This is a genomic window from Streptomyces sp. NPDC104371 (assembly GCF_055583785.1).
Window position 1 is genome coordinate 1 of record NZ_JBVJNF010000011.1, and the last position, 55,712, is coordinate 55,712.

At 68.2% G+C, this 55,712-nt stretch carries 53 protein-coding genes and 10 pseudogenes (1 of these 63 running past the window's edge); 36 read left to right on the plus strand and 27 right to left on the minus strand.

The window, feature by feature from the left end; genetic code table 11:
• Together ACZ60T_RS27940 and ACZ60T_RS27945 are read left to right on the plus strand one after the other, a co-directional pair.
• Window positions 1-727 (plus strand): annotated as a pseudogene (locus ACZ60T_RS27940) (RNA-guided endonuclease TnpB family protein); the annotation flags it as partial.
• Window positions 728-1,372: 645 nt separating this feature from the next.
• Window positions 1,373-2,230, plus strand: coding sequence for an ankyrin repeat domain-containing protein (locus ACZ60T_RS27945; protein WP_469668623.1), 858 nt, complete (start codon window positions 1,373-1,375; stop codon window positions 2,228-2,230).
• A 24-nt stretch (window positions 2,231-2,254) separates the two neighbouring features.
• On the opposite strand, the pseudogene ACZ60T_RS27950 reads toward ACZ60T_RS27945, so the two are convergent.
• A pseudogene (locus ACZ60T_RS27950) lies at window positions 2,255-2,386 on the minus strand (IS5/IS1182 family transposase); the annotation flags it as partial.
• Between the two features lie 151 nt (window positions 2,387-2,537).
• A complete protein-coding gene (locus ACZ60T_RS27955; protein ID WP_469668372.1) occupies window positions 2,538-3,461 on the minus strand; it encodes an SDR family oxidoreductase in 924 nt (307 codons plus the stop codon).
• A gap of 64 nt (window positions 3,462-3,525) precedes the next feature.
• On the opposite strand from ACZ60T_RS27955, the gene ACZ60T_RS27960 reads away from it, so the two are divergent.
• A complete protein-coding gene (locus ACZ60T_RS27960) occupies window positions 3,526-4,122 on the plus strand; it encodes a TetR/AcrR family transcriptional regulator (protein ID WP_365625863.1) in 597 nt (198 codons plus the stop codon).
• A 136-nt stretch (window positions 4,123-4,258) separates the two neighbouring features.
• On the opposite strand, the gene ACZ60T_RS27965 is transcribed toward ACZ60T_RS27960, so the two are convergent.
• The 3 genes from ACZ60T_RS27965 to ACZ60T_RS27975 form a co-directional block, all read right to left on the minus strand.
• Window positions 4,259-5,584 (minus strand): lanthionine synthetase C family protein, encoded by a 1,326-nt coding sequence (locus tag ACZ60T_RS27965; RefSeq protein WP_469668374.1) that lies wholly within the window; start codon window positions 5,582-5,584, stop codon window positions 4,259-4,261.
• A gap of 1 nt (window position 5,585) precedes the next feature.
• Window positions 5,586-8,657, minus strand: a complete 3,072-nt coding sequence (locus ACZ60T_RS27970) for a lantibiotic dehydratase (RefSeq protein WP_469668376.1) — start codon at window positions 8,655-8,657, stop codon at window positions 5,586-5,588.
• Between the two features lie 83 nt (window positions 8,658-8,740).
• A complete protein-coding gene (locus tag ACZ60T_RS27975; protein ID WP_469668378.1) occupies window positions 8,741-8,944 on the minus strand; it encodes a hypothetical protein in 204 nt (67 codons plus the stop codon).
• A 326-nt stretch (window positions 8,945-9,270) separates the two neighbouring features.
• Between ACZ60T_RS27975 and ACZ60T_RS27980 the strand changes: the two genes are divergently transcribed.
• Window positions 9,271-10,260: a hypothetical protein gene (locus ACZ60T_RS27980; RefSeq protein ID WP_469668379.1), complete on the plus strand. Its 990-nt coding sequence runs from the start codon at window positions 9,271-9,273 to the stop codon at window positions 10,258-10,260.
• Between the two features lie 174 nt (window positions 10,261-10,434).
• On the opposite strand, the gene ACZ60T_RS27985 is transcribed toward ACZ60T_RS27980, so the two are convergent.
• The 5 genes and pseudogenes from ACZ60T_RS27985 to ACZ60T_RS28005 form a co-directional block, all read right to left on the minus strand.
• Window positions 10,435-11,103: a hypothetical protein gene (locus ACZ60T_RS27985; protein ID WP_469668381.1), complete on the minus strand. Its 669-nt coding sequence runs from the start codon at window positions 11,101-11,103 to the stop codon at window positions 10,435-10,437.
• Between the two features lie 129 nt (window positions 11,104-11,232).
• The gene (locus ACZ60T_RS27990) at window positions 11,233-11,670 is read right to left on the minus strand and encodes an HflX-like GTP-binding protein (protein WP_469668383.1); all 438 of its coding nucleotides are present in this window, start codon (window positions 11,668-11,670) and stop codon (window positions 11,233-11,235) included.
• 196 nt (window positions 11,671-11,866) lie between these two features.
• Complete coding sequence (locus ACZ60T_RS27995; protein WP_469668385.1) at window positions 11,867-12,319, minus strand: hypothetical protein; 453 nt, start codon at window positions 12,317-12,319, stop codon at window positions 11,867-11,869.
• A 332-nt stretch (window positions 12,320-12,651) separates the two neighbouring features.
• A pseudogene (locus ACZ60T_RS28000) lies at window positions 12,652-12,843 on the minus strand (calcium-binding protein); the annotation flags it as partial.
• Between the two features lie 9 nt (window positions 12,844-12,852).
• Window positions 12,853-13,845: a GlxA family transcriptional regulator gene (locus ACZ60T_RS28005; RefSeq protein WP_469668386.1), complete on the minus strand. Its 993-nt coding sequence runs from the start codon at window positions 13,843-13,845 to the stop codon at window positions 12,853-12,855.
• Between the two features lie 52 nt (window positions 13,846-13,897).
• Between ACZ60T_RS28005 and ACZ60T_RS28010 the strand changes: the two genes are divergently transcribed.
• A complete protein-coding gene (locus tag ACZ60T_RS28010) occupies window positions 13,898-14,293 on the plus strand; it encodes a cupin domain-containing protein (protein ID WP_469668388.1) in 396 nt (131 codons plus the stop codon).
• A gap of 480 nt (window positions 14,294-14,773) precedes the next feature.
• On the opposite strand, the gene ACZ60T_RS28015 is transcribed toward ACZ60T_RS28010, so the two are convergent.
• Window positions 14,774-15,421 carry a TetR/AcrR family transcriptional regulator gene (locus ACZ60T_RS28015; protein ID WP_469668390.1) on the minus strand — a complete coding sequence of 216 codons (648 nt, stop codon included), beginning with the start codon at window positions 15,419-15,421 and terminating at the stop codon, window positions 14,774-14,776.
• Window positions 15,422-15,574: 153 nt separating this feature from the next.
• On the opposite strand from ACZ60T_RS28015, the gene abc-f reads away from it, so the two are divergent.
• From abc-f to ACZ60T_RS28045, 6 genes and pseudogenes are all read left to right on the plus strand, one after another.
• Window positions 15,575-17,194: a ribosomal protection-like ABC-F family protein gene (gene abc-f, locus ACZ60T_RS28020; protein ID WP_469668392.1), complete on the plus strand. Its 1,620-nt coding sequence runs from the start codon at window positions 15,575-15,577 to the stop codon at window positions 17,192-17,194.
• Window positions 17,195-17,298: 104 nt separating this feature from the next.
• Window positions 17,299-17,991 carry a CatB-related O-acetyltransferase gene (locus ACZ60T_RS28025; protein WP_469668394.1) on the plus strand — a complete coding sequence of 231 codons (693 nt, stop codon included), beginning with the start codon at window positions 17,299-17,301 and terminating at the stop codon, window positions 17,989-17,991.
• 518 nt (window positions 17,992-18,509) lie between these two features.
• Window positions 18,510-18,668 carry a hypothetical protein gene (locus ACZ60T_RS28030; protein ID WP_469668396.1) on the plus strand — a complete coding sequence of 53 codons (159 nt, stop codon included), beginning with the start codon at window positions 18,510-18,512 and terminating at the stop codon, window positions 18,666-18,668.
• Window positions 18,669-18,675: 7 nt separating this feature from the next.
• A complete protein-coding gene (locus ACZ60T_RS28035) occupies window positions 18,676-20,733 on the plus strand; it encodes a penicillin acylase family protein (protein WP_469668397.1) in 2,058 nt (685 codons plus the stop codon).
• Entirely contained in the window at window positions 20,723-21,346 is a 624-nt protein-coding gene (locus ACZ60T_RS28040) for a GNAT family N-acetyltransferase (protein ID WP_469668398.1), read from the plus strand. Before ACZ60T_RS28035 ends, ACZ60T_RS28040 begins: the two co-directional genes overlap by 11 nt.
• Before the next feature lie 140 nt (window positions 21,347-21,486).
• A pseudogene (locus ACZ60T_RS28045) lies at window positions 21,487-21,834 on the plus strand (IS30 family transposase); the annotation flags it as partial.
• A 238-nt stretch (window positions 21,835-22,072) separates the two neighbouring features.
• Here the strand turns inward: ACZ60T_RS28045 and ACZ60T_RS28050 are convergent.
• The gene (locus ACZ60T_RS28050; protein ID WP_365625913.1) at window positions 22,073-22,672 is read right to left on the minus strand and encodes a hypothetical protein; all 600 of its coding nucleotides are present in this window, start codon (window positions 22,670-22,672) and stop codon (window positions 22,073-22,075) included.
• 267 nt (window positions 22,673-22,939) lie between these two features.
• Here ACZ60T_RS28050 and ACZ60T_RS28055 point away from each other — a divergent pair, with 267 nt between their 5' ends.
• From ACZ60T_RS28055 to ACZ60T_RS28070, 4 genes and pseudogenes are all read left to right on the plus strand, one after another.
• Window positions 22,940-23,407 carry a hypothetical protein gene (locus tag ACZ60T_RS28055; protein WP_469668400.1) on the plus strand — a complete coding sequence of 156 codons (468 nt, stop codon included), beginning with the start codon at window positions 22,940-22,942 and terminating at the stop codon, window positions 23,405-23,407.
• A gap of 479 nt (window positions 23,408-23,886) precedes the next feature.
• Window positions 23,887-24,096, plus strand: a pseudogene (locus ACZ60T_RS28060) (transposase); the annotation flags it as partial.
• Window positions 24,097-24,176: 80 nt separating this feature from the next.
• Window positions 24,177-24,911 (plus strand): SMI1/KNR4 family protein, encoded by a 735-nt coding sequence (locus ACZ60T_RS28065; protein WP_469668401.1) that lies wholly within the window; start codon window positions 24,177-24,179, stop codon window positions 24,909-24,911.
• A gap of 92 nt (window positions 24,912-25,003) precedes the next feature.
• Window positions 25,004-25,285 (plus strand): hypothetical protein, encoded by a 282-nt coding sequence (locus ACZ60T_RS28070; RefSeq protein WP_469668402.1) that lies wholly within the window; start codon window positions 25,004-25,006, stop codon window positions 25,283-25,285.
• 65 nt (window positions 25,286-25,350) lie between these two features.
• On the opposite strand, the gene ACZ60T_RS28075 is transcribed toward ACZ60T_RS28070, so the two are convergent.
• Window positions 25,351-26,025, minus strand: a complete 675-nt coding sequence (locus tag ACZ60T_RS28075; protein WP_469668403.1) for a DNA-binding response regulator — start codon at window positions 26,023-26,025, stop codon at window positions 25,351-25,353.
• A 67-nt stretch (window positions 26,026-26,092) separates the two neighbouring features.
• Between ACZ60T_RS28075 and ACZ60T_RS28080 the strand changes: the two are divergent.
• Both ACZ60T_RS28080 and ACZ60T_RS28085 read left to right on the plus strand, forming a co-directional pair.
• A pseudogene (locus tag ACZ60T_RS28080) lies at window positions 26,093-26,932 on the plus strand (oxidoreductase); the annotation flags it as partial.
• 252 nt (window positions 26,933-27,184) lie between these two features.
• Window positions 27,185-27,625, plus strand: a complete 441-nt coding sequence (locus ACZ60T_RS28085) for a transposase (protein ID WP_469668625.1) — start codon at window positions 27,185-27,187, stop codon at window positions 27,623-27,625.
• 77 nt (window positions 27,626-27,702) lie between these two features.
• On the opposite strand, the gene ACZ60T_RS28090 is transcribed toward ACZ60T_RS28085, so the two are convergent.
• Window positions 27,703-28,005 (minus strand): YciI family protein, encoded by a 303-nt coding sequence (locus ACZ60T_RS28090; RefSeq protein WP_469668404.1) that lies wholly within the window; start codon window positions 28,003-28,005, stop codon window positions 27,703-27,705.
• A gap of 153 nt (window positions 28,006-28,158) precedes the next feature.
• Between ACZ60T_RS28090 and ACZ60T_RS28095 the strand changes: the two genes are divergently transcribed.
• The 4 genes from ACZ60T_RS28095 (at window position 28,159) to ACZ60T_RS28110 (ending at window position 31,449) form a co-directional block, all read left to right on the plus strand.
• A complete protein-coding gene (locus ACZ60T_RS28095) occupies window positions 28,159-28,296 on the plus strand; it encodes a hypothetical protein (protein WP_469668405.1) in 138 nt (45 codons plus the stop codon).
• Window positions 28,293-28,541, plus strand: coding sequence for an ester cyclase (locus ACZ60T_RS28100; protein WP_469668406.1), 249 nt, complete (start codon window positions 28,293-28,295; stop codon window positions 28,539-28,541). Before ACZ60T_RS28095 ends, ACZ60T_RS28100 begins: the two co-directional genes overlap by 4 nt.
• 40 nt (window positions 28,542-28,581) lie before the next feature.
• The gene (locus ACZ60T_RS28105) at window positions 28,582-30,060 is read left to right on the plus strand and encodes an IS1182 family transposase (RefSeq protein ID WP_469668626.1); all 1,479 of its coding nucleotides are present in this window, start codon (window positions 28,582-28,584) and stop codon (window positions 30,058-30,060) included.
• A gap of 204 nt (window positions 30,061-30,264) precedes the next feature.
• Window positions 30,265-31,449 carry an IS701 family transposase gene (locus ACZ60T_RS28110; protein ID WP_469668407.1) on the plus strand — a complete coding sequence of 395 codons (1,185 nt, stop codon included), beginning with the start codon at window positions 30,265-30,267 and terminating at the stop codon, window positions 31,447-31,449.
• Window positions 31,450-31,769: 320 nt separating this feature from the next.
• Here ACZ60T_RS28110 and ACZ60T_RS28115 read toward each other — a convergent pair whose 3' ends face one another.
• Window positions 31,770-32,534: an NAD(P)-binding domain-containing protein gene (locus ACZ60T_RS28115; RefSeq protein WP_469668408.1), complete on the minus strand. Its 765-nt coding sequence runs from the start codon at window positions 32,532-32,534 to the stop codon at window positions 31,770-31,772.
• Between the two features lie 849 nt (window positions 32,535-33,383).
• On the opposite strand from ACZ60T_RS28115, the gene ACZ60T_RS28120 reads away from it, so the two are divergent.
• From ACZ60T_RS28120 to ACZ60T_RS28130, 3 genes are all read left to right on the plus strand, one after another.
• Window positions 33,384-34,130: an SAM-dependent methyltransferase gene (locus tag ACZ60T_RS28120; RefSeq protein ID WP_469668409.1), complete on the plus strand. Its 747-nt coding sequence runs from the start codon at window positions 33,384-33,386 to the stop codon at window positions 34,128-34,130.
• 117 nt (window positions 34,131-34,247) lie between these two features.
• A complete protein-coding gene (locus tag ACZ60T_RS28125) occupies window positions 34,248-34,832 on the plus strand; it encodes a DinB family protein (protein ID WP_469668410.1) in 585 nt (194 codons plus the stop codon).
• A 433-nt stretch (window positions 34,833-35,265) separates the two neighbouring features.
• Window positions 35,266-35,589 (plus strand): putative quinol monooxygenase, encoded by a 324-nt coding sequence (locus ACZ60T_RS28130; RefSeq protein WP_365625937.1) that lies wholly within the window; start codon window positions 35,266-35,268, stop codon window positions 35,587-35,589.
• Window positions 35,590-35,818: 229 nt separating this feature from the next.
• Here the strand turns inward: ACZ60T_RS28130 and ACZ60T_RS28135 are convergent, their stop codons facing one another.
• Complete coding sequence (locus ACZ60T_RS28135) at window positions 35,819-36,859, minus strand: hypothetical protein (protein WP_469668411.1); 1,041 nt, start codon at window positions 36,857-36,859, stop codon at window positions 35,819-35,821.
• Between the two features lie 45 nt (window positions 36,860-36,904).
• Between ACZ60T_RS28135 and ACZ60T_RS28140 the strand changes: the two genes are divergently transcribed.
• Window positions 36,905-37,048, plus strand: coding sequence for a hypothetical protein (locus ACZ60T_RS28140; protein WP_469668412.1), 144 nt, complete (start codon window positions 36,905-36,907; stop codon window positions 37,046-37,048).
• A gap of 112 nt (window positions 37,049-37,160) precedes the next feature.
• Window positions 37,161-37,517: a hypothetical protein gene (locus tag ACZ60T_RS28145; protein ID WP_469668413.1), complete on the plus strand. Its 357-nt coding sequence runs from the start codon at window positions 37,161-37,163 to the stop codon at window positions 37,515-37,517.
• Window positions 37,518-38,211: 694 nt separating this feature from the next.
• Here the strand turns inward: ACZ60T_RS28145 and ACZ60T_RS28150 are convergent.
• Both ACZ60T_RS28150 and ACZ60T_RS28155 read right to left on the minus strand, forming a co-directional pair.
• Window positions 38,212-39,312 (minus strand): hypothetical protein, encoded by a 1,101-nt coding sequence (locus ACZ60T_RS28150; protein WP_469668414.1) that lies wholly within the window; start codon window positions 39,310-39,312, stop codon window positions 38,212-38,214.
• A 336-nt stretch (window positions 39,313-39,648) separates the two neighbouring features.
• Window positions 39,649-40,383: an SDR family oxidoreductase gene (locus ACZ60T_RS28155; protein ID WP_469668415.1), complete on the minus strand. Its 735-nt coding sequence runs from the start codon at window positions 40,381-40,383 to the stop codon at window positions 39,649-39,651.
• Window positions 40,384-40,553: 170 nt separating this feature from the next.
• Here ACZ60T_RS28155 and ACZ60T_RS28160 point away from each other — a divergent pair, with 170 nt between their 5' ends.
• The gene (locus ACZ60T_RS28160; RefSeq protein ID WP_469668417.1) at window positions 40,554-41,408 is read left to right on the plus strand and encodes a helix-turn-helix transcriptional regulator; all 855 of its coding nucleotides are present in this window, start codon (window positions 40,554-40,556) and stop codon (window positions 41,406-41,408) included.
• Window positions 41,409-41,454: 46 nt separating this feature from the next.
• Window positions 41,455-42,033 (plus strand): hypothetical protein, encoded by a 579-nt coding sequence (locus tag ACZ60T_RS28165; RefSeq protein WP_469668418.1) that lies wholly within the window; start codon window positions 41,455-41,457, stop codon window positions 42,031-42,033.
• A 144-nt stretch (window positions 42,034-42,177) separates the two neighbouring features.
• Here the strand turns inward: ACZ60T_RS28165 and ACZ60T_RS28170 are convergent, their stop codons facing one another.
• Window positions 42,178-43,530, minus strand: a complete 1,353-nt coding sequence (locus tag ACZ60T_RS28170) for an aminotransferase-like domain-containing protein (protein ID WP_469668420.1) — start codon at window positions 43,528-43,530, stop codon at window positions 42,178-42,180.
• A gap of 188 nt (window positions 43,531-43,718) precedes the next feature.
• Between ACZ60T_RS28170 and ACZ60T_RS28175 the strand changes: the two genes are divergently transcribed.
• Together ACZ60T_RS28175 and ACZ60T_RS28180 are read left to right on the plus strand one after the other, a co-directional pair.
• Entirely contained in the window at window positions 43,719-45,104 is a 1,386-nt protein-coding gene (locus tag ACZ60T_RS28175) for a pyridoxal phosphate-dependent decarboxylase family protein (RefSeq protein WP_469668421.1), read from the plus strand.
• Window positions 45,105-45,248: 144 nt separating this feature from the next.
• A complete protein-coding gene (locus ACZ60T_RS28180) occupies window positions 45,249-45,653 on the plus strand; it encodes an SgcJ/EcaC family oxidoreductase (RefSeq protein WP_469668422.1) in 405 nt (134 codons plus the stop codon).
• A 196-nt stretch (window positions 45,654-45,849) separates the two neighbouring features.
• Here ACZ60T_RS28180 and ACZ60T_RS28185 read toward each other — a convergent pair whose 3' ends face one another.
• Both ACZ60T_RS28185 and ACZ60T_RS28190 read right to left on the minus strand, forming a co-directional pair.
• On the minus strand, window positions 45,850-46,320 hold the full coding sequence (locus tag ACZ60T_RS28185) for a DUF5959 family protein (RefSeq protein WP_469668423.1): 471 nt from the start codon (window positions 46,318-46,320) through the stop codon (window positions 45,850-45,852).
• Window positions 46,307-46,804 (minus strand): GNAT family N-acetyltransferase, encoded by a 498-nt coding sequence (locus ACZ60T_RS28190; RefSeq protein WP_469668425.1) that lies wholly within the window; start codon window positions 46,802-46,804, stop codon window positions 46,307-46,309. The genes ACZ60T_RS28185 and ACZ60T_RS28190 overlap by 14 nt, the downstream gene beginning before the upstream one ends.
• A gap of 324 nt (window positions 46,805-47,128) precedes the next feature.
• Between ACZ60T_RS28190 and ACZ60T_RS28195 the strand changes: the two genes are divergently transcribed.
• Window positions 47,129-47,290: a hypothetical protein gene (locus ACZ60T_RS28195; protein WP_469668426.1), complete on the plus strand. Its 162-nt coding sequence runs from the start codon at window positions 47,129-47,131 to the stop codon at window positions 47,288-47,290.
• A 73-nt stretch (window positions 47,291-47,363) separates the two neighbouring features.
• Here ACZ60T_RS28195 and ACZ60T_RS28200 read toward each other — a convergent pair whose 3' ends face one another.
• Window positions 47,364-48,815: a Gfo/Idh/MocA family protein gene (locus tag ACZ60T_RS28200; protein WP_469668427.1), complete on the minus strand. Its 1,452-nt coding sequence runs from the start codon at window positions 48,813-48,815 to the stop codon at window positions 47,364-47,366.
• A gap of 741 nt (window positions 48,816-49,556) precedes the next feature.
• Between ACZ60T_RS28200 and ACZ60T_RS28205 the strand changes: the two genes are divergently transcribed.
• Complete coding sequence (locus tag ACZ60T_RS28205) at window positions 49,557-49,838, plus strand: hypothetical protein (protein WP_469668627.1); 282 nt, start codon at window positions 49,557-49,559, stop codon at window positions 49,836-49,838.
• Window positions 49,839-49,889: 51 nt separating this feature from the next.
• On the opposite strand, the pseudogene ACZ60T_RS28210 reads toward ACZ60T_RS28205, so the two are convergent.
• Window positions 49,890-50,329, minus strand: a pseudogene (locus ACZ60T_RS28210) (SDR family oxidoreductase); the annotation flags it as partial.
• Window positions 50,314-50,607 (minus strand): hypothetical protein, encoded by a 294-nt coding sequence (locus ACZ60T_RS28215; RefSeq protein WP_469668648.1) that lies wholly within the window; start codon window positions 50,605-50,607, stop codon window positions 50,314-50,316. The pseudogene ACZ60T_RS28210 and the gene ACZ60T_RS28215, both read right to left, overlap by 16 nt.
• Window positions 50,608-51,315: 708 nt before the next feature.
• Between ACZ60T_RS28215 and ACZ60T_RS28220 the strand changes: the two genes are divergently transcribed.
• Window positions 51,316-52,011, plus strand: coding sequence for a hypothetical protein (locus ACZ60T_RS28220; RefSeq protein WP_469668628.1), 696 nt, complete (start codon window positions 51,316-51,318; stop codon window positions 52,009-52,011).
• 423 nt (window positions 52,012-52,434) lie between these two features.
• On the opposite strand, the pseudogene ACZ60T_RS28225 reads toward ACZ60T_RS28220, so the two are convergent.
• Window positions 52,435-52,596: pseudogene (locus ACZ60T_RS28225) on the minus strand (recombinase family protein); the annotation flags it as partial.
• Window positions 52,597-52,787: 191 nt separating this feature from the next.
• On the opposite strand from ACZ60T_RS28225, the pseudogene ACZ60T_RS28230 reads away from it, so the two are divergent.
• The 3 genes and pseudogenes from ACZ60T_RS28230 to ACZ60T_RS28240 form a co-directional block, all read left to right on the plus strand.
• A pseudogene (locus ACZ60T_RS28230) lies at window positions 52,788-52,964 on the plus strand (IS5/IS1182 family transposase); the annotation flags it as partial.
• A 105-nt stretch (window positions 52,965-53,069) separates the two neighbouring features.
• On the plus strand, window positions 53,070-53,543 hold the full coding sequence (locus tag ACZ60T_RS28235) for a glutamate racemase (protein WP_469668428.1): 474 nt from the start codon (window positions 53,070-53,072) through the stop codon (window positions 53,541-53,543).
• 462 nt (window positions 53,544-54,005) lie between these two features.
• Window positions 54,006-54,434: a hypothetical protein gene (locus tag ACZ60T_RS28240; protein WP_469668429.1), complete on the plus strand. Its 429-nt coding sequence runs from the start codon at window positions 54,006-54,008 to the stop codon at window positions 54,432-54,434.
• 73 nt (window positions 54,435-54,507) lie between these two features.
• Here the strand turns inward: ACZ60T_RS28240 and ACZ60T_RS28245 are convergent.
• Window positions 54,508-55,402: pseudogene (locus ACZ60T_RS28245) on the minus strand (IS5 family transposase).
• A gap of 153 nt (window positions 55,403-55,555) precedes the next feature.
• A protein-coding gene (locus ACZ60T_RS28250) for a hypothetical protein (RefSeq protein WP_469668430.1) crosses the window boundary here: on the minus strand, window positions 55,556-55,712 show its 3' portion. The gene runs 26 nt beyond the window's last position; 157 of the gene's 183 nt are visible here — the last part of the coding sequence; the start codon falls outside the window, past its right edge; the stop codon is at window positions 55,556-55,558.

Here is a 55,712-nt window from a genome sequence, read left to right on the forward strand (position 1 = left end):
ACACCGAGCCCGACATCCTCCCCGAGGCGGAGACCGACGCCGGTATCGACCTCGGCCTGTCCGCCTTCGCCGTCCTGTCCGATGGCCGGAAGATCGACAGCCCGCGCTTCCTGCGCCGGGCGGAGAAGAAGCTCAGGCGCCTTCAGCGGGAGCTGTCCCGCAAGGCCAAGGGATCGAAGAACCGGGCCAAGGCCCGCATCAAGGTCGCACGCCAGCACGCCAGCACGCCAGGGTGGCGGACCGGCGCCGGGACTGGCACCACAAGGTATCCACACAGATCATCCGCGACAACCAAGCGGTGTATGTGGAAGACCTCGCGGTGTCCGGCCTCGCCCGCACCCGGCTCGCCAAGTCCGTCCACGACGCGGGATGGTCCGCGTTCGTCGGCATGCTGGAGTACAAGGCGGCTCTGCACGGCCGCACCTTCGCCAAGGTGGACCGTGCCTTCCCGTCCTCGCAGCTCTGCTCGGCCTGCGGATTCCGGGACGGCCCCAAACCCCTGCACGTCCGGGAGTGGACGTGCCGTGAGTGCGGGACCGTACACGACCGCGACCACAACGCAGCCCGCAACGTCCTCTTCGAGGGACGCCGAATCGTCGCCGCCGGACGGGTGGAGACGCTAAACGCCTGTGGAGCGCCGGTAAGACGGGCACACGTGCCCGCACAGCGCGGTGAAGCAGGAAGCCCCCGGAAGGGTCAGACGACCCAGGCCGGAATCCCTGGACTTCAGGCCAGGGAGCACGTCAAATGCCGCCGTGTCAGTGCTGGCTGCCACACTGCCGGCATGGACTATGACGAGCTGTTGAAGTGTCTTGCCGATGCCGAGTCAGGAATCCTGCGGCCAGAGCTGACGTCCGGGCGGTTCCTAGTCGTGGCTTACCTTCCCGGGGGTGGTTCCGGTACGGCGGAGCTCGCGGAAATTCTCGGCGAGGCGGCTGAGAGCGCCGACAGGGCGAACGCGGCTGCCGGTGACGAAGAGTGCTGTTCTTTCGGCGTCGTCGGGATCGCCGCGTCCTTCTACGAGGCGCTGGACGTGCTCGGTGAAGACCTCGGCTGCGACGAAGAGACGCTGGCCCGGTTCGACGAGGAGCTCTACCTGGAGGAGTACTGGGACGGCGAGGACGACGAGGACTTCGAGGATGACGAAGGCGGGATGGACGGGCAGGACGGCGAGGACGACCATGCGGACGCACACCGCGGCAGCGAGGAAGCGGCTGTCCTGGCACGCATACGCTCTCCGCGGCGCCGCGCTGTCGCGCACATGCTGATCGGTTCCTACGGCCCGATGGACGTCGTGTGGGAGGACTTCGGGGAGGAGGAGAACGTCTACCTGGGTCACGTGGCGGCGCATCTGCCTGGGGCGAGGTTCGTGATGCTGGCCGAGGCCGCCCCGCCGAACCAGGACGTGGCTTTCGCCATTCTCGAACTTCAGCCTCTTGGCACGCCGGAGGTGGGCGACCGTGCCCTGCTGCTGGCCGCCGCCGCGGGAGATCCCACGGCACTGAGTGCCGCGATCAGCGACGGTGCGGACGTCAACGCCATCGATGAACATGGCGCGACACCCCTGCACCACGCCGTGGCGGCGTGTGACGTCGAGGCCGTCCACGCGCTGCTGGCGGCGGGTGCCGATCCGCGTGCCCAACTGGCGTTCGGAAACGCGCCACAGTTCGCGGCGGCCGATCGCAGCGGTCGGCCGCGCCCAGACTCCCGGCGGGTCCAAGGCGAGAAGCACTGGGCCGTCCTGTGGTCCCTGCTCGACGCGGGCGCGGACATCAACGCCGTCAACATCTCGGGCAAGACGCTGCTGGACCTGGCCATCAGCTCGCAACCGTACCCGGAGCGGGAAGTGCGGCGGCTTGTGGAGCGGGGAGCAGTCAGCCGGGAACTCGGAGACGTGAGCGTGGACTCACTCGTCAGGCGCCTCCCGTACGGCTACGAGGAGGACTTACACGTGCTGAAGAACCAGGTCCGCTTCCTGCTCGACATCAAAGCGCCGTACGGCCATCCTCTGGACGCCCTGCTCGCCGGGACCGGCTACAACGAGCGCGAGGTATCCGGTGACTACCTCGCGGAACTCGTCGACGTCATGGTGAACCGGGGAGTGGAGGACGGGCCGGGCACTTACGACAGGACGGCGCGGGAGAGCGCCCAGCTCTGGGTCGATCGAGGTCTGACCCACTACCAGCCGGTGGTGGACCGGCTCGCCACCATGGCGGACGACATCGGTTGAGGCAGCAGTCGCCCGCCCGGACGGGTGTGTTGTCAGGCTGCGCACGGTGATGACGATGTCGGCGAGGTCGAAGAAGGCGTCGATCACGGTGGCGCGGCGTTCGTAGCAGCGGGCGAGGTGGTGGAAGGGGTTCTGCCAGGCGTGGGCGCGGCTCAGCGCGCGGAAGACGACGGTGCGTCAAAGTCGCTGTCCGCCTGGCAGATCCCCGAGGAGCAGAAGGCATCACTGGTTGATGTCGGGATTCCCCTCGTTGATCGGTTGATCGAGTACATACCGTTCCAGGCGGAGGGGGCCCCGCACTCCGTGGCTACAAGTCCTCTGAACCCTGCGAGCCTTCTGAACCTTCTGAGTCCTGCGGGCTCTGTGTGAACGCGGTGGCGTGATCGGTGGCCCACTGATGGAACGTTCGCGGCGCCGTTCCGAGGAGGTCCGCCACCGTAGTGGTGATGTATGCGGGTTGTCCGGCCGCTGCGCTCCACGCGTCGAGGAGCATGTCGATGACCGGGCCGGGCGCCGTGCCCTTCGACAGGTTCCGGAACTCGTCCGGTGTCATCTCCTCGAAGGGGATCCGCTGCCCCAGAGCGTCACCGATGAGGCTCACCTGTGCGGCCTGGGTCAGTGATTCGGGGCCTGTGAGGACGTAGTCACCTCCGGCGTGTGTGTCCTGACGGAGTGTCTGTGCGGCGACGGCTGCGACGTCGCGGTCGTCGACGGGTGCGGTCTCGGTGGCGCCGTAGGGCCATCGGACGGTCCGGCCGGCGCGGATCGCGGGGGCCCACCAGGCCAGTGAGTTCGATGCGAGCATGCCCGGCCGGATGATCGTCGATCGGAGTGCGGTGGCCGCGATGAGCCGTTCGATGTCGGCGTGCAGGGCCGCCATGGGGTTGGGCTGCTGGAAGAGGGGGTGCGGTGTCCGGTGCGGGGAGGAGAGGAAGACGACCCGCGGCACGTGGGCCGCCAGCCGCTCGATGGCTGCTGCGGCTGTCCGCGGCGGGGCGGTCCAGACGAGGAAGACCGCACCGGCGCCGTTCAGTGCCGGGTCGAGGGACTCGGGCACGGTGAGGTCACCGGTGAAGACCTCGGCCTTCGTCGGCAGTGTCGCCGCTGCTTCGGCGCGATGGGTGAGGGCGCGGACCGGTACGCCCGCGTCGAGGAGTTGGTCGATGACGAGGCGGCCGATGCGGCCCGTTGCCCCGGTGACGAGTACGGGGGGAGTGTCTGTCTGGTTCACGCGGCCCAATAAAAACGTTACTCGGTTAAAAATGCAACTCGGTTACGAATGTTACTGTGGTCGGATGAGCGAGCCGACGGGACTGCGGGCCCGGAAGAAGGAGCAGACACGCGACGCCATCGGCGACGCGGCCGTCTCACTGTTCCTGGAACACGGCTTCGACAGCGTCTCCGTCAACGACATCGCCGCGGCGGCCGGGATCTCCAAACCGACCCTGTTCCGGTACTTCCCCACCAAGGAAGACCTGGTCCTGCACCGGTTCGCCGACCACCAGGGCGAGGCGGCACGCGTCGTACGCGACCGCAGACCCGGCACCAAGCCGGTGACCGCGCTGCACCAGCACTTCCGGGCCGGCCTCGACCGGTACGACCCCGTCACCGGTCTCAACGACCACCCTGAGGTAGTGGCGTTCCACCGCCTGGTGTTCACCACACCGAGCCTGGCGGGACGCCTCACCCAGTACCAGCTCCAGGACGAGGAAGCACTGGCCGACGCCCTCGGCGAAGGTATCCAGGCACGCCTGCGGGCCGCCCAGGTACTCGCGGTCCAACGGGTGCTCGCGCGGGCCAACTGGCAGAAGATCGCCGACGGCCGAACCGCCCACGACGTCCACCCCGAGGCCGTGGCCGACGCCGACCAGGCATTCAGCCAACTCCGCTGACAGGCAACACACTCCAGCAGGAACCGAACATCACCGATCACCGTGAAGCCGGACTCGAGCCGCCACGGCACCGCGCCATGAGAGACCGGGGCTCGCCGGATGGCCCCTCACCTCACGCGGCCCACGCGCACCCGCTTCAAGACACCAGCAACGGTATGTCCCAGCCCCCGTACACCGTGCCGTCCGCATAGGCGCGCAGCGCCAGTGCCGTTCCGCCGGCGCCCTGCAAGAAGCCCGGCAGGTCGCACCCCTGCGGTGTGTCCGTCAGCGTGGAACGGAAGCCGAACCGGGACGTGGGACGGAACTGGGCCAGGGTCATGGCCGCCAGGTCGTCACGAACGGCCTGTATGCGCGGGTCCTCGATGTGCTCACCCAGCCGCCCGATGAGGTGCAGCAGCCCGCCCCAGCCGTGGCACAGCCCCGGATCGTCGCAGTGCCATGTGTCCACAGGCACCGACAACAGCGGCAGCAGCGAACGGCTCACCAGGGCATGCCAGTCAGGGCGCTCCAGCGCCACCGCCGCCAGTTGCACGGCGCGGGACATCCCCGGGGCGCCGTAGCACCAGGACGGCCGCAGGTGAGGACGGAGGCTGCCGGGTCCCGCGGCCCAGTCGTCGAGGGAGACGGCGTGCGGCCAGCGGACCCCGCCGTCCTCGTCCTCGTACGCCCACTGCCGCAGCAGCGCCATCAGCGCCTCGATCGCCTCGCGCTGCGCGTCGACGACCACACCGGCGCGCCAGGCGAGGGAGAGCAGGGCGAGAGGTCCGGCGATACCGTGCGACAGGCCGAAGTTGAGGTTGCCGTCGGGCATCTCCACCTCCTGCCCGATCCTGGGCGCGGCCATCGACCACCAGCGGGGGACCTTGTGCCCGCGGTGGTCGATCTCGCCGAGGCTCAGCTCGACGAGACAGGACACGACCAGCCGCAGCTCCGCCTCGCAACTCTCCTTGCGGGCCAGCAAGTAGCGGCCGATACCGGTCATGCCGCGGACCACTTCGAACACCCCGTTGGAAGCGACCGGAGAGTCCGTGACCCGCGGTAGTGCGGCGCGCACCACCTGCCGCTGATGAGCGTCCAGCCGCTCCAGCGCTCCGCGGTAGCCATCGGTGGCCCGGTGGGCGATGAGGACCGCGAAGGCCGCCGAGCCGGGGCCGGTGAAGGAGCCGCCCAGCTCGTCGGGGTGTCCGGTGAGCGCGGCGAGCGCCTCGGCGAGATAGCGGTGCGCCTGCTGCGGCCGGTCCGATCCGTTGAAGACCACCGCCATGCCGGGGTGGCCGCTGGCGAGCGACAGCGGCTCCCACAGCGGCTCGTCCTCGCCGATCGACGAACTCTCCTCCGGGATCCGGCTGTCCGCGGCCGTCGCGGCGGGGTCCGCGAGCCGGGAGAGCACCTCGTCGGCGACGGCGCGGGCGGCCTCGGCGTGGCGGGGCCCGGCCGGGTGGAGTTGCTCGGGGCGGTTCAACTCAGGCCTCCTTCACGTCGCGGGCGGCAGCGGCCTGCCGGCGCAGATGGTCGCGGGCGAAGCCGCCCAGGACGGCGTAGCCGCGGTGCTCGTGTGCACGGTCGATGCCCAGGAGCCGGTTGTGCTGCATGTGCAGCAGCGCGGGAACCGAGCGCTCGCCGACGGGACTCAGCCGCCCGTGCGGCAGGAGGAGTTTGCCGTACGCGGCGCCGGGCGCGGACTTCCACAGGTCCGCGAGCGGGGCGAAGGAGAACCGCTCGGCGAAGACGGCCGCTGCCCGGCCGGGCACGACGATGTCCCGCACCAGCGAGCGGTGCTGCCGGTAGGAATCGCGCCCCGGCGGGAAGCCCCGGGCCACCCAGTCGCACCAGTCCCAGTCGCCCAACGACTCCAGCAGCATGGCGTGGTTGAGGGCCGCCAGCACCTCCGTGGGCAGGTCCAGCGCCCCGCGGGCGCGCAGACCCAACTGGACGAGGGCGGACTGACTGTCGGTGCAGAACAGTTCCTCGGCGAGGGCGATGGCGTCCGGACCGCCGTAGCGGTCGACTTCGGGGGCGTAGGTGTCCAGCGTCATGTGGCGCAGCACACCGCGGTCGATCAACTTCCGTACGTACGCGGACAGTTGCGGTAGCACCGTGCCGTGCAGTGCTGCGGGCGCGCCGTGCAGGCGCAGCCGTAGGTGCGGGTCCGGGTCGCGGTAACGCATGAAGAACCAGCGGTCCAACTGCGGGGCCAGTGGCCGCAGGAGAGAGGGAAGGCTGTCGCGCAGCAGCTCGTCCAGGGTCTCCTCGGCGGCGTACAACTTCGCGAACAGCCAGTCCTCTCCCGGCAGTCGGTAGATGTCGGCCGGAGTCGTGGAGCGCTGTACGGACGCGGGGCGCGCGGGGGCCGGGCGCGTGGAGGCGGGCGGGCGGTTGCGGCGCGTCAGCGGGATCACCACCTCGGTGCTGCGGCCCTGGGCCCAGCCCAACGCCCGCTCGTCGGCCGCCAGATCCTCGAAGAGCAGCGGTCTGCTGCGGCGCAACTCCTGGCGCAGCAGCTCACGATGCCAGGCGGCGGCCAGATCGAGGCCGTAGGTGCGGTCCCAGTGCACGACCAGCAGCCGGTCCGGCACCCGGTACCGGCTGCGCCACTCGTCCAGTACCCGCTCCCACTCGGCGGGGTCCTGGGCGGCCCGGCGCAGCGTGGTGTTCGGCAGCCACCGCATGGGCTGGACGACCACCTTGCCGAACGTGACGCGCGGCAGCAGCGGGAGGCTCTCCAAGCCCTGCCACTCCCAGCCGGTCCAGGCGCGGGAACGCCCGAAGACGCAGTCGACGAGGAAGCGGGCCACCTCGGGGGCCTCGCGTTGGAGGGCGACCATGTGCGGTACGACGGGCAGCACCCTGCGGCCACTGGCGGGGTCCGTGAGATGCAGGCCGGACGCGTCGATGCCGACCAGCAGCCGACGCCAGTCGAGGTGCCCCTCGGCGGCCGGGTCCGTGTAGGTGCCGATGGGCAACTGATGGGGCAGCAGCGCCGGTACCTGCGTCATGTTCAGGGCCCGTACGGTGCGCGGGCGGAAGCTCACCTGCGCCGCGATGGTGTGCTCGTCGGCGAGGCCGCCGACGAGCCGGGCCAGTTCGCCCTCGATGCCGAGCTGCTCGGCGAACCTGCCCGCGGTCGCGCCGGCCACCCAGGACCCGAGGTGCCGCGAGGTGAGCAGGCGGAAGTCACCTCGGTCCACGGCGGCGGGGCTCTCGGCCAGCAGTTGCAGGCACAGCTCCAGCGACCGCGGCGGCTCGGCGGGAACCTCCCGTGCCGCGGGGGAGAGCCGGTCGATCAGCTCGGGCGTCAGCCGCACCTCGCGCTCGTCACCCAGCAGCGCCTCCTGCACCAGCTCCGCGGTCAGCATCCGGCGTTCCCGGGCCTCCTCGTCGCTGCTCAGCACGGTCGGGTGGGACGGCCCTTCGGGAGAGCGGTCGGTGTAGATCCCGGGGAAGCCGAGGCCGCGGTGCGGGTCGGTCAACTCGGCCAGCGGGACGGCCGCGTCCGTTCCGTACCGCTCGATGAACTGCGTACAGTACTCGCGCATATGGCTGCCGACGGTCCACTCCTGCGACAGCTCCCACATCGCGCACGCGTAACGCCTGGCCTCCTCCGCGACCCCCGCCGCCAGTTGCACATCGGCATCCACGTGCAGGTCGACCTGCACCGCGGGCCGCTCCGACTGCCCCTTCGGGTCGGCCGCGCTCAGCAGCGCACGCCAGGCCGGGATGCCCTCACCGGGCGCCGCCGACGCGTACGTGTCCATGGCCGCGCGCATCGCGCGCAGTTGCGCCACGGCGCCGGTGACGGGTTCGACAGCGGCCTCGACATGGTCCAGCAGCGCGGCGTCGATGCGGGGCGAGGAGAGGGAGTTGAGCAGGAAGCCATGGGTGAGGAGTTGCGCCAGGACCTTGTCGACACGCTCCTCGTCCACCGTGGGAAACACGTCGGCGGCCTGCTTCAGCAGCCACTCGTACGACACCGGGCGCACCGCCGCGTCGGCGGCCCAGGAGGTCAGCGCGTTCGACCGGACGGAGATCTCGCCGTCGGGCCCTTGCAGCAGCAGCCGCTCGCCCCGGGTACGGCACAGGCCGTTCCACACCACGTACACCCGTCGGCGGACCTCGGCGGATGTCAGCCAGCCGCGTACCCGTTCGTCCAGCCAGGCGGCGTCGATCCGTACGGCCTTGTGCCCGACGCCGCGGATGTCGACCATGGTGCGGGGGCCGAGTCGCGCGGTGGTGACCCCGGCGAACAGACCGAACGGTGTCGGCCGCGCACTCATACGCAGGGCGTAGCGGGTGACCGACCGGGCCATGCCGGCGATTCTCTTGGCTCCCAGGTCCTCTCCCGCCTCCAGCCGGTCGAGGTGCCGCGGGAGACTGCCGGAGGCCAGCTCGATCGCCTCGCGCAGCAGCGGATCGGCGATGGTACGGCGGATGTCGGCCGGTCCGGGGCCGCCGCAGTCGCGTATCGACGGGGGGCGGGCGACGGCCGCCATCCGGACGAGAAGCGGACCGGCCAGGTCGTAGTAGTCGTCCCGCATGCGCTCTTGCCTCTCCCTCGGTGCGGCCGTAGACACAACGCAGGGGACAGGGCGCGTGGCCCTGCCCCCTTACCGGTCCCTGATCAGCAGCAACACACCTGGCAGCGCGACTGGACGCCATACGTGCTGGGTGAGGTCGAACCACAACTGACCCCCGACAGCTGTTCGCCGTTGGGAAGGCCGCCGAAGGCGGCGTCCGGGCTGATCCCGGCGACCTGAACGTCGAGATCCAGGTCCGCCGGGTCGATCGCGACGCCGGTGTCGTCGAGCAGAACCAAGTTGCTCATCGTGTGTCTCCCTACAGTGCTGGACGGTTGTCTGCGCAAGCTCTGACAGCGAGTTCCGTGTACCTGCTCTGGAGTTCGGTGGCACCAGCCACCAGGACAGCGGCCGGGAATGGCGCGCACGCACCCTTCCCGGCCGTTGCCCTGGACGGCGAACCACTCATGCTCAAGTAACTTCGTGAACACGTCAAGATGGGGGCAGGTCACGCGCCTGTGCGAGACGCGGGAGGATGACGAGAACCCTCAAGGGGAAGCGCCCCCTCCAGTGTTCGTGGCAGGGCCCTTCGTTTGGATCAGCCCTGATCCGTCCTCCCGGATAGGGTGACCGGGTGACGCAACCGCTCCCGCCCCTGACCACCGAGGCGGCGGCACTGTCCGTCGCCGGAGCCGGGCTCCACCGGTACGAGATGGGGCCGGCTCTGATCGGGGCGGGGGCGGACGCGACTGTCGTCATCGTCGAGTCCGAGGGCCAGTGCCCAGATCGTGAAGTCGGTATGGTCGTCCCGGAGGAAGTAGTGGGCCTCGCCGCAGGCGCTGGCTTCGACTCCGCTGCATTGGAGCTCGAACAGCCGCTGACCCGCGAGATGCTGGACGCGGTCCGACCCGTCTCGGCACCTGGGCCGGTGCCGGGGGTGGACTGGGTCGACCACGTGGAGACGGACCCGATCCGGGCCCTCGAGTCCTTCGTCCTCGGCTGGTTTCCCACCGAGGAGGCCGAGCCGGCCGGGGGAGAGAGCATGGCGGCCGAACCGAAGGGCCTGCCGCAGGCGTTGGCCGCCTTCCACCGCTTGGCCCGCCTCCGCCCGGCCATCCACAGGTTCTGCAACCCGGTGCTGAAACAGCCCCGGCACGCTTCCGGGCCACTGGGCGATCGACTGGTCTTCGCCGTGGACCGCGAGGGGACCCGGGACTGGTCCATACTGTGGCCGCCGCAGGAACGGGACGACGTCGATCCCCGTGTATGGCTCACCGAAGACCCCGGCTTGGCGGACCCCGAGACGATCTCCGAGGAGGAACCGCTCAGCCGGTTCCTCCTCCAGTACACCCTCTACGAAGCCATGAACGCCGCCCTCTACCACGCGTCGACCTTCTGCATGCCGACCGCGCGCCTCGCCCCGTTGTGGAGCATGCTGCGCCCCGTACCCCTGAGCCCGTTCCTGCCGACCTACACCGCCGAGAAGTTCTTCGTCGCCCCCGGACTGCTCACGACGATCAGCAGCGACGAGAACGAGGCCGTCGTGTCCTTCGCCGCGCTCCACCGTGCCTCCTTGACGCCACTGCTCGACCACGGGTTCCGCTGGTTTCGCTTCGACGGCTGAAACGATGAACTGCGGGCTGTCCGTGGCCTGGCCCGGGTCGGCCCGAACACCAGCAGGCTGCACCTGCCGTCGGCGGCACGATGGACCTTGCCGGTCTGCCCGCCCCGGAAGCGTCCGAGGAGGGCGGCCTCCAACCGGAGTTCGCGCTGGCGCAATCGCCCTCGACGGCATGGCTCAGTAATCGCAGGTGTAGAACGTGCAGAGGTCGACCTTCACGACCCCGGGGAGCCTGGCGATCTCCTTCCTGAGTCTGTCCTGGCTCTGCCCTTCCGGGAAGTCTTCGGGCATGTCAACGTGAAGGATGAGTTGCCCGGTGTCGCCCACCCCGAACACCTCGATTCTGGTGGCTCCGAAGTCGCGCAGATGTTCCTTGCGCTCGTTGAACTCCCCCTCGTTGAACCGGTTGGTGGATTCCAGCGTCGCGTCGAAGTACGGAGGCGGTTCGTTCTCCGCATCCGACGGGAGAACGATCAACGGGAAGGCTGCCACAGCCGCAAGGGGTGTGGCCACCACAAGCCATCGGCCCGGACGGTTGCCGGGGTCCACGAAGGCCGCGCCCAGCAGCAACAGGGCTGCCGGAATGAACAGGAACATGCCGATGACGGCACCGATCAATGCCCAGGTCAGCATGCCTGCCCCGATGACGAGGCAAGCTCGGGCGCATGCCTTCGGTTGCTCTCGCATCAACAGCGGCATGGCGGCCGCTACCGCGCTCACGATGAAGAGCCAAGCCAAGAAAGGGGCGAACAAGAGACCTAAGGTCGCCGCGCCCCCTGCCACCACGGCCCCCGCTACGACCAAGGACCGCTGCCGAGCGGAGATGCCCTGACGTTCTTCCATCACGCCCCCACGTTCGCGAAATTGAACGCGTTCAACATACTGTAGGGGCAGTGAGACGAGGGACTGGCAAACCGTCAGCCTCTGGGACGTGTTCCCGAGCTGTGCGGCCGAGTTGGGGGTGACCGTGAGTGGTCAGTCGACAGCGAGAACGTCGGACAGACTTACGGCAGGGCGGCCAAGCATGGCCGTCAGCGCGCGCTGCTGGCGCTCGGTCAAGGAAGCAACGAAGATCACCATGTCAGCGTTGGCCTGGTCGCAGGCCTGGGCTACTTCGCGCACCTTCCCATAGCTCAGCAGAGTCCGCGAGGAGTAGGGCAGACCCATCTTCAGGACCCCGCCGTCCGAGACACCTCGGCGCTGCACAATCTGCACAACGCCCCGAGCGCCGCGCGCTGCCAGCTCTGCGGCTGCCGACGCCATGAGTGTTTCGAAGTCCTTCTGCTTCGCGGAGAAGTAGCCGACCAGGACGACATCAGCGCCGACGGCCGTGAGCCGAGACGCCTGGCGTCGGGCCGACTTCGGCGGCACACGGTGAGCCAGGCGCCGGTCGCGCCTTCGGGACTGGTGCATGGACCACAGGCTAGATACATGGCTACCGGCAGCGATACCGCGTTTCTCACTGACCGAGGTTGGCGACCAAGATCAGAGCCACTCGTCAGTGACGGCGATGGCGACGGTAGCCTTCCGGCCTTGCACGGGGATCAGCCGTACGGGAACACGGCCCTGAGGCCCGTCCAGACGGCCGGAAGGATCCCTGCCGGGGCGCTCAGGTCATCCGCTTCGGATCCCGGATGCTCATGCCGAACAGCACATTCGGCTGATCGTACTTGAAGGTGTAGCCAGCTACGAGAGCGGCGGCGATGAACTCGCCATTGGTGACGTACCTGCCGGTTACCCGTTCCATCACGTGTTTCACGGTGTAGCTGCTGGCGGTGGGCGTCTCGATCCGCGTGACGCTCTCGCGCAACCATGCGGTCGTTTCCATCACCGCGGCCACATGTGCGGCCAACTCCTCGCGACCGGCGGCGAGTTCGTCCCGGCGCTGCTCAGCCGTCTTGCGCCGAGGATCGAAGACGCCGATACCGAAGGAGTTGAGCTGCGGATGCTGCTGCATCACCCCGGCCAAGGCGAAGATCTGTCGGTGGGCCACCAGATACGTGACTCCGGTGGCTTCCTGGAGGGCGCGAATCTCAGCCTTGCGGCGACGGTCCATGGTCATCGTGTGCTCCATCTCGCGGGACGTCCCACGTCCACCCCGCCGCGGATACTCGGATGACCTGGCGGAACACTGCTGCGCGATTCGAGGAACCTTGTCTTCGCCGCCGCGGTGGACGTGGGCCACCGTGACTCGGAGCTGGCAGGCGCGATCTGCCACGCACAGCATACGCCCCCAACCCAGCCCGTCCCTCCAACGGCTCAGTTTTACAAGCCCGTTGGCTGGATCTCGACGCTGACCAATCGCGTCCGGCTCGGCGTTCGCGTACACCGCCTTGCGCCAGTGCGCCGGCACCAGTCTGTCGTCGAACTTGCCCGGCGGCAGCGGCTTCTCACCGGGGTGGTGGAGGTGCCTGCGAAGGAGTAGCGGAAGTAGCCGTCCGCCGTGGGCCTTCGTCGTCTTCAGCTTGCCCTTGCTGTCCGTCGTGACGGTCCTGAGGGTCTTGTAGGTGCTGGTGCCCTTCTTCTTGAACTGGAGCGACCGGCTGCTTGGTTGTAGCCCGCGTACTTGTAGGTCTCCCAAGAGGATGCCCGCCGTCAATTCGCCTCCGGCCCGAACCGGCGCCTGTATGCCGACGGTGTGATGCCGGTCTCGCGGCGCATCAGCGTGCGCAGATTGGCGGCGGTGCCGAGCCCGCTGCGTCGCGCGACCACCTCGAACCGGGACTCACCTCGCTCGATCAACCGGCACGCCAGAGCGAGCCGTTCCCCCGTGAGCCATGTCAACGGCGTCGTGCCCAGTTGCGCCTGGAAGCGGCGATGCAGCGTCGCCGGACTGACCGCCGCACGTGCCGCGAGGTCAGACACCGTGAGCGGTGAGTCCAACCGTTCCTGGGCCCAGGCCAGGACAGGCGCCAGGGACTCGTCCGGCAGGTCGGGCATGGGCCGCTCCACGAACTGCCGCTGCCCACCGTCCCGGTGCGCCGCGAAGACCAGCCGTCGGCTCACCGAGTTGGCGACTTCCGCACCGTGGTCGCGGCGAACCACATGCAACCCGAGATCGAGCGCAGCCGCACTTCCTGCCGCGGTGAGGATGTCACCGTCGTCCACGAACAGCACGTCCGCTTCGAGCCGGACAGAGGGGAAGCGTGCCCGGAAGGAAGCAGCCCACTGCCAGTGCGCGGTGGCCCGGCGCCCGTCGAGGACTCCGGCCTCGGCCAGTGTGAAGGCGCCGCTGCAGAAGCCGACCAGGCGCGCACCGCGGGCGTGTGCCCGGCGGACGGCATCGAGCACGGCGGGACGGCGAGGTACTTCAGGGTCCGGGCGGTTGGGGACGATCAAGGTGTCCGCCGTGTCGGCCGCGTCCAGGCCGGCGACTCCCGTGAGCGTGAAGAATCCGTCTCGCATCAGGGTGCGGGGCTCGGGGGAACACAGCCTGAAGTCGTAGAGATCACGGCCGATCTCCGGCCTGCGCAGTCCGAAGATCTCGGTCGCGCAGCCGAGTTCGAAGGGGTTCGAGTTCTCGTCCACGATCACGACGACCCGGTGTACGCCCGCCGCGTGAGCCGTGTGCGAGGATTCTTTCGGCATATGCAATTCCTAGCACTCGCGGCGGCTGTGCGAAACGGTTCAGGATGGGCCCATGAGCAGCGACCCCATCTCCCTCAGCAAGGCTCTGGCCTCCTTCGATGCCCTCTGGAGCCCCCGCATCGTCACGCGCGTCAACGACTATGACGTCCGCATCGCCAAGGTCGAGGGCGAACACATCTGGCACGTCCACGACGACACTGATGAGTTCTTCCTGGTACTCGACGGCGAACTGCACATCTCGTTGCGCGAGCCCGACGGAGAACGCACGGTCCTGCTCCCGCAGGGGTCGGTCTTCACCGTCCCCCGAGGCACAGAGCACAAGCCGTACGCCCCGTCCGGCGCCGCAATCCTCTTGTTCGAACCCACCGGGACACCGACCGTGGGCGATCGCCACGACGAGATCCCGGAGCACGTCGACGCAACGACCGGACACGCACTCACCACCTGACCCGCCAGGCTTCGGACACACCACTACTCATGTGCCCGGCGAGAGCGGCGAGGGACTCGGTCCTCGGTGGTGTCCGGATCGCACAGAGGACGCATTTCGCCAGGCGGGTAGGGGAGTTGGAAGCAGTACCGGCTGAGCATGTTGATGTGGTGACGTACGAACGGGCAGAGGTGATCTGGGGGCGAGGGCGCAGACAGGGTGCGCGTCGGACCATGGGCTGCTGGGTAATGTCAGCCCATGGCTTCGCTTGCCTGCCTCCAGTGCGCCAAGCAGAGTGGGCCGGCCGATGCGCTGCACGATGGGCCGCGTACACCGGCCGCAGGGACCGCCAGGGTCCTGGCCATGACCACGGGGGGGGGGGACCCTCAACGGGCACGCGGCAGCGGACGACTGGGCCTCGGCAGAGGAGCGGTTGGCCGGGATACTCGCCTCCTGGGCGGGCTTCAACCTCCGGGCGGCACGGGACTGGTGGAGTCTTGCTCAGGCACCGCGTGCTGACGGAGGCTCGGTGAAGGCGCCGGCGGCTGCGGCGAGGGCGGCGGTTCTGGCTGCTTGGCCGGGTATGCGCGGGTCGGGGGTCGTGCGGAGGAGCACCAGTTGGTGGTACAGCGGCGCGGTGGCGGCGATGAGCAGTCGCCGGGCGTCGGTGTCCGGTGGTAGTTCGCCGCGCCGGACAGCCCGGCTGACGATGATCTCGCAGCGTGCGTACCGGTCCTCCCAGAGCCGCTGTTGGGCCTGGGCGGCCTTATCGGAGCGGAACGAGGCGGCGATCAGTGCTGTCATGATCGGCGGCTGTGTGGTCAGGGCTTCGTGGATCTCCTGGTTCAGTGCTGTCAGGTCGCTCTCCAGTGAGCCGGTGTCCGGTGGCTGCCAGTCGTCGTCGGACGCTGCGTCGAGGACGTCCGCGAGCAGGCCGCCGACATCTCCCCAGCGCCGGTACACCGTGGTGCGGTGCACCCCGGCGCGGGCCGCGACGGCGTCGGTGGCGAGCCCGTCATAGCCGTGTTCGCCGAGCTCGGCGACGACTGCGTCGAGCACCTGCTGACGGATACGGGCGGTGCGGCCACCGGGTCGGCGGCGGGTCGGTGGCGGACGGGTGCCTTCCGGTCCTGGGTCTGCGGGAGCCACGGAATTCCTTTGCTCGGGGTGTCGTCGATATGGCACGCTGCTTAAAGCAACGATTGTCGCACTAGTGGAGTGATCGATGGTTCTCCCAAGTGTTCGCCTGGCCGCGCGACCTTCGACGGCCGCCTCGTCTCGAACTCGCTTGGGAGCTCCTGTATGCCTACACAGATCACTGCGCTCGCCGTCAGCAAGTCCTTCGACGGCAGACTCGTTCTCGACTCGGTGACCTGCTCGCTCGCCGTGGGCGAGCGCACCGGCATCATCGGTGAGAACGGATCGGGCAAGACCACCTTGCTGCGCCTGCTCGCCGGGCGGGAACGGCCCGATCAGGGCGAGGTCGTCGTCCAGGCCACCGGCGGGGTCGGCTATCTCGCCCAGGACGAGCAACTGCCGTCGCAGGCCACGGTCCAGCAGGTCATCGACCGGGGGCTGAGCGATCTGCGTGCGGTCGAGCAGCGCATGCGCCGCCTGGAGACCGCCATGGCCGACGGTGACGAAGCGGGCATGGCCGAGTACGGCGAACTGATGACGGTCTTCGAACTGCGCGGCGGCTATGACGCCGACGCCCGAGTGGAACGCGCTCTGCACGGACTGGGCCTGGGACTGGTGGGCCGTGACCGTACGGTGGGCAGCCTGTCCGGTGGGGAACGGGTCAGGTTACGACTGGCGGCCTGCCTGGCGGCGGCGCCCGAAGTGCTGCTGCTGGACGAGCCGACCAACCACCTCGACGACAGCGCCCTGAGCTGGCTGGAAGAACACCTGCGCGCCCGGCGGGGCACCACCGTGGCGGTCTCCCATGACCGGGTCTTCCTCGAACGCATTGCCACCAGCCTGTTGGAAGTGGACGCCGATACGTGTCGCGTCGTGCGGTACGGCAACGGCTACACCGGTTACCTCGCCGAGAAGGCGGCGGCCCGGCAGCGCTGGGCCCAGGCGTACGACCAGTGGCGGGCCGACATCGACCGGCTCCGCGAGGCCGCCGCGACCACCGCCCGCCAGGTGGCCCCGGGCCGTCCGATGAAGGACGGCAACAAGTTGGCCTACGACCGGGCGGGCGGACGCGTGCAGCAATCGCTGGCCAGCAGGGTGCGCAACGCCGAGGAACGGCTGCGCCGCCTCCTTGCCGACCCGGTCCCGCCCCCGCCGGAGCCGCTGCGCTTCACCCCCGTACTGCGGACCCACCGCCTGCAAGACGTCGTACTCGACGCCGCCGACATCGCCGTCACGGACCGGCTCGCCCCCACCAGCCTGTCCGTCACGGCGGGCGAGCGCCTGCTGATCACAGGGCCGAACGGAGCGGGCAAGAGCACCCTGCTGCGTGTCCTGGCCGGGGACGTCACTCCCGACAGCGGAAGCGTCACCCGCCGCGGCAGGATCGGGTACCTCCCGCAAGAACCGCGACCCGGGGAACCGGCCGAGACCGTGCTGGCCGCCTTCGCCCGTGGCCGGGCAGGAGAGGCCGACGGACACGCCGAACACCTGCTGTCCCTCGGCCTGTTCGACCGCGAGCAGCTCACGGTGCCGGTCGGACGGCTGTCCACCGGGCAGTTGCAGCGTCTGGCCCTGGCGCGACTGCTCAGTGCGCCATGGGACATCCTGTTGCTCGACGAACCCACCAACCATCTCTCGCCCGCCCTCGGTGAGGAGTTGGAGACCGCTCTGACCGGGTACGACGGCACGCTCGTCATCGTCAGCCATGACCGCCGGCTGCGTCGGCGCTGGCAGGGCGCCCAACTGGCCTTGCAGGCGACCGAGACGTCCGCCGCCACGTGCTGAGGTCCAGTCCACCGGACCCACAGACATCCCGAAGACATCCCGAAGACACCCGGAATCACCCGCAGAGATCCCGTAGACATCCCGCAGGAAGGACGAAGTTCGTGATGCCGCCTGTTCCCGCCGATCCGACCGTGGTGCACCCGATGCCAGAACAGCCGCGGGTGGTGCTGCTGAAACCGCTGATCACCTCGCCTCTGATCGACGTCGGAGACTTCTCCTACTACGACGACCCCGATGACCCGACCGCCTTCGAGACCCGCAACGTGCTGTACCACTACGGGCCGGAGAGGCTGGTCATCGGGAAGTTCTGCGCGCTGGGCGAGGGCGTGCGGTTCATCATGAACGGCGCCAACCACCGCATGGACGGCCCCTCCACATTCCCCTTCCCGATCATGGGCGGTTCCTGGTCCGAGCACTTCGACCTCATCACCGGCCTGACCGGACGAGGCGACACCGTGGTGGGCCATGACGTCTGGTTCGGCTACCGGTCCATGGTGATGCCCGGCGTCCGCATCGGCCACGGAGCGATCATCGCTTCCGGCTCCGTCGTCGTCGACGACGTCCCCGACTACGGCATCGTCGGCGGCAACCCCGCCCGGCTCATCCGCCGCCGCTACAGCGACGCCGACATCAACCGCCTTCTCGCCCTGGCCTGGTGGGACTGGCCGCTCCAGCACATCACCGAACACATCCGCACGATCATGTCCGGCAGCATCGACGACCTGGAGAACGCGGCGCCCAGGCACGTCGAGAAGGCACCTCAGGACCCAACGCCCCTCAGCGACACGGGCTGTTGAACGAACCCGGTCCAGGACTCCCCGCGCGCTGACCCGCCCTTCTGTCCACGATTCACGATCCCAGCACCGGGAATCGAGCTGTCAGCATGCCTGCTCCGCCCCACCACAACCCGTACGCCGACTGGCTCCGTACGCACGCCGTCCCCTTGGACCACCTCGATCCCGAGGCACCACTCGACGATCTGGAACCGTTGCGCGCAGCGCTGCGGATTCACCGTCCTGGGGACGGTACCCGTGGGATGGCCACCTCACAGGACTCCCCATGGGGCAGCACCTGCACCGCGCGCTCGGTGACGACTCCTTCGCCCTCGGCCTGGCAAGCACCACCGGACACACCGACGGCGTGTGGTCAAGATGGACCGTCCAGACGTCGACCTCGTGCCCCTGGCCGACTGCGGCACCTTGAAACTTAGGTTAACCTAACCTAAGTTCTTGTTCGGGGGCAGAGTCTCCCGCTGTCGCCGTCGCCGGAGCATCGCCCATGTCCGTCATCACGCTGCTGCTCCTGGACGGGCAGGGTGCCGACCGCCGGGCACCCGGGCAACAACGTCATCACAGTCGACCCGGTCGGGCAGATGTTCCGCTGGCCCCGCCGGGTCATCGACGACCCGGAGATCGAACCCCCGATGGCGACCGCCGCCCGCTGCCCACCGCCGACACCACCACCGCCGAGGTGAACCGACCATGACCGCCGAGGTCTTCCGTGACGACTGGGGCATCCCCCACCTACGGGCCGCCGACCCACTCGCACTCGTCCACGCCCAGGGCCGCAACGCCGCCACCGACCGGGCCTGGCAACTGGAGGTCGAACGCCACCGCGCCCAGGGCACCTCCGCCGCGTTCCTCGGGCCAGATGCCCTCGAATGGGACCGCTTCGCCCGCCGGGCACGGCTGGCCGACACCGCACGCCGCTGCTTCGACTGCCTCGACCCGCAGACCGCCACCTGGGTCCGCCGCTACGTCGCCGGAGTCAACGACGGACTGCGCGAAACCGCACACCGGGCACCTGAGTTCGCCGCGACCGGCCTGGCCCCGGACCGGTGGGAGAGCTGGACCCCGCTGGCGGTCTGGCTCTCTCACCACATCCTGTTCGCCGGCTTCCCGAGCAAGCTGTGGCGCGAACGCGTCGCCGAACTGCTGGGCGAGCAGGCCGTCCATCTCTTCGCCACCGACGGCTACGCCGCATCCGGCAGCAACGGCTGGCTGGTGGCCCCCGAACACACCGCGACCGGCGCGGCCCTGCTCGCAGGCGACCCGCACCGCTTCATCGAGGACCCTGGGATCTACCAGCAGATCCACCTCGCCTGCCCCGACTTCGACGTGGTCGGACTGGCCGTCCCGGGGGTACCCGGCATCGCACACTTCGGCCACACCGGCACCGTCGCCTGGGCCATCACCAACGCCATGGCCGACTACCAGGACCTCTACCGCGAACAGTTGCGCCGTACCCCCACCGGCGTGGAGGCGCTCGGTCCCGACGGCTGGCAGCTCGCCCACACGCACACCGAGACCATAGAGGTGGCAGGCGGCCCGGACGAGACCGTCGAAGTGGTGGAGACCGACCGCGGCCCCATCGTGATCGGCACCCCCGACAGCCCCCGACCGGCAGTCAGCCTGCGCTACCCGCCCCGCGTGCGCGGAGATCTCGGCTTCGAGGCTCTGCCCGCCCTGCTGCGCGCTCGTACGGTGGCGGACGTGGACCATGCCCTGGACGACTGGGTGGAACCGGTCAACGTCGTATTGGCCGCGGACACCTCCGGCGGCCTGCTGCACCGGGTGGCCGGCGCCGTACCGATCCGCGACCCGCTCAACCTGGTCCGTCCCGTCCCCGCGTGGGAACTCGGTCACCAGTGGCAGGGCTGGCGGCAGTCACTTCCCCGCGCCGACGTCGAGGGCTTCGCCGTGATGGCCAACGAGCGCGGCCTCGCCGAGCCGCTCGGCGTCGAGTTCGCCGCCCCGCACCGGGCCGAACGGATCACCGCACTGCTCGCCAGGTCCACCGCCTGGACCGTCGAGGCGACTGCGGCCGTGCACACCGACAGCTACCTGGCCTCCGCCGGGCGCCTGCTCGACGAACTGGCCGGACTCGATGGGCTCAGCCCCGCGGCGCAGACGCTGCGCCGTCAACTCCAGGACTGGGACCGGCGGATGGCCGCCGACTCGGCGCACGCCGCCCGATTCGCCGAACTGCGCTCGGCCGTGGTCCGCGGGATCGCCGCCGCACCGGACCTGGCAGCCCTGGCCGAGCCCACCGGCCTTCCGGCCCTCTTCGCGCCGTGGCTCTCGGCCACCGCCCGCATCGGCTACGCGCTGGAGTACCTGCTCGACACCGAGCTGCTGCCCGGACACGACCGGGCCGCCCTGCTGCGCGCCGCCGCCGAAGAGGTGGCGGCCTCCGGTCCTACCGGGCAGACCTGGGGCGAGCGTCACCGCCTGGCCCCATGGGCGGCCCTGCCCGCCGACGCCTCGGAGCCCGGACCGAGCCTGTCCGGCGACCACGACTGCGTGTTGGCCACCTCCAGTGTGCCGGGCGTCACCGACCTGAGCGCCCGCGCCTCCGCGGCCCGCTACGTCTGGGACCTGGCGGACCGAGACAACAGCCGCTGGATCGTGCCGTTCGGAGCCGACGGCCGTCCCGGACACCCCCACCACCGTGACCAGCTACCGCGGTGGCTCCATGGCGAACTGGCCCCCGTGGTCACTGACTGGACCCGACTGACCAAGGAGCAGAGTGACAACTGACGAGCGCACCACCAGCGAGCCCGCCGCCCGCCACGGCGGTACCGACGGCACGTACGAACAAGACGTCCCGGGGTTCGGCACCGTCCGGATCCGGGTGCTGGATCCCGCAGGCGACGCCGACGTGGTGCATCGCTGGGTCACTGAGGAACGGGCACGTTTCTGGGGCATGACCGGCCACACGCGCCAGCAGGTCCAGGACATCTACGGCTTCGTGGACTCCCTCACCACTCACCACGCCTACCTGGCCTTTCACGACGACCTGCCCGCCGCGCTCTTCCAGACCTACCAGCCCGAGCACGACCCGCTCGGCGAGCACTACGACGTGCAGGACGGCGACCTCGGCATCCACCTGCTGATCGCTCCCAGCCCGGCCGGTCGGCGGCACGGCTACACCGGGGCCCTGATCGGAGCGTTCCTCTCCTTCGTTCTGACCGACCCGAGCGTGCGCCGGATCGTCGCCGAGCCCGACATCCGCAACGACAAGTCGATAGCCCGGCTCCTGCGCAGCGGCTTCGAGCCCGGCCCACAGGTCGACCTGGACCACAAGCGTGCCCAACTGGTCTTCCTGACACGGGACAGCGCCGAGAAGACCCTCAAGTCCGCCCCCGCATAACGGAGGTTCTTGCCCCGCGGCCTGTGCTAAGCCTGATCACGAGCTGACCGCCCGCAACTCGGGGCGTCCGGCGCTGCGTTGGCGGTCCAAGGAGAGACGCCCCGCTTCCTACGGGGAAATGCGGGTGCAAGGCCTGCCGCGACCCCATGGTGATGATCAGCGAGCGTCCCGCCGAAGCCGAGGACCGGGCAGTGCCCGGCCACGGGGAAGGCGACCTGGTCATCGGCAAGAACGGCGCCTCCTCCATCGGAACCCTCGTCGAACGCTCCACCCGCTACGTGCTGCTGGTGCACCTGCCGAACGGACGGGCTACCGAAGTGGTCCGCGAGGCCTTGGCGGAAACCGTTCAGACACTGCCTGCACGCCTGAAACGGTCGCTGACCTGGGATCAGGACAGCGAGATGGGCCGCCACCGCGAGTTCACCATCGCGACCGATGTCCCGGCCTACTTCTGCGATCCGGCCAGCCCCTGGCAACGCGGATCCAATTTGCGCGGCACATCATCCGACGCCGCGTGCTCATCACCGGTCTGGTCGGCCTGTTTCTCCTGTTCAACCTGGTAAAGGACAGCTTCCCGCTGGCCTACGGGCTCCCAGCTCCGATCGGAGCCGTGCTGACTATGACCAGCATGGGTCGCTACCGCACCCCGGCCGAAGAGCCAGCGGACAAAGGTGCTTCACTTCCCGCCGACACCGACGGGAAGTGAAGAATCCCCCGCCGGGGGACTCAGCTGCACAAGGCCCGTGCCTGCACCTTTGCGCCGAATTGCCTGGCGTACCAGCCCTTGCCGTCCGCGATGGGAGCGTTGGCCGTCACATCGTCCTGGGATTCGCCGAGGTTGTTCCTGCGCCAGGTCTGCGCGACGAAGCCGCCGCCGATCACGTTGGTTCCGGCCGGACAGCGTGCGTCCGAGTCGGAGTGCTCGCCACTGGTCGGACCTACGGCGACCCGCGGCGCCTCAGCGTCAGGCACGCACACCGCGCGTGCCTGGATCTTGCCGGTCAACAGGTTCGCGAACCAGCCTTTGCCGTCCATCGTCGGGGCGTTCATGCGGACGGCGTCGTAGGGCTCTCCGCCGTAGGATTCGCTGAAGGTGATCGAGTTGTAGCCACCGTTGAGGACCTTCATGCCGCTTGGGCAGTAGGCCACCGAAATCTGACCGGAATCGCTGGTGGGTCCGACGACGGTCTGTGCCCGCGAGACAGGTGCCTTGGCCGCGGCCTGTGCTGGTGCCGTGGTCAGGTTCCCGGCCAGGGCGGCGCCGGTACCGAAGAGAACGGCAGCGGTGGCGCACGCCGTCAAGCGTTGCTTCGTGGTGTGGAACACGTGCCCTCCAATTACCCTTTGTGTAGGGCTGGTTGTGCACAGTGATTATGGGGCGGTGGAGGCGCGGCCATGCCTGCATCGACGGTTCGGCTGTGCCAAACCGCCCTTGGGAGGGAAGCGGTCCTGCCGTTGGTCTGAAGAACGGCCCAGAAGCGGCGCATGCGCTGTCGCTACACGGTGGTTTGCACTCCGTGCGCAGCAACCATGGCCTTGCCCGCGAACGATCCTGCGGGCACCGTAGAGTTGGTGTTGAGGTGCGGAGGGCGTGTGGTCCGGGCCATGTGCATGCCGCGCAGCTTCTACGGCTTGGCCTTTGGTGTCCTTCCTGGGGGAGCCACGAAGGACACCCACTACGTGCGAGGCAGCCTTGAGGATGTGCAGCGTGATCTGGCCGCGGAACTTGCCGAGGAGATCAACCTGTACCTGCTCTGCTGGTATGGCGCCCGCCTGACCCTGGACGTCTACCAGCAGGGCAAGCAGACCGACTCGATCGACTTGCATCCGTTCCTCGCGATCTCGATCACGGGCTACCCGGACATCACGTTCACCGGGCCCGAGGAGCCGGTGGGCTACGACTTCGAGGCGGATGAGGAGGCAGAGGACGAGACCACGACCCTGTCCCACCGTATGTTCGCTGGAGACCTTGGGGACGCGGTCAAGGTCACCGTCCATTGGGACCGGATCGAGGTGCCGTCCCTGAGTGGGGAAGTGGTGGTGGAACCGGAGTTGGCTTGATTGACTTCTTCGGTTCACTTCGTCGGGCGGAATCGTCGGCAGCGCGTGCCAGAGGGGTCGGTCGCGGTACGGCGTGCGTAGGTAACTGCTGGTGCGCATCGCCCCGGACGGGGCCGGGCCTGCTGCAGGTGCTCGTCCACAAGTCGTCCGTCCGCGGGTTCTCCTGGCTTCGCGATCTGCGGTCACAAGATCCGACGGAATGCCGCCATGAGGTCAGCGGCGGCCGGATGAATCAGCCCGAGAGCAGCGTCTTCGTCGGCGTGCCGACCTTCTTGAACGCTCACGCACCAGGACGTGCTGCCGGCCGGACAGCGCCCGCACGGCGCGCTCCGCCCACCTGGAGGCGTCCCCGCCGGAGACGTGCTGGGGCGTCAGCCGCCTGACGAGGTGCCACCGGAACGCCGGAAAGAGAGTCAGTACCGCGTAGTGCATCCGAGATCGGCGCCAGTACGGGTCTTACCGCAGGCGATTGCCGTTATGCCCGCATCGTTGACCATCGCGGTGTGTTGGTCACCCCCCGTCTTGACCACGTCGGTGCCTCGCCCGTCGACCGGGCCCGCCCCGGCTCCAAACATCACCTGATCGTCGACCGTCACGGGACCCCGCTCGCCGTCACACTCACCGGCGGCAAGCGACATGATGTCACCCAGCTCCTGCCGCTGCTCGACGCGGTGCCATCCATCCGGGGCCTGCTCGAACTCGCCTGCGCAATCATCTGCCTCCGCCGACTTCTGAGGTCAGCCGAAGCACAGCAGTAGGCTTCTGACGCGTGACCCTTCCTCTTCACGGCACTCCTGCGCCACTCAGCCGAGAGCCCAGTTCTGAGCCGGGGGCCGAAGAAGCCGACGACGACGCGTTGATCAAAGCACTGCAGGCTCGCGCATGGGATCCGGGCCTGCGATTCGACCGTGCGGACGTCCCTGTTGAGTGGATCATCGAGCGTTATGGCAAGCCACGGCTGGAGCAGGTTCGAGACAACACAGTGTCGTACGGCAGTGACGGGACGATTCAGCTCAAGGCCGGGATCGACGAGGTGACTGCCTACTACGCTGACGCTCCTCGCGGGCCGTTGTTCCCCCCGATCTCCCCGTCAGAGTTCGAGAAGGCAGAGGGCGGAATCGGACGCCGTCTTCCCGAACTGCTTCGGCGTGTCTACACCGAGGTCGCTGACGGAGGATTTGGACCCGATGGCGGACTTGCCTCCCTGACCGACAGCAATCGGGCTCCAAGACACTTGCGCGACTGGCCATGCGCAGTCAGCATCCACGAACGCAACCTGTCAGAAGGCATGCCGCCGTCATGGCTCTTCCTCACCTACGGCGGCTGCACCATGGAGTGGCATGTCTCCTTGGCCGCGGTCGACAACCCGGTGCTTCTCTACGACACCGACGGCTACACCTTTGGCGCCAGCCCTCACGACGGCCTGCGCCATGCAACCGCCTCACTACGAAAATGGCTTTGGACCTGGGCTGACGGTGGCGACATCTGGGAGGACGTCCTATGACTTCCCTCCTCCGCATGGTGACGTCGCGCCCCTGGGCCATCTCATTCTGAAACGATCAGTAAAAGGACCAGGCCAGGCCAGGACCTGTTGGCATGATGCGCTTACATCTCACCGCGGCCGACCTGCGCAAGATCACGCTCGCCGCGACGCCCACCGAGCAACTGACCGCCGATATCGCCCAACTGCCCGCTCCCACGCGCATCAACCGCCGGATGCGGGACCTGGCCCAGGGCACCCCCGCGGCGCGGCGCGGGCCGGCCCCGACTACCGGGCGAACGCCGGGACATGGGAAGGCAGCCGGTGGCCGACCGTCAACTGGATCGACGGCGTACCCCCTGCTAAGTGGTCGGCTCCAGAAGTGCTTCGGGGGTTGACGCGACGGTTTGGTTGCGTGTCCTGAGGTGCTCAAGGGGTGCAGACCGCTGAAGGGTTGCCTTCACTACGGCCTTGAGCCGGGTAGTCCCAGCTCGCCCGCACGCAGCCCGGCCTGGAAGCGGGAGTCGGCCTCGAGATTGGCCATCAGCGCGGCCACGCGCCGCCGGTAGGTGCGTAGCGAGACGCCGAGCCGTTTGGCCGCCGATTCGTCGGTGAGTCCCGAGCCGAGGGCTTCGAGGGTCATCCGGCCGTCGGCATCGAGGTGGGGGACGTTGCTTCGCAGATAGGTGTCGGGATCGAGGGCGGTGTCCCAGATCGCCCGGATCAGTGAGTGGACGCCGTCGACCAGGGTCTGCGACGTCGTCACGGTGTACTCGCGGCCGGTGGGGGTCTCCCGGCCGGCGAGGATCATCACTCGCCGGTCGATGAGGATGGTCTCGTGCGGCAGCGGAGAGCCGCTGATCCGAACGAGAGCGCCCTTGCGCTGGACCAGCCGCAGGTGCGCGCGGGCCTCCTCGTCGGCGAGCGCGACCGGGCTGAGCAGCTTGCGGGAGGTGAAGTCCGAGGAATCCGTAGCGCGCATCCTGTTCCGGATCGCGGCCCTGGCCTCCGGTTGCGACCAGGTCTTGAGGTCCCGGGCGGCGCACAGGAACTCGGTCTGCGCGGACTCGAAGAGATGACCAGCACGTGCGATCAACTCCGCGTCCCCTCGGACTGAAAACACCTCTTCGCTCCGCATCCCGCCAGTCTGGCAGCAAGCTGCCACGAGCTCGCTGGGCGTCGTGACGGCGGACACCATGAGCCCCATGACGATCAAGACTTTCTCCCTCGGTGGAGACCTGACCATCAATCGGCTCGGCTTCGGCGCTATGCGCCTGGCGATGGGCACCTTCGACGGCCCGGTGCGAGCCCCTGAGACCGGTATCGAGGTGCTCCGGCGTGCCGTGGAGCGGGGTGTGAACCACATCGACACGGCCGGCTTCTACGGCAGGGGAGCGGTGCGGGCCAACGAGCTGATCCGTACAGCGCTGACCCCCTACCGTGATGGTCTGGTGATCGCGACGAAGGTCGGGCCGCTGCCTGGTCCGAACGGTGTGCCGAGCGAGCAGGCGACGCCTGATCAGTTGCGCGGCCTGGTCGAGGCGGATCTGCGCTCCCTCGGGCTGGACCGGCTCGACCTGGTCTATCTGCGGGTGGGCGGGATGAGCGGGCTGGGTGGCGAGTCGATCGCCGAACGGTTCGCGGTGCTGGCCGAGCTCCGGGCGCAGGGGCTGATTCGGCATCTGGGCGTCAGTAACGTCGACGCTGCCCAGTTCGCCGAGGCCCGGGCGATCGCGCCCGTCGTGGCGGTGCAGAACCGGCACACCGTTGACATGGGGCTGCTGTCGGAATGCGAGGAAGCGGGCATCGCGTACGTGCCGTACTTCCCGCTCGGCGGTGGCGTCAGCCCGCTCGACGACGAACGGCTCGGCAAGGTCGCAGTGCGCCTGGGCGCGACCACTGCACAGGTCCAGATCGCCTCGCTGCTGGCGACCTCGCCGTCGGTGCTGGCGATTCCGGGCACCGGTTCACTCGATCACCTGAAGGAGAACCTCGCGGCGAACGCTCTCAGTCTCAGCGACGAGGACTTGTCTGACCTGCGAGGCTATCGAGTCGGATCCCGAAGTCAGCTTGCCTGGCATGCCCGTTGCCGCCGCCCGCCCGATATCCCCGACCGCCACCGAGCGGCACCGACTGAAGAAGGCAGCCTTGGGCCACAAGACCGAGCACCGGCTTCGGGTGCGCGCGCAGATCGTGCTGCACGCGGCCCGCGGACTGCCGAACGCGCGGATCGCCGAGCGGGTCGGCGTGCACGTGGCCGATGCCACCCCACCCTCGCCCCCGGCCAGGCCCGCGCGATGCGCGTGAACCACACCTACGGCCGCGGAGGTGCGCTGGCCTACCTGGCCGCCTACGACGTCCACTGTGTGAAGGTGTTCGGCCGCACCGAGCCCAGGACCGGCATCGACCCATTCATGAACCTGGCCGCCCAGGTTATGAGCACCGAGCCGTACGCCAGCGCCAAGCGAGTGTTCTGGATCGTGGACAACGGCTCCTCCCACCGCGGGCAGAAGGCCGCCGACCGGCTGACCGCCGCTTCCTCAAACGCCGTCATGGTCCACACCCCGGTACACGCCTCCTGGTTGAACCAGGCGGAGATCTACTTCTCCGTCGTGCAGCGCAAGGTCGTCTCGCCCAACGACTTCACCGACCTGGCCCAGGTCGGGGACCGGCTCCGGAAGTCCTTCGGGGCTGACTCCGGAGCCGGGATCATGCGTGTCGGTGCGTCAGGACGCTGAGCGGAAGCTGCAGGAGCGGGCTAGGAGCATGGGTCAGTAAGCGCAGCGATTCTTCGGCCCTCGGGTGGTGCCGTGGGTCAGTGGGCTGGCTTGAGCATGCTTGCGAGGTCGGGGTGTACTCGTCCGGGGATGATGGTCGTGATGGTGTACTTCGCGACGCTGTTGGTGACGAACGGGTCCTGCGCCGTGACCTGTTCGATCGTGGAGCGGTCGACGCTGTGGGCGACGATGGCGCCGCCGTTCGAGGTGGGATCGGTCTGGCCGGAGACCAGGAACGTTCCGTCGCGGTGGTGCCTCTTCAGGTAGGCGACGTGGTCCTTGATGAAGGGTTCCGCGGCCTGCTCCGAACCCGTGTAGTGGAGCAACAGCAGGTGCAGCACGGCATCCTCCTCGGCTTCGTGGGTGGATGACGCATCATGTCACCCGGTGATCGGCTCGGCTTTGGCCGAGGGGGACGACGCCTTGGCCGCTGGTGGCCTGGGTGAGCCGAGCGCGTGGTTCACTGCTGAGGTCGCCAACGACTGGGGAGTGATATGACGCACGACGCAAGGGCCGTTGCTCAGCGCATGTACGAGGCGTTCAACGCTCGTGACCTCGCCGCAGCAGAGACGGTCTTCTCCGCCGACTTCGTGAGTCATCCGCTGGCACTGTCGGCGTCGACAGCGTCGTGAAGGCATGGAGCGGGCTTCACGCCACGTTCCCGGACATCCAGGTCGTCGTCGAGGACATGGTCGTGGATGCGGACAAGGTGGCGGTTCGCACGACCCTGCATGGTGTTTTGGGTGGCGCAGGCGTCGATGACCAGCCTCTGCCCTCGATGATGGAGATCTTCCGGGTACACGACGGTCGCGTCGCCGAACTGTGGGGCATATCCACGCTCAACCGCCCGGCGGGCAGCAGCGTGACCCCGGGTTGATCACGTGCGAGATGATCTCGGTGTGCGTAGTGGCGATGGGCTGTTCGAGGTCGAGCCGGGCGAAAGGAAGCAGCCGCAGGCTCGTCCGGCGGGAGGGGACAAGCGGTTCCGGGCGTTCGATCCGCATCAGGTCCTGCTGCCGCCGTCGCTGGACGACTGGCTGCCGGAGGGCCACCTGGCCCGGTTCGTCGCCGACCTGGTCGACGAGGTACTCGACCTGTCGCCGGTCCTGACCGACTACACCGAAAAGCGCGGCTACCCGCCCTACGATCCACGGCTGATGGTGCGACTGCTGATCTACGGCTACACCACCGGCGTGCGCTCTTCACGGGCGATCGAGCGCAGGTGCGTCGACGACGTCGGGTTCCGGTTCCTGGCCGCCGACCAGGCCCCGGACTTCCGCTCGATCGCCCGGTTCCGCCGCCGCCACCTGGACGCCCTGGCCGGGCTGTTCACCCAGTCGCTGCACCTCGCCATGAAGCTCGGCATGGTCAAGATGGGCCGCGTCGCGCTGGACGGCACCAAGCTCGAAGCGAACGCCTCCAAGCACAAAGCGATGAGCTACGGCCGCCTGGTCGACAAGGAAGAGCGGATCGAGGTCGAGATCGCCGCCCTGGAGGCCAAGGCCGCATCCCTGCTGGAGGAGGCGGAGGCCACCGACACCGGCGAGGACCAGTCCTTCGGCCCCGATGGCAAGCAGGTGGACCTGCCCGCCGAGCTGGACCGGCGTGAGAAGCGCCTGGCCAAACTACAGGCCGCCCGCGCGCAGATCGAGGCCGAGGCCGCCCAGAAGGCCCGCGCTCACGCTGAGGACAAGGAGCGCCGCCGCCAAGAGCGCGCCGAGACCAGCGATGAGCAGGCCGTGGCCGACGCCGGTGAGAAGGCCGCCGGCAAGGCCCGGCCCAAGCCCAAGGCGCAGGCCAACTTCACCGACCCCGCCTCGCGGATCATGAAGAACAGCGACGGCGCCTACATCCAGGCTTACAACGCCCAGGCCGTCGTCGACGAGGAACATCAGGTCATCACCGCCGCCGATGTGACGACCAACGCCTCGGACGCGCTGAACTACACCTCGATGCTCGGCCAGTCCGCGCACAACACCGGCACCCACCCCAAGCAGGCCCTTGTCGATGCCGGCTACTGCTCCGAGGCCAACCTCGAGGCCGCCAGGGACCGCCAACTCACCTGTGGCACCGACACCTTCATGGCCACCGGCCGACTCGGCCACGACGAGCAGGTGCCGCCCGCACCCCGCGGACGCATCCCCAAGGACGCCACCTTGAAGGAGCGCATGGCCCGCAAGCTGCGGACCAAACCCGGCCGGGCCGCCTACAGCCGCCGCAAGGCCATCGTTGAACCCGTCTTCGGTCAGATCATGACCTGCCAGGGCGGCCGCCAGCTGCTCCTGCGCGGCGAGGACGGGGCCCGCGGCGAGTGGCGACTGCTGGCCGCCTGTCACAACCTCCGCAAGATCTTCCGACACGCCGGAACCAACGGCCTCGCCGCCGCGATCGGCTGACCCCGCCGGGCACACCGGCCCCCTTCAGGCCGATTCCCAGGCCGACAGGACCAGAGCCGTCCCGCCCCGGCAGGCACACACCGAGCGACCACGACCGATCCCACCACCACGATCACCCAGTCGATTGCCCTTTACTGGGACACGCTCCTAGTACTGCAACGGTGTTTGTCGTGACGGGTGGACACGTCGATCGTTGATCGTGTCATGGGTGGGGATTTTGCTGAGATCAGGTCGTGGGTCGGCGAGCTGGGTGCGGTGCAGGGACGGTTTCTGCACCGCTTCAGCAGGTCGGAGCCGCGTGAGTCGGCTCTTGCCTATATGCGAGGGCTCATAGCCCCGTTGCAGCGGAAGAACGGCTGGACACTGGCCGAGGAGGCCGGCCACGCAAGCCCGGACCGCATCCACCGGCTGCTGAACCGGATCGAGTGGGACGCCGACGAAGTCCTGGACGATGTGCGCGAGTACGTGGTCGAGCAGCTCGGCGACCCTGGTGCCGTCCTGATCGTGGACGACACCGGTTTCCTGAAGAAGGGCACCAGTTCGGCCGGGGTGCAACGGCAGTACTCCGGCACTGCGGGACGCACTGAAAATTGCCAGATCGGAGTCTTCCTGGCCTATGCGGCCCCGCTCGGACGCACGCTTATCGACCGTCGTCTGTATCTGCCCGCCTCCTGGACGGACGACCGTGCGCGGTGCCGCCGCGCCGGCGTCCACGACGAGGTCGGATTCGCAACCAAGGTGGCCATGGCCAAGGCGATGGTCCGCCGGGCGATCACCGACAAGATCCCGTTCCGCTGGGTGACCGCGGATGCCGGCTACGGCTACAGCAAGGGCTGGCGCTCCGAGCTGGAACAAGCCGACGTCTTCCACGTCATGGCCACCACCCGCCACGACACGGTCGTCACCCGCTGGGCCATCGACCACCCCGTGAGCGAACTCTTCCCCGGCCTGCCCCGGCAGAAATGGAAACGCCGCTCATGCGGCCAAGGCGCCCACGGGCCCCGCGTCTACGACTGGGCACGCGTGGAAGTCCGCCCCTGGCACCGACCCGACCGCCGACACTGGGTGATCGCCCGCCGCAGCGTCGCCCGCCCCCAAGAGCTCTCCTACTACATCGCCTACTGCCCCGCCGACACCACACTGGACGAGCTCATCCAAGTCGCCGGCAGCCGCTGGGCGATCGAGGAATGCTTCCAGACCGCGAAGCAGGAGTGCGGCCTGAACGACTACCAGGTCCGCCGCTACCCCGGCTGGCACCGCCACATCACCCTCGCCATGGCCGCCCACGCCTGCCTGACCGTCCTGCGTGCCCGCCAGCTCGACGCGGGGAAAGCAGAAACGGATCCTCCCAGCTCATCCACCTCAGCCTTGCCGAGATCAGACGCCTGATCCACCGCCTCACCGACCGAAGTCCCACCCCCATCGACCACATCCTCCACTGGTCGACCTGGCGCCGAAGAAGACAACACCAAGCCCGCACCAGCCACTACAAACAACGCGGCCACACACCACCAGAAGCCAACCACCCGTCACGAAAGACACCGTTGCAGTACTAGGGCGTCCTCGGACGAGCTGGCGAAGGCGCAGGTGGGCAGGAAGGTGTCCGCATACTGTGCGGTGTCACGGATAGAAGTCCGGGGCCGTCTGCGGAGGTCACGTGCAGCGGCCGCAGCGCATCGCTGGCTGCCCGTCTCCGTCCACCTACTCGACTACCTGAGGTCGGAGAGAAGTGCGTCAAGTGCCTTCTCCAGAGCGTCGGAGTTGGCTGTGTCGAACCACGTGGTGCGGATGCGTTCGTTGGCTCCTCTCGGTGTCTCGTGGTCGGCCGCGAGCTGGTGCAAGGAGCGGGTCTCGTCGCCCAAGGCACGCCCGACGGCCTGGAAGAGGCCGCGGATGTACCGGTCCGCCTCCTCGGCGGGAATACCCTGCCGGGCAGCCCAGGCGGTGAGCGTGGCCAGGTACCAGTAGTGAGTGGTCAGCGTGGCAGTCAAAGTCTGGAAGACGTTGAGGGTCGCTTCGTCCGCGACGGGGAGCGTCCCACCGAGGTCGCCGAAGAGGTCGTCCACGGCCGGGTGGGAGGGGCAGGTCACGGTGACGGACAGGCGCTCGCGCGCGGAGGGCAGCGGAATGGCGCGCACCACGGGGGCGTCGGTGCCGAGCGTGTGGCGCAGTTCGCTGATGGCGACGCCGGTCAGGACGCTGACCACGACCTTGTCGCCGCCGACCCGGAGCCCGGCGAGGGCCTCGGCACGGTCCTGGGGCCGGACGGCGAGGATCACCAACTCGCAGTGGTTCACCACGCCTTGGTTGTCGGTGCACACCCGTACGTTCGGATACTGCTGGGACAGTCCGGCGGCTGTGCGGGCTCCTCGTGGTGAGAGGTAGATCTCCGGCGGCTCCTCGACGCCGTCACACAGGCCGTCCACGATTGCGCGGCCGATTTCGCCGACGCCGATGATCCCGATGCGCTTCATCGTGTCTCCTGTCGTCTCGCCAGCGATGGCCCCGGCCCTCATCCGTGACACCGCTGCTCTGCACCTGTGGGTGGAGGGCGGTGGTGTGGGCATGGCGGTCATCCTGCCTGACCGGTGCCCGCTGCGGCGCGGCGGGCCCGCCGGGGAACGGGGCGGGGCAGGCTGGGTCTGTTCTTGATCCACTTGATGATCGGTCTGCCACGCCCGTTGCCCCCGGCCTGTCCGACAGCCCCCAGCGCCGTTGAACGTGAGCGGTTGAAGAAGATGGCCTACGGCCACAGGACCGAACACCGGCTACGGGTGCGCGCCCAGGTGGTCCTGCGCGCGGGGCATCGCCCCATTCATGAACTGGTCACCCAGGTCATGAGCCGCGCCCTACGCCAGCGCCAATCGCGTGTTCTGGATCGCCGACAACGGTTCCTCCCGCCATGGTCAGAGAGCAGCCGCCCGGCTGACAACCGCGTTCCCGAACACGGTCAATGCTCTTCAGGAGCTTCTCGGTCAGCTCTTCAACACCACCGCGATGACCATCAGTTGTGCGGTGAAGGATGTCCGTCCTCTCCTGGAAGCCCGCGGTCTGTCCCCGCCTCCACAGCCCGCTTCCGGACGCCGGACGACATCGTCGTGCTGCGTGACGTTGCGGTGATCCCAGGGCCACCTCCACGCGCCCCGCTCGAAGTGCCGGTGAAATCGGTGGAGATGCCAATCTCGAAGGTCTACATTTGCCGGTTCAAGGTTCATACGTTCAGAACGAGGTGTGTTTGATGACGGTCCGAGCAGCGGCGGCCGACTCCGGTCGACTGTCCTTCGTAAACGCCGTGACCTCATCAAACCTAAGGAACACCTCTCGTGGATCTTCCACGCATCTTCACCATTCGCGAAAGTAGCCACCGCATCCACAACCCGTTCACTCCTGGCAAGCTCGCCGCTCTGGGCCAGGCGTTGCACCTGGCGCCCGGGACCCGCGTGCTCGACCTCGCCAGTGGATCGGGCGAGATGTTGTGCACCTGGGCCCGTGATCACCGCGTCACCGGCACCGGGGTGGACATCAGCACGGTGTTCACCGAGAAGGCCCGCGCCCGCGCCGCCGAGCTCGGTGTCACCGATCAGGTCACCTTCGTGCACGGCGACGCCTGCGGCTATGTCTCGAACGAGCCGGTCGATCTCGCGGCGTGCGTCGGTGCCACCTGGATCGGAAGCGGGGTGGCCGGCACCATCGAGCTGCTGGGCAGAAGTCTCTGCCCCGGCGGCCTGATGCTGATCGGCGAGCCGTACTGGCGTCAGGAAGTGCCGGACCAGGAAACCGCCAGAGCCTGCCTCGCCGGCAGCAAGGACGACTTCCTGGCGCTGCCGGAGCTGATCGAGCAGTTCGGCGACCTCGGGTACGACGTCGTAGAAATGGTGCTGGCCGATCAGGACAGTTGGGACCGGTATCAGGCGGCACAGTGGCTCAACCTCCGCCGCTGGCTCGATGGGAATCCCGATGACGAGCTGGCCGCTGAGGTACGGGCCGAGCTCACCACCGATCCCGCCCGCTACACGCGATACCAGCGTGAGTACCTCGGCTGGGGGGTCTTCGCACTGATGGGCGGCTGACGGTCCGATCAGCGCGGGTCAGGGTGGTGGCCATCGCCAGGCCTTGGCCCTGCCGGTCGTCGCGGTCCAGGTACGAGAGCTTGAGACCACGAGCAGCGCATGGCAGGCTCAAGCCGCATGATCGATGATTTCGCGAAGGACAACCTGCACGGGAGACTGCGGCGGGATCGCGAGGCGCTGCTCTGGAAACTTGACGGCTTGTCCGAATACGACGCCCGTCGGCCTTTGACTGCGACCGGGACCAACCTCCTCGGCCTGGTCAAGCACGTGGCCAGCGTCGAGGCCAGGTACTTCGGCGAGGTCTTCGGCCGCCCTTCCCCGGAACCGTTGCCCCGGTGGCAGGACTCCGACGGCAGTGATCTGTGGGCGACCGAGGACGAGACCCGCGATCAGATCATCGGGTTCTACCGGCGCACGTGGGAACACTCGGACGCGACGATCAACGAGCTTCCCCTCGACGCTTCAGGCCATGTGCCGTGGTGGCCGGAGCCTTATGCCGACACGAACCTGTTCGCTGTCATGATCCATGTCCTTGGCGAGTCCGTCCGGCACGCCGGGCACGCCGATATCCTGCGCGAGGGCCTCGACGGCCGGACCGGGTTGCGCGCCGAACATGAGAAGCAGATCGACGAGGAAGCCCGTGCGGCCTACTGCGCGAAGATCGAGCAGGCCGCCAGGTCGGCCGCACCGATCAAGGCTTAGAAGTCGCGCAGATCGCGGGCAGGTGAGGCTGGTCGGCAAAGAGACAGACATAGGTCTCGCGGTCGTGGCGCGGCGATGCTCTGTGATCATCGGGGGCCCTATGTCTGCGCTGCCATCATGGCCAGTTGCGTGTGAGAGTTTGCGGACGACGGGTTCGTAAGGTGATTCAGATGCACGGCAGTTGGGAGGTCCAGGAGTTCCTCGGCCACTCCGATTCATGTGATCAGGCGGCAGAATTCCTCAGTGGCTCTACGAGGACAGCCCTGGTGCTCCGGCCATTCTCGAAGAACGGTCTGCTTCGGGAACGGTCGACATGGCCGGGACCTCCCACGGGTGAGTATCCCGGCCGCCAACCCCACGCGTGCCGGTCCAGCCGCCCCTGAGGTATGCCCCATCTCGCGGCAAATCAGCCGGGGTGACCTATCATCGACGGATGATCTTCATCGTCGTCAAGTTCCCCGTAAAGCCCGAGCACGCCGAAGAGTGGCCGAAGCACGTCGAAGCCTTCACCCAGGCCACCCGCGCCGAACCCGGCAACCTGTGGTTCGAGTGGTCCCGCAGCCTCGAGGACCCCCACACCTACGTCCTCGTCGAGGCCTTCCGGGACGGCACCGGCGAGGCGCACGTCAATTCCGACCACTTCCGCGCCGGCCTCGAAGCGATGCGCCCCCTGCTGCGCCACACCCCCGACATCGTGAGCACCACCATCGAGGGAGCGGACGGCTGGAGCGCGATGGGCGAGCTCTCCATCGACTGACGAACCAGAGGGTCCAGAGAAGCCAGCAGGGCCTCCTGGACAGCTTGTTGGTGGAGACGCCCGAGCTGCCAGGAGGCCCTGTTCTCATGCGCGGTAGCCGCCGCAGTCAGGCGGCGATCAGGTTGACGGGATCGTGCCTTCAGACAGCCCACGCCGCCCTCGTCTCGCCCAGGCCAAGTATCGTCAGTCAACACCCCTCAAGGCCCGAACCTCCGCACAGGCACAACGGCTACTCCATCGCGTCGGAGAAGCTCACCCGCACCGCTACCACAGCGCCCGACGCATCCAGGTCGGCCGACACGGGGAAGTAGCCGTCGCCCCAACTCGTCATCGCGCACAGCAGTCGGGCGTTGCCGATATCCACCGTTCCGGCCTCGACTTCAGAGGCACGAACCTGCCGCATGACCTGCCAGTGATGGGAATGCGGCCGGAAGTCCACCATCATGCGGCGCCCGGTCGCCTCCTTCCAGCTCTGCACGGCCAGAGCCTTCTCCATCGCCTCCACCACAGTCAGCCCAGTCCACCCGCGGACACCTTCCTCGCCGGGTTCGCCCAACTCCGGTGCCCCGAACGTCGCGGCGGCTTCGTCCGCGGCAGCTCCCCAGAACGCGACATCGGCCAAGCCGTCCACGGGCTCGTCATGCTGCCAGACGTTGAGGGCGTCGGCATCGCCGAAGAGCACACGAGCCCAGTCGACACCGATGTCGCCCAGCGGCACGGATGACTCCACCGGTGCCTCGCTCATCCGAACCGATATCTCGGACCAGCGCGGCCCCACGCCGTCGCCGAAGTCGGCCCGCGAAGCCAGCACCGGCAGATGCCGGTCGCAGGGCACCCCGCCCACCACGACGACTGGCACCCCGAACAGCAGGAAACCGCCGCCGCCTTCGGAGGCGGTGCGGCGCACGCGCTGGGCATGTGGTTCGCGGTTCGGCAACGCCTCCAACCGAGCGTTCAAGCCCGCGGTTTGACAGTGCTCTTCGAACATCGTCACAAGCTCCGCTGTCCGGGAGGCAGGGACGTCGTGGAGCATGACGCCCGGCTGCCGGTCGAAGCTACGGGCCGCTGCCGAAGCATCCTTGCCGACCACGGCAAAGTCGACTGAGCCGACCACTTCGGCAGCCATCGCCGCGTCCTCGACACCAAGCAGAGCAGGGTTGATCTCCGCTGGCGACCGCTCTCCGCTCCACAACCCCAGATGACCGGCGTCAACAACGACCAGCGTCCCCGACGGACAGCTGATCTCTCCGAGCCTGAAGATCTCTTCCACGGCGCGCGAGTCTACGACCGCCCTCTGACCATCAGCGGGCTCACTGTGAAGATCCCGGATGTCCAGGCGCCGCTCCGCGTCACCGATGACCTCGCCGGCTACGTGATGGGCGGCCTGTGGATGGTGGCCGATGAGCCTGTCGAGCTCTTTCCCACCGGGGTAGCGATGCCACGGACTGGTGCCGCGTGACGGACCTCACCACCGTAATAGTTCACCCTTCAACTAACTAGGGCTACTGTTTCCAGTGTCCGAGGGCGGGCGAAGCTGCCCTCTCGCATCATGCGAGCAAGGAGAAGGAATCGTGACAAGCAGGATTGTGCGCCGGGCGACACTCGCGATCGCTTCCACTGTCGTCGTGGCAGCCGGGCTACTGGCCACCGGTGGTTCCGCCGCGGCGGCGACGTACCCGAGCAGCAGCCACTCGGGCGCCGCATCCGCTGTCCGGACCGCTGGTGACCACCACAGCGACCGACACAGTCACCACGGGAACCGGCACCACCACAGTGGCGACCGGCACAGCACGCTCGACGGCCGAGGCAGCCGCCTGGCGCCTATCGACGAAGGCCGTCGTCTGTGGGTCGTCGACCAGCTCCGCTGGGCCGATGACCACGGAGACACCCTCCGGGGCCTGGAGCACCACAGTTCTTCACGCCTCTGAGAACCGCAGTCGGCCGCCACACGCCGGTGGGCATGTGGCCCACGCCACACCTGCGCATGAGGGCAGGTGTCACAGGACAGCGGGGGCGGCGCTCGAGGCTGCGTAAAGGGACAGCCGCAGCCAGGACACCGAACGCCGCCCCCGCGTCGTCCCTCCCAGGCTGGGTTAGGCTGCCCGGACCCCGCCACCCCGGGTCCGGGGACATGAAGGGCGTCCCTACCATGCCGCCCAGCCGCTGCGGGTCAGTAGCTCCTGTGCCAGATCGGTGAACGGGTACAGGAACCACCGGTTTTGGATGGGGCCGGTGGCAAGCAGGGTACGTCGAAGAAGCCGCGCCCTGCTGTGGGGGCGCCGTCGACAGTCGCCATGAGCGGCGGCGACTGACGACGGCGCCCTCAAGTTGCGGCTTGGGCGCTGGCCCGTGCTGATGGGCGGTCCCACAGCGCCTTGCGAGCGTGGACGACTTCGACACCGCCGACAGCCTCCTGTCGGTATGCGAGCCCTCGGCCCAGCATGCCTGGTGAGGCGAGTGAACTGACCCTCACCGTCAGCCAGGAACGGCCACCCTGTCACCGACTTGCAGCCCTACCTGGCCGCGTACGGAGATCTGGTGGCACTGCGGGTCGGCGACCTGGAGCCCTCTCCCCGGTGATGTGTGCCTCGGCAAGACCGAGCATCCCTGAAGGTGCGGGGGTCATCGGTGTGGGCGTGGGTGGACGGTGGTGTCGGGAAGTTCCGGGTGGGTGCAGTCGCGGCGCTCGGTCTGGTCCGCCGTGAACTTGTTGAGGAGGAACCGCACGTCGCTCATCGGCAGCGCCGGTCGGGAGGAGTTCCGGGTGGAGCTGTTGGCGAGGAAGTTGGCGGACTCCCGGGCACATCGGGCTTTGGCGCGGGCGAAGTTGTCGCCGAGCAGCGCGTCGTGGGGGCTGTGTCCCTTCGGGATCTGCATGTTGGCGGCGAGCAGTGTCTCGAAGGGCTTGTCGGTCCAGTCTCCGTACCAGCCCGTGAGGTTCACGGCGTACTCGCCGGTGCCGGAGTCGATCAGCGAGCAACTGGTGATCGTGGCCCGCTCGTTGGTGGGCGCGGCGACCTGCCATGCCTTGCCGGACGGGCTCCTGGGCAGTGTGCCGTGGGCCAGCCAGCCGCACATGGTGTTCTTCGCCTGGCTCAGGGACAGCTTCCGGGTGGGTTCGACGTGGTCCGGCAGTGGCAGCGGGTCGGCCCCGCAGCCGATCTCGGTGTTGGCGGCATTGGCGATCCGCACGGCGGTGCGCAGGGTCTGGGGTGAGGGGTCGTTCTCCACTGCGGTGGTGTTCACGGTGGTGACGAGGCGCGGCTTGCGGCCCTCGGAGTCACGGCCGAGTTTCGGGCACTCCTGGATGATCACGGGGCCGAACTTGCCGTAGAAGCCGGGGACGGACCTGGGATAGGCGAAGTCGGGGTCGGTCGGGATGGTGAACTCCATGTCCAGCGGGCCCAGCCGCTTGCCCGTGTCGGTCTGTGCCTCGATATCGAGGACGAAGTGCCGACCGTCGTTCTTGTCCACCCCGCATCTCAGCGGGCTGTGCCCGGTGCCGAAGGTGTCCTCGGCGGGCCGCAGTCGTTCGTTCGGCAGCAGTTCGGCGAGGTCGCCGCCCGACAGGTTGCCCCCGCACAGCGTCCTGGCATACCACCAGGGCTGCCACATCGGCTTGGCCAGCCAGCCTCCACCCATGACGACGGCAAGCGTCACCGCCACGATCACGAGCCCCCGCACGCTGGGCAGCCACCACCGACGCCGTACCCCCACTGCCACGACCTGCCTCTCCCTCCCCGGGACCTGCCTTCGACGGGCGCAGCCTACGTGGCACACCCACTGGTCGCACGGCCGCATGTCACCGGGACCAACATCCGCTCCCGGGCGACCCGCCTCGACGCGAGAGCGCGCCCGCTGCGATGGGCATCGGCGCCCGCGCGGCGTCCACGGAAGCCGCGCGGGCCGACCGACGCCCAACCGGCCCGGTAGTAGCGGCCGTTCGATGCCGCCACTGCAGAGCAGGTGCTCGGTGCCGATGTCCGTCCGTCGTCCGGCGTCGCATCTCCGGTCGACTTCCGCGATGAGTGGCGGTGAAGTCTGGGCTCTGCCGCGGGTCTACTGGGCGCTTGCGGCGGGGCGGACGACGATTTCGTTGACGTCGACCTGCGACGGCTGGGAGATGGCGTAGGCGATGGCCTCCGCGATGGCGGAGGCGGGCAGTGCCACGGCGCGGTAGGTCTTCATGGCCTCCCTGGCAGCGAAGTCCGAGATGCTGTCGGCGAGTTCGGACTCGGTCACGCCCGGGGAGACGAGGGTGATCCGGATGTTCCCGGTGGACTCCTGGCGCAGTCCTTCGGAGATCGCGCGGACGGCGAACTTGGTGGCGCAGTAGACCGCGGCGGTGGGGGAGACCTCGTACGCGCCGACGGAGGCGATGTTCACGAAGTGCCCGCCGCCCTGTTCTCGCATCGCGGGCAGGGCGGCGGCGATACCGTGCAGGACTCCCCGTACGTTCACGTCGATCATCCGGTCCCACTCGTCGGTCCTCAGCGCCTCCAGCGGCGAGAGCGGCATCACCCCGGCGTTGTTGACGACCACGTCCACCCGGCCGTAGCGCTCGCGGGCGGCGGACACGAAGGCCCGGACATCGGCGGCGTCCGTGACGTCCAACCGCTGGAACGCCGCGGTGCCGCCCGCGGTGGTGATCTCCTTGGTCAGCGCCTCGAGACGATCGGTGCGCCGCGCTCCCAGCAGCAGGTGGTGGCCGTCTGCGGCGAGTCGGCGGGCGGTCGCCTCGCCGATCCCGCTGCTCGCTCCGGTGACCGCCACGACCTTGACTGTGTCTGTCATGCCTGTTGTTCCTCTCGGTAGAGGACGAGGTGCTCGTGGTGGAGCACTCCGTTGCGGATCCGCGTTGCCCGACCGAGTCTGGACAGGCGGGAGAGCGCCGACCAGGACGTGTGTTGCCTGGGTGCACCACATCCAGGCAGCACACCGCCCCTGCGCCCTAGCCTGAGAACATGACCGACAACAACCACCTGGGAGAGTTCCTGCGCGCACGCAGGGCGGGACTGCGGCCGCAGGACGTCGGCATGGCGAGCTACGGCGTGCGAAGGGTCACCGGGCTGCGCCGGGAAGAGGTGGCCGTCCTGGCCGGGGTGAACGCGGACTACTACACCCGCCTGGAACAGGGCCGCGAGCGCCACCCTTCGGCCCAGGTCCTCGACGCACTCGGCCGCGCTCTGCGACTGGACCCCGACGCCCACGCACACCTGCACCAACTGGCCGGGACAGTGCCGAGCAACCAGTTCACCCACACCACGGACCAGGTCAGTCCCGCCCTCCGCCAGTTGATGGACGGCTACCCGGGCGCCCCGGCGTACGTCATCAATCGGACCCTGGACATCCTGGCGGGCAACGCTCTGGCTGTGGCCCTGCACTCACCCTTCGCGAAGGCGGACAATCTGGCCCGCATGGTCTTCCTCGACCCAGCGGGCCGACAGTTCTACACCAGGTGGAGTCACACAGCGCAGGCCACCGTGAGCCACCTGCGTCAAGCGGCCGGTCTCGACCCGGACAACCCACGGCTCCGGGAACTGGTCCGCGCCCTCACCGAACACAGCGCGGACTTCACCCACTTGTGGACCACACACGCCGTGCGTGGCAAGACCCAGGACGCCAAGCACTTCCTTCACCCGGACGTCGGACCCCTGACGCTCACCTACCAAGCCTTCGACGTACGCGACGCTCCGGGCCAGCAACTGGTCATCTACCAACCCGAACCCGGCACCCCCAGTGCCCAGGCCCTCGCCCTGCTCGGCTCCCTCCACGCCACCTCGAACCAGGTCACCACCCGGCAGCCCGTTGGTGATTGACATGATGAGCGGCGGCAGGTTCTCAGATGTCTCCAGGGGAGCGACGATGGCGTTCAAGACCGAAGCCGATGGCGAAGTCGCCGATCGGGACGAGTGGTTCTATGTGCCGACTGTCGGCGCCGGACCGCTCCGGTTCGGCATGACCGTCGACGAAGTGGTCGAGGCGGCTGGGGTGTTCGGCCGGACGAAGGTCGGCGATGGTGTACGGGACCACGCGATCTTCTCGCCGACTCGAAAGGTCGAGGTCCACCGCCGCGGGGCGGCGGCTCCTTCTCCGCCTGCCGTCGCGGCCTATGTGAGCCAGGCCGTGGGGCTGTTCTGCATCGCTGCCGACGCCGTGCATGGTCCCCAAGTCACGTACGACGGACTCCGGTTGGTCGGGAGAGACCTGGCGGAGCTGGAGAACGACGCCATCGCGTACGCCGAGGCGACGAACGCGCTCCTTCGCTACACGCCCGAGGGCTACGCGGCACCGGGTGATCCCGGGGTCATCATCCGCGGGCAACTGGTCGGACAGGTCCTCCGATCGCGCCCGTTGTTCATGGTGACGCGCGACGGCGCGTATACCGAATGGGACTCGATGCCCTCCGAGGAGTACCTCGCCAACGGCCGGTCCACGGCCTGACGTCGTGTGACTCATGACGAGGGGGAGGGGACAATCCGCTGGGCATAGCGGGTAGTTGGAGGAAGTAGCAGCCCAGCATGTTGACGTGGTGGCGGGTGAAACGATCGCGTCGGACTCGCGCGCTTCGCGCACGTCGTCTCGGCCTCAGCAGGCCGCGTCGAGGATCGTGGCCACCTGATCGAGTACGTGGGGTGGTGGGGTGTACGGGACGCGCAGGTGATGGGTGAGAGTGGCATCGGCCGCGAAGCGCGGGCCGGAGGCGAGTTCGACCCCGCTCCTGCCGACTCTTTCGGCGACCGTGTCGGCAGGAGTGGCGGTGAGGCGCAACCACAGGGCGAGTCCACCGGGTGGAACCGTGAAGTCCCAACGGCTGTCGTGGCTGAGCAACGTGCTGAGGTGGTCACGCTGTTGTCTGAGTTCGCCGCGGCGCCGATGGAGCACCGATTCCAGATCGCCCAGGAGTTCGGCGGCGATGAGCTGTTGCATGGGAGGCGCGGACAGGGGGTCGGCAAGGTGGCTGCTCTGGAGTCGGCTGATGAGCGGGGTCGCCGCTCGGATCCAGCCGATGCGCAGGCCTGCCCAGATCGCCTTGCTGGTCGAGCCGATCAGCACCGCGCCGCGGATCCGGGGAACAGGCTCTGGCCGCTCGCGTAGATCGAGGTTGCGCATGGTCTCGTCCGCGATGACGGTCACCCGGTGCCTGCTGGACAGGTCGGCGACGGCTCGACGGACCCGCTGCGGCATAAGCGCACCGGTAGGGGAGTGGAAGTCGGGTACCAGGTAAGCGAGTTGTCCTCGTGCAGCAGTGAAGGCGGCCTCGAGTTGGTCGAGGTCCCAGCCCTCGGTGGTCACTCTCAAGCCGACCAGTTTCGTTCCCGAACCACGCAGCACTCGCAGCGCATCGAAGTAGGTGGGGGTCTCGACGGCGGCCACGCGCGGTTCGAAGTACGCGGTGAGCAGAGCCAGCGCGGCACGTGCACCGCTGGTGACGAGGATCTGCTCGGGCCGAGTGGCCAGCCCCTCACGGCTGTACCGTGCGGCGATCGACACACGCAACTCGGGCAGGCCCGGCCCTGATTCGCCATGCTCGGCCAGCAGCGGGGCCGCTCGTGCCAGGGCTCGTCCGGTCGCTGCCAGGTAAGCCTCCTGCGGTGCGGCGGGCACGGCCCGGCGCAGGTCGGTGACCGCGCCGGTCTCCCCGGTCGCCGAGACGGGGGCGATCCGCTCCGTCGCAGCCAGGGGCAGCCGCACCGTGCTGGCGCTGCCGTGCCGGGTGGACACCCATCCGCTGTCGCGCAGTCGTTCCAGCGTGGCTGTCACCGTGCCACGGCTCACCCCGAGGGCAGCGGCGAGACGACGCTCGGCAGGCAACTCGCTGCCGGTGCGTACGCGTCCGTCGAGCACGGCGTCGCGCACCGCCCGGTCCAGCGCCGCACTCAGTGGCACATCGGGCCGTCGCCAGGGCCCCAATGCCCGTACGAGCTGCTCGGCTCCCATCCGCACTGGTCCAGTTTCCCATGACTGGACCATGCCCTCGAGCCTGCGTCTGCCTACCGTCGGGGTCAGCCGAGACGACGGACGCCGGGCGCCGGACTCTGAGACGCCGGATGCCGGACGACGGATGCCGGACGCTGAGACCACGCACATCGAGACCACGCACGCCGAGACGACTGGAGACATCATTCATGCACCCACAACTCACCGCAGACCGCGAAGAGTTGCCGAAGCTGCTCGAAGACGTACAGCGCCATGCTGCCGCCCTCCTCGCAGGCCTGGACGAGCAGGACGTCGTCCCCTCTGTGCCGGTTCCACCGCCGACACCACTGCCCGCGCGGGGCGTGGGCCTCAAGGCAACGCTGGACGAGTTCGCCGACCGCTGGGAACCGGCGCTGTCGGCCAGTGGCGGGCCGCGCTACCTCGGGTTCGTCACGGGAGGCGCGACCCCGGCGGCGCTTGCCGGTGACTGGCTGACCGCGGCCTGGGACCAGAACGCCTTCTCCTCACTGGACGGAGCGGGACAACACCTGGAGCGCGAGACGATCGCCTGGCTGCGCGGCCTCTTCGGGCTGTCCGACCGGCATCACGGAACGTTCGTCAGCGGTGCCACCATGTCCAACACCGTCGGTCTTGCCACCGCCCGGGAATGGCTCGGCGAGCGCAGGGGTGTGTCACCGGCAGAGGACGGCGTGGGCGCCCTCGGCACGGTACGGGTCCTGTCCGGGGCCGCCCACTCGAGCGTGTCCAAGGCGCTGTCGATTCTCGGTGTGGGGCGCAAGGCTCTGGTCCCGGTGGATACGCTCCCCGGCCGCGAGGCGGTCGATACGGCCGCGCTCGAGCGTGCGCTGCGGCAACACGAGGCCGACGGCCCGTGTGTGGTCGTCGCCAATGCGGGCACGGTCAACACCGCTGACTTCGATGACCTGCGCGCCATCTGCGCGTTGCGCGAGCGTTACGACTTCTGGCTGCACGTGGACGCCGCCTTCGGTGCCTTCGCGGCCCTGTGCTCGGGCTACTCGCATCTGGTCGACGGCCTCGACCTGGCCGACTCGGTCTGTGTCGACCTGCACAAGTGGCTGAATGTGCCGTACGACAGCGCGGTCCAGTTCACCCGCCGACGTGATCTACAGGCGGCCGTCTTCCAGAACTCGGCCGCCTACCTCGGCCCGCTCGGCGACACCCCCGACACGGTCCACCTCACTCCCGAGAACTCCCACCGCCTACGGGCTCTTGCCGCCTGGTTCACCCTGCGTGCGTACGGGCGCGACGGCCAGCGGGAGATCGTGGAGCGCTGTATCGCTTGTGCGCGCACCCTGGGTGACGCCATCGACAGCACGCCGGAGCTTCAACTCCTCGCACCCGTCCGCCTGAACGTCGTCTGCTTCACCCTTGCCGAAGACCCCACTGCCGAACGCCTTGCCGCGCTGACCGCCCGGCTCACCGAGGAGGTCTTCCTCACCCCGACGGTTCTGGACGGCGTACCCGCGCTACGGGCTGCGTTCAGCAACTGGCGCACCAGTGAGACCGACACCCGCCGGGTCATCACGGCCCTGCGAGGGGCGTTGCAGCGGTGAGGGATGCCGGTGCGTCGTACGCGGGCGGTGGCGCCGTTGGGTGTGCATCCTCGCCGGACACTCTCGCCGGATTCGCGCCGACGATTGCTTGGGCCGATCAACTGCCTTGACCTCGACCATGGTTGAGGTAGCAGCATGGTCCGCATGAACACGGATTCCACGGCGTACGCGGCAGACATCGAAGCCGTCAAGCAGGTCGTTGCCACGGTCGAGCACTCCCAGCAGCACAAGGACCCTGACGAATTCCTCGCCCTCTTCCACCCGGACGCGATCTGGACGACGGCCCACGGCAAGGTCCTCATCGGCCTCGACGCGATCTCGGAGTTCACCCGGAAGGTGCTCCCCGCAGCCGACTGGGACGGCAAGGTCAGCTACGAGGTGGTCCACGTACTCTTCATCCGTCCCGATGTCGCGGCGGTCAAGGTTCGTCAGCGCTACCTGTCCCCGGACGACGAGAGCGAGGGCGCTCCGCTGTATGTGATGACCAAGCAGGACGACGGCCGCTGGCTGCTCACCGCATGCCAGAACACGGGGGTCGTCGCCGACTGAGTGATTCGGCAGATCGGCTGCGTGAACGAAGCGAGGGCGTCCAACCGCAGTGCGCGAGGGCTGAGTTGGGCGCCCTCGCAACTGAGCTGTACCTCCGGCTGCTGCGACCGGCCCGCGAAGGCGAGCTGGAGCGGGCCGCGTGTCCCGTTGATGATCGGTGGGCGCGAGGGGGGCGGCGTGCGGCTGCTGTGGGACATCACCGGGTGGGCGCGTTCATGGTGGAGGTGGACGGTGTTCGGCATGCCGGACTGGCAGTAGGACTGGCTGGCATCAGCCCAGATGGTGCGTACTTCGCGCACGACCTCCGCCGGGAAGAACCGCTGGGCCGGCGGGAGACGACGATCGCCTCGGGCTCGGTCAAGCTGGTCGTCTCCCACATGCTGCCTGCCATGTCTGCGATGGCGACCGTGATCCGATCATGGTCCTCCTCTCGCCAGTCCAGGCGGATGCCGATCTCGGCGACTCGCGCAGCTTCGCGCCACACGGCGTCGCGTCCCGCAGCGACCTCGTCCAGTACATGAGCCCAACCGGCCACGTCTCTTGGATCCACGTACGTGCCGTGGACGCCGGACACGAAGTCGTTGTGGACCAGGAGTTTCCACCCCTGGGTGTTCGATCTCCTGCTTCCGGGCTCTGCCTTCCATCTCGACCAGTCAGCCGGTTTCACACCCGTGGTGATCCATCTTCGTGATCCCGAAACGGGCCGTGTGTTCCTCAGTGGCCCATCGCTGGAAACCCGCCTTCTCCAGAACGCGCACGGAGGCCGGGTCCGGCAGATCCACGTCGGCGAACACGGTATGGACGCCGGGTGCGGTGAACGCGAAGTCGGCGAGAGCCCGGGTGGCCTCGGAGGCATAGCCCCGGCCGCGGCGTGAAGCCACGACGCTGCATCCGATCTCGAGGGTTCCCTCGCTCGGCGGCCAGTCCAGGCCGATCGAACCCACCACCAGGTCGCTGTCACGTTCGACGATCAGTCGGTGGCCGTATTCCCCGAACAAGTCGGGGTACTGGTCGAAGAGGGACGCGATGACGCGGTCGTCTTCGCCAGGGAAGTCATCCGCCCAGTCGACCGCCCTGGAGCAGTCGACAACTGCGGCGACCTCGATCAAGGACCAGGGTCGGAGAACGAGGCGGTCGGTAATCAACTGCATGTGTGCTGAAGAAGAAGATGATGAAGACGAAGTCACTTGTCATTCCTGGTTGTTGAAACGTCCGACCCGCGCTCTGCTGACCTGCGGGCCGGTCAAGGCACGCGATCCGGGGCGCCGCCATGCTCTCACCCGGCACCCAGACACTCCCGAACACCGCGTCAAGTCAAGGTGGGAGGAGACCAGCCCGGGAAGTGCCGACGGATACGCGTTGATCGCGTCGGCCACGCTGGTTGTGGTCCCGGCGTTCCACCTACGCCGCAGAGCAGCGGTATCGGCGGCTGGGGCGGAATGGCCGCGCTGAGAGGACCGGCGTGGGGGAGCGTGGTGGCAGTGGGGACAGGCGATCCGATGATCCCGTACAGCTCCTGGTGCGATGGCTACCGGCTGGACCTGGAGTACGGGATGGCCCCAGAAGCGCCCAGGATCACGCTGCTGGTCGACGACGAGCCGGTCGCCACCTTCGACGATTGGTCGGAAGTCTGGTGAGACCCTGGTGTGCGCGGGCCTGGTACGCCACCTCGTACCAGGCCCGCAGCCCGGTCTCACCCCGCTGAGCCCGTCACTCCTCCGGCTTCGGCGAGTCCATGCCCGAGCGCGCCTTCTCCCACAGGCCCCGGGTGAAATCGGGGATCGGCTGGGGCGCGCCGTTCGCCTTGATCGACGCATGGCTGAGCGGTACCGGCGAGGTCCAGGTCGCCGCGTCGTACACATCGAAGTCGGGCACCAGGCCGAGCCGCATGCACTGCATCAGGCGGAACACCATGATGTAGTCCATACCGCCGTGCCCGCCGGGCGGGTCGGAGTGCTCCTTCCAGAGCCAGTGATCCCAGTCGGAGTACTTCGAGAAGTCACCCCAGTTGTCGTCGGTGTGGTCCGGCTCGATGTAGATGCGTTCGGGGTAGTCCTCGAAGACACCCTTCGTACCACCGAGGCTGTTGATCCGCGAGTAGGGGTGCGGTGTGGAGACATCGTGCTCCAGCCGGATCACGCGCCCCTTCGCCGTCTGGACGAGGCTGATCGTGCGGTCGCTCTCGATGTACGTCTCCTTCCAACTCGGGTCGCCCTGCTCCATCTTGGCCTCGCGGTACTCGGCGAGCCCCAACGAGGGCGTCCCGAAGCTGGAGATGTGCGTGACACGGTCACCACGGTTGATGTCCATGTAGTTGGCGACCGGGCCGAACCCGTGGTTCGGGTAGAGGTCGCCGCGCAGCCGGGTGTGCCACAGCCGCCGCCATGGACCCTCGTAATAGTGCGGATCGAACATCAGGCCGCGCAGATCGTGGATGTACGCCCCGGCGCCGTGCAGCAGCCGCCCGAACTTCCCGGCGTGCGCCATGCGCAGCACTCGCATCTCGTTGCGGCCGTAGCAGCAGTTCTCCAACTGCATACAGTGCCGTCTCGTGCGTTCGGAGAGGTCGACCAGTTCCCACAGCTGATCGAGCCGGAGGGCGATCGGACACTCCACCCCGACGTGCTTGCCGTTCAGCATCGCCGTCTTCGCCATCTCGAAGTGCCAGTCCCACGGCGCCGCCACGTACACGAAGTCGATGTCGCCGCGCTTGCACAGGTTCTCGAAGTCGTCTTCGCCCTTCGTGTACGTCGCGGGCGCAGGACGGCCCGCGTCCGACACCTTCTTCGCGGCGCTCGCGGTCTTGTCCTTGACCGGATCGCACAGGGCGACGATCTGGACGCCGGGCATCGCCAGGAACAGGTCGATCATGCCGCTGCCGCGGTTGCCGAGCCCGATCATGCCGACCCGTACGGTTCCGCGTCGTTCGAACGGCACCCCGATCATCGTCTCGCCCTTACGGGTGGGTGCCGCGTCGGTGGCCTGGTCGGCGGTGGGAGAGGCCGCGGTCCCGGCGCCGTCGGCGGCGGCGTGTGCCGTACCACCGGCCAAGGAGCCGAGGCCGAGGCCCGCTCCCGCGATGCCGACACCACGCAGCATCGCGCGCCGGGAGTAGCCGTCGGCAGAGTCGTCAGGAACCGGTGTCGGGTTCTCGTCGTGCATCGGACCTCCGTTGCTGGATGGGTTCGCTGCAAACGGTTGCCACCCTGCGGGAGGTACGACGGATACTCAAGAGGTAAGCGAGTCGACTTTCGGCGGCTTCCTGGTCGAGCACTGCTTCGGCACATTCGTTGATGAACGCGCAGAACGTCTCGGTGATGTGAGCGCGGGCGGCAGCGACGCCAGGGGCGAGCGAACACTCCTGGCGCTCGGTCCAGCGCGCCTTCGCGTGCGATCAACCCGCTGCGGTTTAGCCCTCGTTCAGCCATGGGGCCACTGTGCCTTGCGCTGCTGCGCGCCGCCGAGCGGGGTCCGGCGGCGTTTGGTGGTCACCGGCCCTTCTGTGTCGGTGATCGCTCGTGATCACGGACGCATAATGACTGCGGTCGACGACCTCCGAGGTGGCAGCATGCCATGTCATGACAGACGACAGCCCCAGCAGGTTTCAGGCAGGCCATACGGGACTCGTCGTCAGGATCCCGGAGGCGGAGTCGGCCGTCCACGCATGGCGTGAACGGTTCGATCCATCAGCCCGAGCGGGAGTACCAGCACACATCACGGTGAACGGGGCTCCCCCTCGGGACCCGGAGGTCGCCCGTGAGTGGCCACTACCATGGGTGCGGCTGCGACAGTACGACCGTCGCGACCAGGGCGGCCAAGAACGGGATGCAACCGATCCGGACCATGGCGAACCGGTCAGGTTTGACCAAGGGGTCGTCGCGTCCCGTGATCTTCGGAGGACTTGTGGACCTGTTGACGCTCCTCGATGAAGCCGTGGCCGCCCTCAAGGCTCCTCTGGGTGAGGAGGAACGGGAACAGGGCTGGACCGATGATCTCCGGCGAGAGGTTCAGGAGGAGATCTCGCTCAGCCGCTCGGCGCTGCGTCGCCATGGGGCGGGCATGGTGCGGTATCTGCGCCCGCGCTTCGATGAGTGGATGGAGCGGGAGGGCGTACGGTCGGGGCGACTTCGAAGCCTGGTGACCGACGTGCAACGGTGCCTCGTGGACGCGCAGCGGGCAGCGTAAGACGCCCGCCGACGCCCGGAGGCTGCGCGGCAGCGTAGTCAGGTCGGCCGATCAGTCGGCGAATCCACCGTTGCTCTTCAGCAGTTGTCCGGTGACCCACTGACCCGGCGGTGGGCACAGGAACTCCACGAGATGAGCGGCGTCCGGTGAAGTACATGGTCCCGAAGGTCGTCGGACATCCAACCCGTGTCGATCGGCCCCGGGTTGACCACGTTGGCGGTGATCCCGGGCGAGTTCGTGGGCAGCGGCCAGGGTGATGCGGTTCAGTGCGCCCTTGCTACGTCCCGTAGGCAGGTTGCCGACGGTGTGTCACTGGTCAGGGCGATCACGCGTCCGGTGTCCGGAGCCCCGTGGAAACGACGACCGTACTCGCGGACAAGCCACCAGGTGGCACGCGCGTTCACCGCGAAGTGGCGGTCGAAACTCTCCAAGGTGGTGTCCAGCAGGCCGGAGTCGACCGACTCGCAGTGGCACGTCACCAAGGCGGTGAGCCAGGGACTTGGCGATGGTGTCCGCCGCGTCCGCGTACTCCTGACAGCAGTTCGGCATTCGTACAGACCTGTTCGAGGCTCTCCGTGTCGAAGCCGCCGCGGAACACCGAGGCCCGTGCCCACAGCAACCGCTCGCGTTCCGTGCACAGTTCATGGCTCCAGTCGATGAGCGCGCGCAGGGTGCGCTGCCGGTCGGTGGCGACGCGGCTGCCCCCGGCCAGCAGCGCAAACCGGTCCGAGAGCCGCTCCAGGATCTCCGGCGGGGACACGGCGCTCACGCAGCCGGGTGGCCAGGACGGCCGCCGCGTCGGCACCGCGATGCCCCGGGTTCGCTACGTCAAGGGTGTCCAGGACACTCGGTGCGAGCAGCTCGGCCAGTTCGGCCACCTATACGCTGCCGGGGAAGGCGGAGCGCCAGCCGGGTCTTGCCCACACCGCCGACCCCGCCGAGCGTGACCAGGCGCGCGCCGGAGAGCAGACGCGCGATCCGGGCCGTCTCCGCCCCCCGCCCGATCAGCGACGTCAGTTCGCCACCCGGGCGGACGAAAACCCCCGGGGCTGCCCCCGTATCCAAGAGCGGCCATCTTACGGACGCACAGCCACGGCAAGGCAACGCACCGCAGTAGCACAGGAATTGAGCTCGTTCTCTATGCTCTGGCCCGGCCGAGGACCGGTAAGGTAGCGATCTTCGGGTGGCGTAGCCCCCGGAGTCCTAGAGGTGACTTCCTATGAACCTCCGTCCCATGACTGCTCGTTCCGATGCCGCGATACACCACGTGTGGAGGCTTCCCGCTGCCGATGCCGTAAGGGGGTACCGAGCCCTGTGGTGGAGTGCTGGGCCCGCCGGGGAGCTTGCGGTCCTGTTGGTCCACCGGCGCTGCCTGGAGCGCAATCGCTACCCCAAGGGGTGGGTCGGATGGAGTCTGGACGTTCCGTTCACCGGTGAGTTGGTCACCATCACCGGGCAGGAGGAGCGGCGCACCTTGGTGAAGGACATCCGCATTCGGCCGAGCCACCTCGCACTGCTCCCGGATTCCCGATTCCTGTTGGTGGGCGGCCGCACGTTCCGGAACGAGACCGAGGGCCCCTGGCCATCCAACGCCGTGGTGTTCTCCTCATCGGGAACACCTGAAGCCGAGTTCTGCGTCGGCGATGACATCTCCGACCTGGTCACCGATGTACGTGGCGGCATCTGGACGGCTTACGGCGACGAAGGCATCTACGGCGGCCATCCCGAGTCAGGAGCGGGCCTCGCGGGCTGGAACATCCAGGGCCAGGCGTCCTGGACTCCCAACGGACGGCTGCCCGACCACCCACTGCAAGGCTGCACCGCCGCGACCGAGAACGAACGGGTATGGCTCGTGTGGTACTCCGCCGGCAGAAGAGGCGGCACCTTCCTGACACAGATCTCTCCGCTCACCGGGGACGTGGTCAGCTATCCCAGTCCGGTCCGTGGTCCGGACGGATTCGCGGTCCGAGGCAACCGGGCAGTACTTACGCGCCGGAACCACAACAAGCGGTCCGTCGAGCTCACACGTGCCGAACTCAACGGCACCACCTGGACAGTGACCAGCCGCCGCACACTTCGCGTTCCCGGTCGAGTGGTCATGTACTGCGGCCAAGGCCGCAACGGCTCCCTCTGGCTCCGCGCAGGCGATACCTGGCTGCGCATAGAAGCGTGAACACCCCGACAACATCCGGGCGGCTGGGGGGGTGGGTGTGGACCTGTAGGTAACGACGGTGTTGACGCGGTTCTCGTACTCGGGCTCCAGCTCGGCGGCGCGGAGGAAGTCAGTACACGACCCGCCCACTCGCCGCCGGTGAGACCTGCGGTAAGCGGGTGAACTGCTTCTTGCAGGTAGCCCGGCGGCAGCGAGCGCGCCGGGGAGTGGGCAGCTGTGGCTGAGCCCGTCGTAGGCCAGCACGCACTGGAGGTCGCGCTTGAGTTCGCCAGCGGCGGCGATGGTCGGCACCATGACCTTCGCCGTGGACAGCAGCTCGCCGGTGCGCGGGTGGCGGGCGGTGAGGCCCATGGCGGAGAACACGCCGTCGTGGACGCGCAGGGCGAGGTGGTCGCGGTGGAGGACGTCGAGCACGTCGAGGATGTGCTGGCTGCCTCGTACGAGGCGGAACATCTCGGAGATGTGCACGGTATCGCCCGGCCGTGCGTAGTCGAGAAGCGCGCGGAACTTCGGCCGCTGGAGCGGGTGGAGGCGGCTGGAGGCGCCGCCGTCCTCCTCGAAGACGACCAGGCCCTCCAGGTTCATGGGACGCCCACGCTTCCTGTCGGCGAACGATGGCGAGCCCAAGTGGTCAGCACAACACTGCCGTTCAGGAGGCTGGCGTGCTTGAGCAGGGAGACGCGGGCCACGTCCTCGTCCAGGACGTCGTGCTCCCGTTCGCGTGGCGGAAGGGTCCGCAGGTGGGTGAGGGACGCGTCAAGACAGCGGGTAGCCCAGAGCGCACGCACGCCTGGCAGAACGCTTTCCATCGACTCACGCGCTGCTACGAACGCCGGACCAACGTCATAGACGCCTCTTTCGATCTCGCCGACACCATCATCACCATACGTAGCCTCATCCGCCGAGGCTGGGCTATCCACCGCTGGCACAGCCGCCCCGCCCGTCGACCCTAAACCCGCGCGCGACCACACGAGCTCACTACAAGAGGGCAGTTGATCCTGCCGACCTGACGCTCCTGGCCACGAGTGCAGCAAGGTCTGGTTGGTACGTTGACCTCCATGAGGGTGGTATTGATCGATTCGGGATTCGGCGTTCTCTCTACAGCTGGCTGGCTTCGGCACCTCGCCCCTGAACTCGATCTGCTCCTGCTTCTGGATCCCGAGGGCGCCCCCTGGGGACCGAAATCCGCCTCCTTCGTCACGGACCGTCTGCTCACCGCGGCGGAACTTGCCACGGAGCGCGGTGCGGAGGCCATCGTGGTGCCCTGCAATACCGCCACCGTTACCGCGATCGACGCCCTACGCGAGAGGTTCGAGCCTCGCATCCCCGTGATAGGAACGGTCCCCGCCGTGAAGTCGGCTGCGGCAAGCAGTCAGAACTTCGCCGTATGGGCGACCGTTCGGACCACCGCGAGCGACTACCAGGATCGCCTGATCGCGGACTTCGCGAACGGCATGCCAGTCGCACGGGTCGCGTGCCCCAGCCTGGCCGAAGCGATCGACCACGGTGACGTGGCCGCCGCGTCGACGTGATCCTCAGCGGTCGTCCCGGCCGACTCCCGGCCGAAGCGCACGCCTATCCGGTGGGCCGGGCCCTGGCCGCCGCAGCACGGGCGCCTCGCGAAGCTCTCATCTCCGCCGCCATGCGAGCCTCGGTGACTGCTTCGGTGATCTGAGCGATCCCCCGGGCTTCTGTCCATGACACGCCTATCTGCGTGCGCTCTAAGAGGCCGCGCAGATAGGCGTGACGGAGCGCCCAGGGGGTAGAGCAAGGCGCAGGGCTTGACGATCATGGAGTTACGACGCTCTGAGATCATCGAGGAGACCTGTGCCTGTTCTGCCCTCATGGCTGATTGAACCGCTCATACCCTGCTGCGTCGCCCGCACCGAGGCATGAGTTTGGTATGCATGGCTGTCATGCATAGTTTTCTTCTCGTTGAAGGCTCACACGGGTCGGGTAGCGTGGTGACGGAGTTTGCGGGGGTCCACCGGAGCGTGGCTGCGGCAGAGTCGGCCATCCGGGAGTACGTGCGCTCGGGCGGCGGCTTCGAGCTGACCCCGTCGGCGGGCCAGGAGTTGTCCTTGCGGATCTACCAGCAGGGCTCACGTGTGGCGGAGCATGATCTGATCCCGTTGCTCCGCCTGCAGATCCCCGGCTTCGCGGAAATGGGATTCGACGACGACTACGACCACGTCGGAGGCGAACCGGAGCCGGACAGCGACGCCGACGGCATCGATGATCCGGAACTCCTGGCCGACATGCGCGCGGAGGCGCTGCTCGACCACCACGGCGAGGTGGGGGTGACGGTCGAGTGGCACCGGATAGTCCTGCCAGCACTGCGGGAGCCGCTGCTCCCGAAGGGGCAATCCGTCACCGTAGACGGGCGAACCTTGAGCTTCGGAGCCAACTGGTTTCAGGGCTGACGCGCTTTGCGAGCCCCGCTCTCGAATCGAGTTCGCCTACGCCATCGCTCAGAGGTCGCGCGTAGGCATGTGGTTATAGCCGGTGGTTCGTGCGTTCGTCCCACCGGTGGGTTGTCCATGCTCGTCGGATAAGACTGCGCACGGTGATGATCGTGTCGGCGAGGTCGAAGAAGGCATCAATCACGGTGGCGCGGCGTTCGTAGCAACGGGCGAGGCGGTAGAAGGCGTTCTGCCAGGCGTGCGTGCGCTCGACGTGCCAACGCTGGCTCGTCTGGATCGGTGCTTTCTCGCCTTTGTGCGCGATGCGGCCGTGCAGTCCGCGTTTGCTGAGCAGAGCGCGGGTGGTGTCGGAGTCGTAGCCGGCGTCCAGGTGCACGGTGATCTCGTCGGGCAACGGGCCAAGCTGGTCCAGGCGGTCCAGGCGGTCCAGGCGGTCCAGGCGGTCCAGGCGGTCCAGGGTCGGGGCGAGCAGCGGGGAGTCGTGGCGGTTGGCGCCGGCCAGGACACGTCCCAGCGGGATGCCGTATCCGTCCGTCATGCCCGAGCGCTTCAAGCCCTGTTTGCCGCGGTCGACTGGGGAACGCCCGGCCACCTCGCCACCTCGCCACCTCGCCACCTCCGGGAGCCTTGGTGATGGAGCCGTCCACGGCGATCTGGTCGAGGACGAGGCCCACGATCCGGTCGTAGGAGTCGAGCGCGATCCGCTTGAGCCGGGCGAAGACGCCAAGCCGTATCCACTCGTCGCGGCGGCTGCGGATCGTGGTGGCCGAGCAAGTCATGTCGGCGATCGCCTCGTAAGAACAGCCGAAGCGCAGCAGCTGCAGCATCTTGTCGAACACAATCCGGTCGTTGATGCGTCGGCGGTGGCAGCCGAGTGGGTGGTCCGGGTGGTACTCCGACCGCTCGGGCAGCAGGGCAGCGAATTGGTCCCAGAGCGGTTCGGTGAGCCATGATGGCAGCACGGGCACAGGTCTCCTCAGCGATCACAGAGCGTCGCAACTCCATGGTCACCGGGACCTGTGGCCGCTCTGTCGCCGGTGCCCCCAACCGCCCCTATCCGCGCGACCTCTAAGTTCTGTTCCTCTTGGTCGAGTTCAATGTTGCGGATCTTGCGGATCGATTTACGGCTCGGGGTGCGCAGAGGCCCGTACGTACTCCTCGGCCCGGCGGCGCTGGTCCCGCCGCGACTGTGAGCCGAACACCGCGGCGTGCGCCTCCCTCAACACCTCGTCCCGTGCCGACGGGTACGGGAGCGCCTGCTCCTGGCGGTCCGCGGTG

What these genes read in the sequence shown, in the direction of transcription:
- ACZ60T_RS27945 (WP_469668623.1), top strand. Translation starts at nt 1,373, where the DNA reads ATGCTGGCCGAGGCCGCCCCGCCGAACCAGGACGTGGCTTTCGCCATT.
- ACZ60T_RS27960 (WP_365625863.1), top strand. Translation starts at nt 3,526, where the DNA reads ATGAGCGAGCCGACGGGACTGCGGGCCCGGAAGAAGGAGCAGACACGC.
- ACZ60T_RS27970 (WP_469668376.1), bottom strand. Translation starts at nt 8,657, where the DNA reads ATGCGGGACGACTACTACGACCTGGCCGGTCCGCTTCTCGTCCGGATG.
- ACZ60T_RS27975 (WP_469668378.1), bottom strand. Translation starts at nt 8,944, where the DNA reads ATGAGCAACTTGGTTCTGCTCGACGACACCGGCGTCGCGATCGACCCG.
- ACZ60T_RS27990 (WP_469668383.1), bottom strand. Translation starts at nt 11,670, where the DNA reads ATGCACCAGTCCCGAAGGCGCGACCGGCGCCTGGCTCACCGTGTGCCG.
- ACZ60T_RS27995 (WP_469668385.1), bottom strand. Translation starts at nt 12,319, where the DNA reads ATGACCATGGACCGTCGCCGCAAGGCTGAGATTCGCGCCCTCCAGGAA.
- ACZ60T_RS28005 (WP_469668386.1), bottom strand. Translation starts at nt 13,845, where the DNA reads ATGCCGAAAGAATCCTCGCACACGGCTCACGCGGCGGGCGTACACCGG.
- ACZ60T_RS28010 (WP_469668388.1), top strand. Translation starts at nt 13,898, where the DNA reads ATGAGCAGCGACCCCATCTCCCTCAGCAAGGCTCTGGCCTCCTTCGAT.
- abc-f (WP_469668392.1), top strand. Translation starts at nt 15,575, where the DNA reads ATGCCTACACAGATCACTGCGCTCGCCGTCAGCAAGTCCTTCGACGGC.
- ACZ60T_RS28025 (WP_469668394.1), top strand. Translation starts at nt 17,299, where the DNA reads ATGCCGCCTGTTCCCGCCGATCCGACCGTGGTGCACCCGATGCCAGAA.
- ACZ60T_RS28035 (WP_469668397.1), top strand. Translation starts at nt 18,676, where the DNA reads ATGACCGCCGAGGTCTTCCGTGACGACTGGGGCATCCCCCACCTACGG.
- ACZ60T_RS28070 (WP_469668402.1), top strand. Translation starts at nt 25,004, where the DNA reads ATGATGCGCTTACATCTCACCGCGGCCGACCTGCGCAAGATCACGCTC.
- ACZ60T_RS28075 (WP_469668403.1), bottom strand. Translation starts at nt 26,025, where the DNA reads ATGCGGAGCGAAGAGGTGTTTTCAGTCCGAGGGGACGCGGAGTTGATC.
- ACZ60T_RS28085 (WP_469668625.1), top strand. Translation starts at nt 27,185, where the DNA reads ATGCGCGTGAACCACACCTACGGCCGCGGAGGTGCGCTGGCCTACCTG.
- ACZ60T_RS28095 (WP_469668405.1), top strand. Translation starts at nt 28,159, where the DNA reads ATGACGCACGACGCAAGGGCCGTTGCTCAGCGCATGTACGAGGCGTTC.
- ACZ60T_RS28110 (WP_469668407.1), top strand. Translation starts at nt 30,265, where the DNA reads ATGGGTGGGGATTTTGCTGAGATCAGGTCGTGGGTCGGCGAGCTGGGT.
- ACZ60T_RS28115 (WP_469668408.1), bottom strand. Translation starts at nt 32,534, where the DNA reads ATGAAGCGCATCGGGATCATCGGCGTCGGCGAAATCGGCCGCGCAATC.
- ACZ60T_RS28125 (WP_469668410.1), top strand. Translation starts at nt 34,248, where the DNA reads ATGATCGATGATTTCGCGAAGGACAACCTGCACGGGAGACTGCGGCGG.
- ACZ60T_RS28130 (WP_365625937.1), top strand. Translation starts at nt 35,266, where the DNA reads ATGATCTTCATCGTCGTCAAGTTCCCCGTAAAGCCCGAGCACGCCGAA.
- ACZ60T_RS28155 (WP_469668415.1), bottom strand. Translation starts at nt 40,383, where the DNA reads ATGACAGACACAGTCAAGGTCGTGGCGGTCACCGGAGCGAGCAGCGGG.
- ACZ60T_RS28160 (WP_469668417.1), top strand. Translation starts at nt 40,554, where the DNA reads ATGACCGACAACAACCACCTGGGAGAGTTCCTGCGCGCACGCAGGGCG.
- ACZ60T_RS28165 (WP_469668418.1), top strand. Translation starts at nt 41,455, where the DNA reads ATGGCGTTCAAGACCGAAGCCGATGGCGAAGTCGCCGATCGGGACGAG.
- ACZ60T_RS28170 (WP_469668420.1), bottom strand. Translation starts at nt 43,530, where the DNA reads ATGGGAGCCGAGCAGCTCGTACGGGCATTGGGGCCCTGGCGACGGCCC.
- ACZ60T_RS28175 (WP_469668421.1), top strand. Translation starts at nt 43,719, where the DNA reads ATGCACCCACAACTCACCGCAGACCGCGAAGAGTTGCCGAAGCTGCTC.
- ACZ60T_RS28180 (WP_469668422.1), top strand. Translation starts at nt 45,249, where the DNA reads ATGAACACGGATTCCACGGCGTACGCGGCAGACATCGAAGCCGTCAAG.
- ACZ60T_RS28190 (WP_469668425.1), bottom strand. Translation starts at nt 46,804, where the DNA reads ATGCAGTTGATTACCGACCGCCTCGTTCTCCGACCCTGGTCCTTGATC.
- ACZ60T_RS28200 (WP_469668427.1), bottom strand. Translation starts at nt 48,815, where the DNA reads ATGCACGACGAGAACCCGACACCGGTTCCTGACGACTCTGCCGACGGC.
- ACZ60T_RS28235 (WP_469668428.1), top strand. Translation starts at nt 53,070, where the DNA reads ATGAGGGTGGTATTGATCGATTCGGGATTCGGCGTTCTCTCTACAGCT.